Source organism: Sphaerisporangium fuscum, from assembly GCF_018531465.1.
Lineage (GTDB): Bacteria > Actinomycetota > Actinomycetes > Streptosporangiales > Streptosporangiaceae > Sphaerisporangium > Sphaerisporangium fuscum.
Genome location: NZ_JAHDTF010000014.1, coordinates 1 through 57671, shown reverse-complemented (window position 1 = coordinate 57671; position 57671 = coordinate 1). Strand labels below are relative to the sequence as shown.

Here is a 57671-nt window from a genome sequence, read left to right as displayed (position 1 = left end):
ACGGAGTGGTACCTGCCCACCCGCCTCGAGATCGTGGACGCCCTGCCCCGCGACGACCTCGGCAAGGTCCGCAAAAAGACCCTCCGCGACCGCCTCCACATCACGCCCGGGTGACCCTCACCGAGTGGCCGGTCGTGGTGTTTCCCGACGGTGTCGCGGTGGCTCTCGCCTGGCCGGTCGCGTGTTTCTCCACGGTGTCGGGATGCCTCTTGCGGGCCCCGTCGTGCTGTTTCCCGACGGTGCGGCGTGGCCCTTGCGCGGCCGGTGGTGGTGTTTCTCCACGGTGTCGAGGTGTCTCTCGCGGCCTCGGTCGTGGTGTTTCCCGACGGTGGCGGGGTGGCTCTCGCCTGGCTGGTTGTGGTGTTCTCATCGGCGCCGGGGCGGCGGGACGATGGACGGTGAAGCCGGCGCCGCCCGTACGTCGAGCAACGTGGCGAACCGGACGTCAGACGCCCCGGCGCAGGGCCCACTCGACCCCCGGGCAGCGGTCCATGACGACGTCAAGTCCGGCGTCGAGGGCGCGCTGGGCGGCGGCCTCGTCGATCACGCCGAGGGGCAGCCACACGGCGCCGGCGCCCGCCGCGATCGCCTCGTCCACCGCCTGCCCGGCGTACTCCGACCGCCGGTACACCCCGACGACGTCCACCTTCACCGGAACCTCGGCCAGAGACGCGTATCCCGGCTCACCCAGCACCGTCGCGGCGGCCGGGTGGACCGGGATGATGCGCTTGCCCCTCGACTGGAGCAGGCGCGCCTGGTCGTAGGCGGTGCGCCGCGGGTCGTCGCCGAGCCCGACGAACGCCCAGGTCTGCGACTCGCCGAGCAGCCGCTTGATGACATCCTCATCCGCGAAACGATCGTCCACGTCCTGCCCAACGCGGAGAGTGCCCCACGGCTTCCCCGGCAGGCGGCGACGATATCTAGGCGCCCAGTTTCGCGCGGGCGGCGGCGGAGACGACGCGGTCCTTCTCCGCCGGCGACAGCAGGCCGGCGGTGAGCCAGGTCTCGGCGGTGCGGGTCACCGTGGACTGGAACCGGCCGCGGGTGGTGAAGGGCGCCTTGGACCAGACGGCGTCGAGGAAGGTCACCCCGTCCGCCTGGGCGCGGTTGGGCACGCCGGAGTCCACCGCGCCGAAGACGATCGACGGCTCCTTGCGCTGGAAGTATGCGTGGTAGCGCCTGGTGTCGCCGATGTAGAAGGGGACGAGCCGCAGACCGTGCGTCGTGAAGGTCATCGGCGCGGTGGCGGTGACGGCCTTGGTGGCGAGGTCCCCGCTCAGGCCGAGGTCCTTGTAGAAGGAGAAGTCGCGGTAGCTCGTCTCGTCGCTCAGTGCGACCAGCGGGACCGGGCCGTAGGCGATGCTCTGGATGGACGGGACGTCCAGCGCCTTCTCGACGCGCAGGCTGAACGGCATGGTGACCTGGACCTTGTCTCCTCGCTTCCAGGCCCGGCGCAGGCTGACGTAGCCGCCGGGTGTGGCGCCGAGGTTCTTGTCGCGTCCGTTGACCCGCACCCTGAAGCCCTTGGTCACCCAGTAGGGGACCCGGAGCTTCAGCTGCAGCGGGCCCGAGCCGTCCACGGTGAGCGTCACCGTGCCGGCGGGATCGGTCGGGTAGTTCGTGGACTGGCTGACCTTGAAGCCTTTGTCCTTCCAGGTCAGTTCGGAGGCCATGTAGAGGTTGACGTAGAGCGTGGAGTCGTCCGCGGACCGGAAGTAGATCGAGTCCTGGAACTTGGTCAGGCTCTCCAGCCCCGTCCCGCCGCAGCAGGTTCCGAGGTTGCCGTACTCCCGGGCGGAGCCCGGTCGCATCGGGATGAAGTAGGTCAGCAGCGGGTCGGTGGTGCTGTCGGTGTTCTGGCGCGAGGCGAGGATCTGACCGTAGAGGCCCCGTTCGTAGTACTGCATGTACTTCGGGTCGCCGGTGTGGAAGAACAGCCCTCTGCTCAGCTTGAGCATGTTGTAGACGGCGCAGGTCTCGGCGTTGTTGGCGCCGAGGGCGCCCACGATCACGTCCCGCGCCCCGAAGAGCTCGCCGTTGTCGCTCGGGCCGGACAGGCCGCCGTCGGTGAAGGTGCGGTGGGGGACGACCATGTCCCAGAAGTTCGCGGCGGCGGTGAAGTAGTCGCGCTCGCCGCTCTGCTCGTACACCGACAGGTACCCGATGAACTGCGGGATGTGCTGGTTGGCGTGTTTCCTGTCCAGCGTGTCCTGGCCGGCGATCGTCGCGTTCTTGAGAGCGGTGTTGTCGAAGCACCTGGCCGTGTCGAGGTACTCCTGCTTGCCGGTCAGCGCGTGGAGGTCGGCCATCACGGCGTTCATCGCGTTGTACTCGCCGGCGATGTAGGTGGCCCACATCGTGTCGAGCCGGGCGCGTGACAGTTTGCTCAGCCTGCTGTGGACCCAGTCGCCCATCTTGAGGACGATCTCGCGTGCCCGCTCGTTGCCCGCGTGCTGGTAGGCGTCCAGCAGCCCGCGCATGATCATGTGGCAGGTGTAGTAGGGCGCCCAGATGGCGGGGTAGGTCGCGCCCTGCTCCAGCAGGATGAACTGCGTCTCCGGGTAGGCGGCCAGGAAGCCGGGGTGGCTCGGGCCGGCGGCCCCGGTGGACTCCGAGACCAGCCGGGCGTCCCGTCCCTTGCCGGAGGAGTCGGCGGCGGTCTCCCCGCCGGCCTCGTCGAACCGGTACCAGGCGACGTTCCCGCCGCCCAGCCCGCCGTCCGCGCTCGAGGTCAGGGCCTGGATCTCCGTTCTGCTGAGGGCGCGGTCGTAGATCTGGAACTCGTCGACGGAGCCGCTCAGGGGCGCGTCGCCGTACTGGGACTTTCCGATCCAGTTGTTGCCGGTCGTGCCGAGACTGGACGGTTTGAGGGTCATGCCGGTGTTCGTGCCGGCCGCCTCGCCGTTGACGTAGAGGGTGCCGGTGCCGCCCGACAGGGTGACCGCGACGTGGGTCCAGGCGTTCGCGGGGAGCTGGGCGGTGCCGTTGATGCGCTGCTCGCCCGCGCCGCCGCTGGTGGTGATCGCGAACCGCGGCGCGGATCCCGCGCTGAGCGCGAGGAACATGTTCCGGGTGGTGCCGGTGCCGAAGTCGAAGATCCTCGACCAGGTGCTGATCGTGGCGGGGTTCACCCACAGGGCGATGGTGAAGTCGTCCAGGCCGCTGACGACGCCGGACGGCAGCGCCACGTACTGGGGGCCGTCCAGTTTCACGGCGGTTCCGAACTTCCCGCTCACCCTGGCGACCGGGGGCGCGGGCGGGGCGGGCTGCCCCACCCTGGCGGCCAGGGCGTCCTGGCATTCGCCCAGCGCCGTGACCATGTAGTCGACCTTGTCCTTGTAGAACCGGTCGCCGCTGCCCGCGTACGCCAGGGCCAGGGCGCTGAGGAAGTGCCCGGCGTAGTGGCCCCGCAGGTTGCCGTCCGCGGTCTCCCAGCCGCCGGGCGGTTCCGCGCCACGGCTGTCGAGGCCGGCGTTGTCGCGGAAGATGGCCAGCATGCGGTCGGCCGGGTAGGCCCGCAGGAAGTTCAGGATGCGGTCGCGGCCGGCGGCGAACAGGGAGTCGCCCAGCTTGACCTGGTCGTTGGCGAAGGGCCGTACGCGCCGGCCGTCCGGGGCCGGGATGGCGCCGGTCCCGGGGCTCGTGGTGGGTACGGCGGTCCCGGCCGTCGCGGCTTCGGCCGAGGAGACCAGCGCGAGCGCGGGCGGGGTGGCGGCGGCCACCGCCGCCAGGCGCAGCAGGTCACGTCGGTGGATGGGGGCGGTCATGGGGGCTCCTCGTCTGTGACTCGGCGTGGGGGTGCGTCTGCTCTGTTAGCGCTAACAACTCGAGGGAGGTGGCCGCCTGCCGCTCTCCTTTCGGCGCGGCGGAGAACAAAGGTTTTCCGTAACCTAAAAACAATCTTGCAGGGCTGTCAAGAGCCGCTTTCCGGCCTCGGCGGACCGGCTTCTTCGGTCGGAAGGCAAAGCTTTTCCTCACATGATCGACGGGTGGGCGCGGCAAGCGCCCGGAGGAGGGGGCGGACTACGATGTCAGTGTGTGGTCGGTCCCGGCGTTCGACCAGGGCCGACAGGCACCCAGGGGGTGCGAAATGATCATTTATTACGCGATCCTCGTGGCCGTGATCCTCGGCGTGGCCTGGCTGGCGACGAGCGTGCGCATCATCCGGCAGTTCGAACGGGGTGTCGTCTACCGGTTCGGGCGGGTGCGACCGGCCGTCCGAGGGCCCGGGCTCGCGCTGCTCCTGCCGGTCGCCGACCGTCTGGAGAAGGTCAACCTGCAGATCATCACGATGCCGGTACCCGCCCAGGACGGCATCACCCGCGACAACGTGACGGTCCGCGTGGACGCCGTCGTCTACTTCAACGTCGTCGACCCGATGCGGGTGGCCGTCGACGTGCAGGACTACATGGCCGCCATCGGTCAGGTCGCGCAGACCTCGCTGAGGTCGATCATCGGCAAGAGCGAGCTGGACGACCTGCTGTCCAACCGGGAGCAGCTCAACCAGGGCCTGGAACTGATGCTCGACAGTCCGGCGCTGGGGTGGGGCGTGCACATCGACCGCGTGGAGATCAAGGATGTGGCGCTGCCCGAGTCGATGAAGCGGTCCATCGCCCGCCAGGCGGAAGCCGAGCGCGAGCGGCGGGCCCGTGTGATCACCGCCGACGGCGAACTCCAGGCCTCGGCCAAGCTCAGCCAGGCCGCCGAGACGATGGCGCTGCACCCGGCCGCGCTCGAACTGCGCCTGCTGCAGACCGTGGTCGAGGTCGCCGCCGAGAAGAACTCGACGCTCGTGCTGCCGTTCCCCGTCGAACTGCTCAAGTTCCTGGAGAGATCGGCCCGCAGTCCCGCCGAGGCCGAGGTCGCGCCGGCCGGCACGGACGACGCCGCGGCGATCGCGCAGGCGCTCCAGATCCCGCAGGCCCGCCAGGCAGGGCAGACCGCGCCTGTCGGCGGACGAGCGATCCGCTAGCCGGCGCTCGACCGCGTCACACTGCGAACACCCCTCCTGTCCGGTCACACCCGGCCGGGCCGGTCATCGCCCTTCGGCGGCCGGGTGCGGGGGCGCGGATCCGGCTGTGATGGTCCACGGGATCTCCTGGTCGTTCGGCCGGTCGGGGTCGAGTGCCAGCTGCGCGCAGCGGCGACCTTGGTCGCGTAGGGGGTTCGTGACGGAGGTGATGCCGAGCCGTTGGGCGGCCGGTGACCCGTCCCAGCCGAGGTAGGCGGCCTCCGGGTGGGTCTCGCGGAGGGCCTGGTGGGCTCCCAGGGCGAGTTCGTCGCTCATGGCGATGATGAGCGCGTCGGGGGCGAGGGCGGGGGCGAGTTCTCGCGCTGCCGCGAAACCATCCCGTTGGGTGTTGCGAGCCACCACGGCGATCGGTGTGCCGGCCCAGCTGAGCCCGGCCTGTTCGACGGCGGCGCGGTAGCCGCGCAGACGGGCGTCGGTGACGGGAAACGGTGCGTGTGGCGGCAGATTCCCGCCGATCGTCACCATGTGCTCGCGGTCGCGATCGAGCGGGAATGAGATCACCACGGGCGTACGGCCTTCGTGGAGTCCCTGGGAGGCGATCGCGAGCGCGGCCTCGTAGTCGTCCTGGGTGACACACGCGATCCCCTGGTGTGGCGGACCGCCCTGGATGACCGCGGGACGGGGGTCGCCGGCGACCGCCGCCAGCACCGGATCGTCCTCTGTGGTGGTCCACAGCACGAAGCCGTCGACCGCCGCGGACAGCACGCGACCGGCGTCGGCGGCGTCGCCCCGCGTGGGGATGAGGGTCAGGCCCCGGCCTTCCTCGACGCAGACCTCCGCCACGCCGGCCAGGAACCGCGCCGCCTGGGGGTCGTCGAAGGCGTACGCCAGGTGCTCGCTGAAAACGACCCCGAGCTGATGTGTCCGGCCGGACCTCAGCGCGCGGCCCACGGCGTCGGGGCGGTACCCCAGCTCGTGGGCCGCGCGGTGCACGCGCTCGCGGGTGGCGGCGGCGACCCGGCCGGGACGGGTGAAGGCGTAGGAGGCGGTCATGGGCGACACTCCCGCCCGAGCCGCCACATCCTTCAGCGTCACGCGTCTGCGATTGGTCGACACACGGCCATCCTAGTTGTGTAACGTTACACATATGTCGATCGCATGTGCTCCCTCCGCCGGGCCACTTCGCGTGGCGCCGTACCTGGGCTTCGCCGGGTTCGGCGCCTTCTGGGGGGTGTGGGGCGCCACCCTCCCCGAGCTGCGGGCTCACGCGCAGGTGAGCGACGCGGAGTTCGGCGTCGTGCTGCTCTTCGTGGCCGCCGGAGCTCTGCCCGCCATGCTGCTGACCGGGCGGCTCATCGACGCGCTCGGGCTGCGTGTCGCCGGAGTACTGCTCGCGACGCTGGGCGTCATGGGCGTCGTGGTCTCCTTGGCGTCGGCGGACCATGTCGCGTTGTGCGTCGGCATCCTGCTGGTGGGAGCCAGTTCGGGAGCGTCCGACGTGGCGATCAACGCACTGGCGGCGACGGTCGAGAGGCGGACCGGACGGCCCGTCGTGGCCCGTTCGCACGCGGCGTTCTCCGCCACGGTCGCGGTCTCGAGCCTGGGCGCCGGCGCGCTGAACGCGATGGCGGACGACCTGCTGGTCGTCTTCGCGGCGGGCGCCGTGGTCACCGTGCCCCTCGGCCTGGCCGTCGCCGCCACGACGCGTTCGGCCCCCGCTCGGGACGCTGCCGCACCTGGCGGCCAGGACACGCCGACGCGGCCCGGCCGCGCGTCGTGGCCGATCATCCTGCTCGTGATCGGCGCGGTCGGCGCATTGGCGTTCGCCTCGGAGAACGCCTACCAGTCCTGGGGTGCCGTCCTGCTGACCGACGCGTTCACGGCCTCGCCGGCGCTGGCCGCCGTCGCGCCGGCGGCGTTCGCCACGACGGCCGCGTTCACCCGTTTCGCCGCCGCCCCGTTCACGACGCGCCGCCCGCTCGCCACGCTGGTCGTGGCATGCGTGATCGCCACGACCGGAGGCCTCTCGACGGCGTTCGCCCCCACGCTGCCGCCGGCGATGACGGGCATCGTCGCCGCCGCCGTGGGGACCTCCCTGCTCTATCCCACCTTGCTGTCCTACGGCCTACGCCCCGTCCCCGACGAGTCGCGGGGACGAGCCACGTCCGCCATCTCCACGGTCGCCTATCTCGGCTACCTGGCCGGCCCGGCGTATTTCGGCCTGCTCGCCGACGCCACCGGGGTGCAGAAGGCGTTTCTCGGCATCGCCGCACTGACCGCCGTGCTGCCGGCGGCGGTCCCCGCGCTGTCGGCGCTCAGGCGAGCGGTGGCCGTACGCCCCGTCGACGGGACGCCGCACCTGACGGGTCCCAGATGAGTGTCACCCTGGCTCGCCCCGGCCGCCCGAGGCGGGGCTGTGGACCTCCTCCTCGTGCTGCGCCTCCAGCGAGATGGCGTCGGTGTCGCGCGCGTAGGCCTCGCTGAGCTTGACCCGGAGCCGGCCGAGCGGGTGCCGCATGACCTGCGGGAGCACGCCGTCGCCGTCCGGTCCCGGCTCGATGGCGGCGATGGGCTTCTTGCCCCTCATGTGCTCCGCGATGTCCTCCACGGGAGGAACGTGGACCTCGATGTACTCACCGTTGGGCAGGCGCTTGATGACACCGGACTCCACACCGTGGCTGATCGTCTCCACGTCGTGCTGCTGCAGGCCCACGCAGATGCGGTAGGTGACGAAGTACGCGAACGCCGGCCCGAGGAAGATCAGCACCCGCCCGGCCACGGTCGTCTCGTACAGCGGGATGTGGAACTTCGCCGAGATCCAGTCGTTGGCGCCCATCAGCCACAGGATGCCGTAGAAAGTGATCGCCGACACGCCGATCGAGGTGCGGTGCGGGTTGTTGCGCGGCCGGTCGCACACGTGGTGCTCGCGGTCGTCACCGGTGATCCACCGCTCGGCGAACGGATAGAGCAGCAGGCCGGTGAAGATGATGCCGATCGGCAGCAGGGCCGGGATGAGCACGTTCATCGGCACGGTGTGCCCCAGGAAGTTGATCTCCCACGAGGGCATGAGCCGCAGTGAGCCTTCGAGGAAGCCCATGTACCAGTCGGGCTGCGAACCGGACGAGATGTCGGCCGGGGTGTAGGGGCCGAACAGCCACACCGGGTTGATCTGAGCCGTGGCCCCCATCAGTGCCATGACGCCGAACGTGAAGAAGAAGTAGGCGCCGGATTTGATCATGAAGGCCGGGTAGAGCGGTGCCCCTATCACGTTGGTCTCGGTGCGTCCTTTGCCCGGCATCTGGGTGTGCTTCTGCACCCACATCAGCATGAGGTGGGCGGTGATCAGCGCCAGCAGGATGCCGGGGATCAGCAGGATGTGGATGGTGAAGAACCGCGCGATCACATCCGGCCCGGGATACTCGCCTCCGAACAGGAAGAACGACAGGTACGTCCCCACCACGGGGATCGCGAGCAACACCCCCTGCGTGATGCGCAACCCCGCGCCCGAGAGCAGGTCGTCGGGCAGGGAGTACCCCGTCAGGCCCTCGAAGAGGCCCAGCATGATCAGCAGGACGCCGATCGTCCAGTTGAGCTCGCGCGGCTTGCGGTACGCCCCGGTGAAGAACACCCGGAGCATGTGCACCATCATGCCCGCCAGGAACATCAGCGCGGCATAGTGGTGGATCTGCCGCATGAGCAGGCCGCCGCGCACCTCGAAACTGATGTGGAGGGTCGAGGAGTAGGCCTCGGACATGCGCACCCCGTACAACGGCTGGTAGGAGCCGTTGTAGACGACCTCGTTCATGCTGGGTTTGAACCAGAACGTCAGGAACGTACCGGTGGCGAGCAGGATGACGAAGGAGTAGAGGGCGATCTCGCCCAGCATGAACGACCAGTGGTCGGGAAACACCTTGCGAAGATTGCGCTGGAAGAATGTGGCCGCCCCCGTGCGGTCATCGAGGAATCTCCCACGCTCCGCGAGGGCCCTCGGCGTCTTGTCGAGCGTCATGCCCACCCCCTGGCCTTGACGTCGGCGTTCCCCCCGCGCTCCCTCCCGGCGAGAGCATCCCCGCATCCCGCACAGGCGGCCCGCCGCCAGTAGGTACCACGCTACGCTCCGCCTGGGCAGGTCGTTCGACCAGGTCAGGGCGGTGCCCCAGGCGCTCCCATAAGATGATCTACCACTTGACGACTCCCCCGGGAGGGATCATGACGGGCCCGATCCAGCGCGTACCGTTCGACGTGGAGAGCTACAGCCGCCGCTCCCGGACCGGGCCGTGCTTCGTCTGCGCGATCGTCGACAGGGATCCCGCCCAGCCGGAAGAGATCGTCTACGACGACGGCACCCACATCGCGTTCCTCGCCCGCTTCGCGGCCCTGCCCCCGGGCGTCCCCTACGAGCAGCAGCAGTACCACGCGCTCATGGCGGAGAACGGCGTCGTCGAGCACACGCCCGAGGAGGCCGCCGCTCTCGCCGCCGAGATCAGGGACGCCCTGGCCGCCCAGTAGCCGTCACGGGCCCGCGAGCTCGAACTTCGAGCTGCCGCCCACCGCGAAGCCGCAGGCCCTGTCGGTGCCCGCCAGGCAGCCCTTCGCCGTCATCATCGCGGTGTAGTAGTCGATGTAGCGGAAGCCGTAGGTCTCGCCGCGGGCGAACGCCTGATTCTGGATCGCGGCCCGCCAGCGCTGGAAGGCGTCCTCGGGGATGGGGACGTACAGGTCGGGCTCGAACCCTTCGGCGTCCTCCCAGTTGTCCGCGTGCAGGATCTGCTTCACGCCGTGACGGCCCAGGGGGCTGTCCACCGGCAGCGAGGCCAGGAACCGCGCACGCTCGACGAGGATCGCCGTGCGCTCGTGGTCGCGGTGGATGCTCTTGTGCCAGTGGGTGATGACGATCTCCGGCTTCTCCGCCCGGATGATGTCCGCGATCTGGTTCGCGGCTTCGTCGTCATCGGGGAGGAAGCCGTCGGAGTAGTCGAGCACGCGGAACTCCGCGCCGATGTCACTGGCGAACTGTTCGCCCTCGCGCACCTTCTGGACACGGTATTCGCCGGGGCTGAGGCGGGGGTGGCCCCGCTCGCCGTAGGTGCAGGCGAGGATGATCGCCCGGTCGCCTTCACCGATCAGCTTGGCGAGAGTCGGCCCCGCGGTGAGGTCCATGTCTCCGATGTGGCCGCCGACGGCGAGGACTGTTCTGCTCACGGTCGCTCCGTTTCCTTTCTGGTCCGGCGTTACTTCATCCCGCTGAGCATCACGCCGCGGACGTAGTACTTCTGGAAGAGCAGGAAGATGATGAGCACGGGGAGAGTGCTGATGATGATCCCCGCCATGACGATCGGCGTGGTCCGGTTGGGGTCGATGAAGCTCTGGAGCAGCTGGATGCCGACGGGAAGCGTCATCAGGTCGGGGTTCGTGGACGCCATGAGCGACGTCCAGATGTACTCGTTCCACTGGCCGACGAACGTGACGAGGCCGAGCGTGATGGCCACGGGACCGGTCTGCGGGAGGACGATGCTGTAGAACAGGCGCCACTCGCCCGCCCCGTCGATCCGCGCCGCCTCCAGCATCTCGTCCGGTACGCCGAGCATGAACTGGCGCATCAGGAAGATCCCGAAGCCGCTCACCAGGAACGGGAGCATCAGCGAGAAGATGCTGGTCGTCAGGCCGCCGTCGCCGCCCTGGCCGAAGATGTCGTTCCCGCCGGCCAGGGGCCAGTTCAACATGATGATGAAGTCGGGGATCAGCAGCAGGAACGGGGGGAGCATCATGGTGGCCAGGATGAACCGGAAGATCACCTCCCTGCCGCGGAAACGCAGCTTGGCCAGCGCGTAGCCGCCCATGGCGGAGGTCGCCAGCACGCCCGCGGTCACGCTCAGGGTGACGATCACGCTGTTCAGGAACAACCGGCCCAGCTGGAGCTGGTCGAACGCGGCGGCGTAGTTGCTCCAGGTGAAGTCGTGCGGGAGGAAGTGGTAGGGGAGTATCCCCGATTCGCCACGGCCTTTGAACGAGCTGGAGATCATGTCGAGGAACGGCAGCGCCATGAGCACGCCGCCGATCACCACGAGGGTGTACGAGAGCCAGGGGAAGCGGTGTCCTCGGTCGCGGTGGGCCATCAGTCGTCGCCTCCTGCTCGTCGGCTGACCCAGAGCTGGATCAGGGTGGCGATGAAGATGATGATGAAGAGCACCATCGCCATCGCGCTCGCGGTTCCCCAGGCGCCGAACTTGAAGGCCTGCTGGTACATCTCGAAGGCGGCGACGTTCGTGGAGTTGGCCGGGCCGCCGTCCTTGGTCATCACGATGATGAGGGCGAACGACTGCATCCCCGCGATGCACTGCGTGATGAACACGAAGAGCAGCGACGGGCGCAGCAGTGGAAGCGTGATGCCCCAGAATGTCGTCCAGCTGTTCGCGCCGTCGATCTCGGCCGCCTCGAAGATCGTGCGGTCGATCGCCTTGATACCGGCGGTGAGGATCAGCACCGCCGAACCTATCGACGCCCACGCCTGGACGACGGCGACCGAGGGAAGGGCGACCTTCGGATCGGACAGGAACCCGATCGAGTTGACGTGCAGCGCGTTCAGTATGCCGTTGATGAGGCCGGAGGGCTGATACATCATCTTCCACACGTTGCCGATCGCGACGACGGTCGCGACGACCGGGAGGAAGTAGAGGAATCTCCAGAACCCCTGGAACCGCAGCCGCTCGATGCACTGGGCGACCAGCAGCGACCCGGCGACCGACGGGACCACCGACAGCACCGTGAACAGAAGGGTGTTCACCAGGATCGGAGAGACGAAGGTGCTGTCGAAATTGAGGATGTCGCCGTAGTTCCGCACGCCGATGAACTTGATCTGCGTGAGGTCGTAGCCGCCCCATTCCGAGACGGACAAGAAGATCGCGAAGATGGACGGAAGGATCAGGAAGACCGTGAAGAACAGCAGGGAGGGCGCCAGGAAGAGGTAGCCGGCACGTCCTTGCCGCTGCAGTCGCGACCGCGGGGCTGCCTTCGGCCGCTCGGCGCCCGGCTGGAGCGGCGCCTGGCGGGTCACGCCGGCGTACGTTTCTGTCATATGCCTCGTCTCCACGTGGCCAGGGCTGTCGGGTGGCGGGGCGGCGTCGCCGTCCCGCCACCGGCGGACGCTACTTGCGGTTGATTTCGGCGATCAGGTCGTTGAACGTCTGGTCGACGGGGGCGTGGTTGACGAGGATTCTGTTGAGCGCGTTGTGCAGCGAGGTCTTCGCCTTGTAGCCGTTGGCCGCGTTCGACTCCGCCATCGCGTAGCTCGCGGCGTCGTAGATCGGCGTGAGGTTCGGATCGGAGGCCTGCAGCTTGGCGCCGAGGACGGCGGCGTCGGCCTTCCGTGGCGGGATGAGGCCGTTGGAGGCGAGGAAGTCGCCCATCTCCGTGACGCCCTCCTTGTTCTTGTTGGAGTTCAACCAGCTGAGGAACTCCCACGCCTGCTGCTTGTGCTTGCTCTTGGCGTTCACGCCGGTGAAGAAGGCGTAGGCCAGCGACCCCTTGTCACCCGCCTTGGGGCCGGGGACCGGCGCGGTGCCGACGTTGGCGTAGTCGCCCTTCATCTGCTCCTTCAGGCTGCCGATCCACCAGCCCGCCTGGATGGCCATGGCCACCGTGTTGCTGGGGAAGGTCTTGGTCGGCTCGATGGAGGTCGTCGTCGCCCCGGAGGCGGCGAGGTCGGACTCCAGCTGCATCACCGACTTCGCCTTGTCGTCGAGCGCGGATTCGCCGCCGCCGCCGAGGAACTTGCCGCCGGTGGAGTTGAGGAGGCTGAGGAACGGGTGGGCGGTCTTGTTGTCGCCGTCCTGGATCAGGCTCAGCCCCTCGACCTGGTAGTTGCCGGACGAGTCCTTCTTGGTGGTCTTCTGCGCGATCTCCTTGAGCTGGGCCCAGTCCGACGGCGGCTTGTCGTAGCCGGCGGCGGCGAGCAGCTTCTTGTTGTAGAACAGGACGTAGGTGTTGAACTCGGTCGGGTAGCCGAACACCTGCCCGGTTCCCGAGGTGACGGCGGCCGCGGCGGCCGTGCTGTAGTTCTCCGTGATGTCCTTGGCGCTGTCGGCGGGCGGCTTGTCGAGCACGCCGTTCGCGGCGAGCTGGCCGCCCCACAGGGCGTAGGAGCTGAGGATGTCGGCGCCCCGGCCGCCCGTCTGACGGACGTTGAGCGTGGTGAGCAGCTCGTCGAAGGTGACCGTCTGCTGTTTGACCTGGATGTCGGGGTGCGCGGCGTTCCATTCGCCGATGAGCTTGGAGATGCCGCTCTTCAGGGGTTCCTCGCCGTAGTGGCTCAAGAAGGTGAGGGTGACCTTGCCGTCGGCGCTCCCGGATCCGCTGCCGCCGCCACACGCCGACAGGACGAGTGTCGCGGCGCCGACGGCGAGGGCGAATGTGGCCGTTCGGTTGCTCCGGCCGAGCCGTGCTGTTCTCATGGTGTTCCTCTCGGCGCTGGGGGGTTGCGTGTCACATCGCGAGCGGCGCATGCAGAACCGCGAACGTGCGGGTGACCGTGAAGCCGGTCTTCAGGTACAGATGGCCTGCCGGGGAGGTCTCGTCGGTCCACAGGAACCAGGCGCTGTGCGCTCCGAGCGCCCGCATCCGCTCCAGGGTGAGGTGGAGCAGGATCTCTCCGAGGCCGGTGCCGCGGCTCTCCGGCAGGACGCCGAAGGGGCCGAAACGCTCGAGGACGTTCTCGTAGGTGCCGTGCATCGCCCAGCCGAGCATGGCGCCGTCCGGGTTGCGGACCGTGACGATGCGGTCGAGCGGCAGTCCGCCGAGCACGCCTTCACGGATCGCCCGCGCCCAGTCGGAGTTGAAGCGGCCGCCGGCGATGTCGATCAGGTCGACCAGGTCGTCGCCGCCGGGTGATCCGAAGCTCCAGCCGTCCGCCCGCAACGCGGCGACGCGTTCCCGGATGCGCTCGGGGATCTCGTAGTCGTTGAGGCTGCGGTCCATGGCGACGCACTCGTACTGCGTGGTGAAGCCGAGCGAGGCGAGCATGCGCGCGGCGTCGGGGTACCGGGCCGCGTCGAGCCCCGGGAGGAAGTAGTTGGGCGTGTACGACGAGAAGTACGCGGTCTTCGCGCCGTTGCCGGCCAGCCATTCCATGGTGGCGCGCACCAGCCGCGAGCCGAGGCCCTGGCGACGTGCCCGCGGGACGACGAAGAAGAAGGGAATCCAGCCGGAGTCGGGCTCCAGGTCGGCTCCCTCGGCGGGAATGAGGCGGCGCACGCCGTACGCGGCGCCGACGATCTCACCGTCCTGTTCGGCGACGAGCAGGCCGTCGGCGTCGAAATTGCGGTCGAGCAGGAAAAGGTCGCGAAAGCGGTTGTAGGTGATGCCGTCTCCCGGCGCCGCCGCCGTCCAGGCTCGGGCGATCGCCGGCCCGTCTCCGTGACGGAACGGCCTGATGGTCGCGATGAAAGGGGGGTGTGTCATCGTTCCTCCTCGAGCAGGATCAGTCGCTGCATCCTGCCCATTGGACGAAAATTGTCTTCGCGCCGAGAGCGGAAGTCAATAATTTTCAACAGACTGACATTCTTTGGTGCTGGTTTACGCTGACGGCGCCCGGTGACCGCGTGGATAGAGCAGCACGTCGTCGCCGTAGACCGCCTCGACGGCCTCCGTGCCCGGGTTCAGCGCCGAGGCCGGCCGGCCCGCCTGCACGGCCTCCCGTAGCCGTGCCGATCCCCAGAGCCGGTCGAAGGGGTGGCCCGGCTCGGGATCCTCGCCGGGCAGGAAGGCGAAGCGGCCGGGGTACAGGTCGGCGACGGCGTCGAGCACGGTGAGCGCCGTCGCCACCGGGTCGTACGCCGACCGGTCGGTGACGTGCAGCTGGACACCGCGGATGGTCTCGCCGGCGTACTTGTGGAAGGTCGGGGTGAACCAGACCTCCCTGAACAGGACGCCCGGCGCCCCGGTCCCGCGCAGGCGCGCCGCCAGCCGTTCGTCGACGTAAGGCGCCCCGAGCGTCTCGAACGGCCGGGTCGTGCCGCGCCCCTCGCTCAGGTTCGTTCCTTCGAAGAGCCCGGTGCCGCAGTAGGCGAAGGCCGTGTCGAGGGTCGGCATGTTCGGTGACGGCGCGACCCAGGGAAGGTGTGTCCCGTCGAAGTCGGCCGCCGCGTCCCAGCCGGACATCGGCACGACGTCCAGGTCGACGCGAAGCCCTTGGGCGGGCAGATGCCGGCCGGCGAACAGGCGCGCGAGCTCGCCGGCCGTCAGGCCGTGGCGCAGCCGGATGTCGGCACGGCCGACGAAGCTGCCGTACCCCGCGACGTCGAGGCCAGGCCCGGACACGACCGCCCCGCCGAGGGGGTTGGGGCGGTCGAGCACGACGAAGCGGACCCCTGTGCGCGCCGCACTCTGCATGCAGTCGTACATCGACCAGATATAGGTGTAGAAGCGGACCCCGAGATCCTGCATGTCGAACACGATCGTGTCGACGCCCGAGGCCGCCACGAGCTCGTCCAGCTCGTCGCCGTTCCGCAGGTAGGTGTCGAAGATCGGCAGCCCGGTCCGCGCGTCGAGCGCGTCGGTCTCGCTCTGCCCGGCCTGGACGGAACCGTTGAGCCCGTGCTCCGGGCCGAACAGGGCTGTGACCGGGACGCCGGCGGCCACCAGCGCGTCGGCCGTCCGGCCGAGGTCCGGGGTCGTCCCGGTGAAGTTGGTGAGCAGGCCGACGCGTGTGCCCTGGATGACCTGCGGGTCGCCGAGGGCGACCTCGATTCCGGTACGGGTGCGCTGCGCTGTCATGTTCTTTTCTCCGTTCTCATGCGCCGCTGTCCCGCCGGCCGGTGCACGTGGCGCCGGCCCGATCAATGTCGGTCGTCGCGTAACTCCCGGACGATCTCGTAGGTGCTCTTCAGCGCCTGGACGGTGTGCTCGTAGCGGCTGCGCGCGACGCCGACGAACAGGTAGTCGACGATGGTCAGCTGGGCGATCCGGCTCGCCATCGCGCCCGAGCGGAAGGTGGTCTCCCTGACCGCCGTGCGCAGCACGCCGTCGGCGTGCTCGGTCAGTGGCGACCCGGGCACGTTCGTGACGGCGACGGTGTACGCGCCGCTGTTCTTCGCGCCGCGCAGGAACGCGTTGGTCTCCGTGGTCCTGCCGCTGTGCGAGAAGCCGATGGCGACATCGGCGGCCCCCAGCAGGGCGGACGAGACCAGGGCGTCGTGCGCGTCATGGAAGGCGAGCGCCACATGGCCGATCCGCAGGAGCTTCTGGGCGAGATCCTGGGCGCCGCCGTTGCTGGCCCCGACTCCGAACAGCACGACGCGCTTGGCGCGTTGCAGCTTGCGCACCACGTTGCGGAGCACGTCGAAGTCCATGCTGTCGACGGTCTCGCGGATGCCGAGGATCTCACTGTTCGCGATCTTCGAGACCATCTCGGCGAGCGTGTCGGACGGGCTGATGTCCGCGCCGTAACTGCCCGGCTCGCCGCCGCCGAACTCCGCGGACTCCTTCGCCAGTTCGGCGGCCATCTGTAACTTCATCTGGGGAAATCCCGTGAAGCCGATGGCGCGGCAGAACCGGACGATCGACGCCTCGGAGGTGTCACAGATCCGCGCGACCTCGGTGATGGTGCTGTCGACCACGAGTTGCGGCCGATCGAGGATCGCGTCGGCGACGCGCCGCATGGTGGGCGGAAAGGAATCGGCGCGCGCCTGGATGTCGCTCTGAATGCTCATAGGTAAGTCCCTAATGACACTTCCGGCCACACCCTGTCTTTTCGGTGATCTCTCTTCGGGGCTGTCAGGTTAAGGACGCGTCCGGCGGTTAGTCAATGACTTTCGTCCGAGACCGTCTTGTTGTAAATTCCCTTCATCGCATTGTCAGTAGCCACCCACGGTTCGCCGGTGAGCGTGATCGGTGGCCTGACCGACGACCGGCTTTCCTTCGACTCCTGCTCAGCGAACTCGCGTCCGTGACCTGACACCGCACAGATACGCCGGAACCTCACCGGACGGAACGGGGATGCCCGCCGTCCGCTGTCACGCCTCCCAGAAAGGTGCGCAATCAGTGTCTGACCTCGTCAATCACGCGCGAGGCCGTCTCGACCACGTCCACGCCGAACTGTCGGCGCTCACCACCGAGGCGGTCCTCGAAGAGCTCCGCGATCTCGACACCCTGCCCACGGACAGACTCGTCGCCCTGATGCACCAGCAGGACCAGGACGTCTCGTCGGCCGTGGCGGCGGTGCTCCCCCAGATCACGCGCGCGATCGACGACATCGTGGACCGGATGCGAGCGGGCGGCCGGCTGATCTACATCGGCGCGGGTACGGCCGGCAGGCTCGGCATCCTCGACGCCAGCGAGTGCCCGCCCACGTTCAACACCGATCCTTCCCTCGTCGTCGGGATCATCGCCGGCGGGGACACGGCCATCCGGAGTGCCGTCGAAGACGCCGAGGACGACGCGCAGGGCGGCGCCGACGCGCTCGAAGCCGTCGAACTCGCGCCGACGGACGTCGTCGTCGGCATCTCCGCGTCCGGCCGGACCCGTTACGTGGTCGGCGCGCTGGAGTACGCGCGCCGGCGGCAGGCGCTGACCGTGGCGGTCGCGTGCAATCCCGGCTCCCTCGTCGGCCGAGCCGCCCGACACGCGATCGAGGTCGTCGTCGGGCCGGAGATCATCGCAGGGTCGACCCGCCTCAAGGCCGGCACCGCGCAGAAGCTGGTCCTGAACATGATCTCGACGATAAGCATGATCCGGCTCGGGAAGACCTACGGCAACGTCATGGTCGACCTCCGGCCGAGCAACGAGAAGCTGCGCGCACGCGCCGAGCAGGCGGTCATGCTCGTCACCGGCTGCTCGACGGCGGAGGCCCGGCGAGCCCTCGCGCGATCCGAAGGTTCGGTCAAGACCGCCCTCCTGATGATGCTGCGCGGTCTGACCCTGGAGCAGGCCACCGCCGTTCTGGCCGACGCGCCGAGCCTGCGGGCCGCCCTCGACGCCGCCGAACCCGGGTAAGGCGCCCCACGCCGGCGCCACGTCGCGGCCGCTGTCGCGGAGCTGCGCCCCCGCGAGCGCGATGAGGTCGCCGCCGGGCGGCATGGCGTGGCGTGAATCCGGCGGCGGTCGACCAGCAATCCGCCGGGAGCCTCGCCGCCTGCCTCATCGAGCCCATCCCGTCCTCGGGCGGGATCATCGACCTGCCGCCCGGGTATCTGCGCCGGCTGAAAGAGATGTGGACGAACGCGGGATGCTGCTCATCCTGGACGAGGCGCAGACCGGTCTCGGCCGCACGGGGATGATGTACGCCTTCGAGCGCGACGGGATCGCGCCCGACATCCTGACCTTGGGTGTCGAGCTCGTCAAGGACGAGAAGAGCAAGGCGCCCGCCGACGCGCTGGCCGGCGCGATCACCTCGGCCTGTCGCGAACGAGGCCTCCACACGAACATCGTCCAGCTCCCCGGGATGGGCGGCATCTTCCGCATCGCCCCGCCTCTCACGATCACCGACGACGAACTTCACGCCGGCGTGGACATCCTCGAGGCGTCCCTCAAAGCCGCGCTGGACGCCACCGCCAGGTGACCTCTCCGGCGGCCGGGCGCCGAGACGCGCCGTATGCGGACCGGCGCACGTAGGTCTCGGACGGTCGCGTGCCGATCACCCATGAACCTCATTCTGTCGTCTGGATCCCGCGCACCAGGAGTGCGTGGACATCCGGCTACTCGTGCGCGGTCGCGGTCCCCTCTCCGTCGGGTGGCCGGGGTGGTGGTGGGCGGAGCAAACACGAGGCGGGGAGGTCCCGTCAAGAGGGACGGCGCCCCGGGCGCCGGGTCTGTGAGGCCGGGCGTCGCTCGTCTGGTGTCATCCGGGGTGCTCCGATCCGGACCGACGAGGGCGTGGCTGAAAGTTTCACGGAGCCTTCTCCTGCGGGGGGCGGCATGCCCTTAGGCCCTTCTGCACCCCGGAGCGGCGGCGATGCCGGTGCGGTCGGTCGTAGGTTTCCGAAAGTTTCAACACTGTCTTGACATATTTCGGGAGCGTTTCCACACTGAGTCCGCGAGGCGGTCAGCCCCTGTCAGCTCGGTGGTGGTGCTCGGCAGGGGCCCTGTCCACGACGCCCGGTGCGTGCTCCGTGGTGGGGCGCGGCGTCGATCTCGGGTGTCTCTCCCGTTTCTCTGACTCAGTTATGGAGGCTCAGGCATGGGCGTCAACGCCATACCGCCGCCGGGAACCCGGCGGTCCTTCAGCGGCTCAGGTCGGGTTCTGCTCGCCGGTGCCATCGGGGTGCTCGGCGTGGTCACGGCACTGACGGTGGCGGCCCCCTCCGACGCCGCGGCGAGCACGCTCGGCGCCGCGGCCGCGCAGAGCGGGCGGTACTTCGGCACGGCCATCTCCGCGAACAAGCTCGGCGACTCGGCGTACACCACGATCGCCAACCGCGAGTTCAACATGGTGACGCCCGAGAACGAGATGAAGATCGACGCCACCGAGCCCAACCGCGGCCAGTTCAACTTCACCAACGGTGACCGCATCTACAACTGGGCCGTGCAGAACGGCAAGCGGGTGCGCGGGCACACCCTGGCCTGGCACTCCCAGCAGCCCGGCTGGATGCAGTCCCTGTCCGGCAGCTCCCTGCGCCAGGCGATGATCGACCACATCAACGGCGTCATGGCCCACTACAAGGGCAAGATCTACGCCTGGGACGTGGTCAACGAGGCCTACGCCGACAGCGGCGGCGGCCGGCGCGACTCCAACCTGCAGCGGACCGGCAACGACTGGATCGAGGTGGCCTTCCGTACCGCGCGGAACGCCGACCCCGCCGCCAAGCTCTGCTACAACGACTACAACATCGAGAACTGGACCTGGGCCAAGACCCAGGGCGTCTACAGCATGGTGAGGGACTTCAAGTCCCGCGGAGTGCCGATCGACTGCGTGGGCTTCCAGTCGCACTTCAACAGCGGCAGCCCCTACAACAGCAACTTCCGCACCACCCTGCAGAACTTCGCCGCCCTCGGCGTCGACGTGGCGATCACCGAGCTGGACATCCAGGGCGCCTCGGCCACGACCTACGCCAACGTCACCAACGACTGCCTGGCCGTGTCGCGCTGTGTCGGCATCACCACCTGGGGCGTCCGCGACTCCGACTCCTGGCGCTCGGGGGACACCCCGCTGCTGTTCGACGGCAACGGCAACAAGAAGCCGGCCTACACCTCCGTCCTCAACGCCCTCAACAGCGGGAACCCGACCCCGCCCACCGAAACCCCGACCCCTCCACCGTCCGGCGGCGGGCAGATCAAGGGGGTCGCCTCCGGCCGCTGCCTGGACGTGCCCAACGCCAGTACCACCGACGGCACCCAGGTCCAGCTGTGGGACTGCAACGGGCAGGCCAACCAGCAGTGGACGCCGACCAGCGCCGGTGAGCTGAGGGTGTACGGCGACAAGTGCCTGGACGCCGCCGGCACCGGCAACGGCGTCAAGGTGCAGATCTACGGCTGCTGGGGCGGTGACAACCAGAAATGGCGCGTCAACTCCGACGGCAGCATCGTCGGCGTCCAGTCCGGGCTGTGCCTGGACGCCGTCGGCACCGGCACCGCCAACGGCACCAAGATCCAGATGTACTCGTGCTCCGGCGGCGGCAACCAGAAGTGGACCCTGTGATCCCGGATCCCCTGCCAGGGCGGTGAGAACCCGGCGAACCGCCTGACCTCGTGCCGGCGAGGGGAGCCTCCGGTGCGGCGCGACCGGCCGCACCGGAGGCGATCCGCGCGAGGTCGGCGGGGCCCGGCCATCCCGGCGGAGATGCCGCGCTACCGGGAAGCCCGCCCATCCGGTCGGTGGACGCGATCGTCGGGCGCGCCCGACATCAGGCCGCGTTGTTCCTCGGGGAGCAGCCCCCGCGTCGCCGCGACCGGCTCCCCGGCCACTTCGGCGAGCAGCAGCCGTCCCGCGGTCACATCTTTGAGACGGGTACGGGAATGGAGCCCAACTCGGCCCTGGCGAGGCCGGCCGGTGCGGCCGGCGCGGGCCTTGGGACGTGATGTGCATTCTGCACGGTCGGCGGCGTCGATCTGTGCCGGCAGGCGTGCGAACCGCATCGGGGTAGGTGCCCCAGGCACTACTGGTGGCCCCGCGACCGCTGCGACGCTTGTGCGGGTAAGCCGATCGTCGAGGGAGTTCCCATGATCAGTGAGGCCCAGCGGCCTGTGCAGGTTCCACCGCGGTACGCGCGCGTCAACGCGTGGGTGATCAGCCGTGACACCGATGCGGAGGTGCGCTTCCTGACGTCGGTGTTCGGAGCCGTCGAGACTCCGGGTTCCCGCATGGCGGACGCCGACGGGGACATCGGTCACGTCGAGGTCGAGTTCGGTGACAGCGTCGTGATGCTGTTCGACGCCAAGCCGGGCTGGCCGCCCACCCCCGCCCATCTGCGCGTCTACGTCGATGACGTCGAGGGGACCGTCGAGCGGGCCGTCCAGGCGGGCTCGCGAGTGGTGACCCGCCCCACCCTGCTCGCCTTCGGTGAGCGTGTCGCTCGTCTTCGTGACCCGCAGGGGCATCTGTGGTGGTTGCACGAACGGGTCGAGGACGTCCCGCCCGAGGAGTTGGGCGCCCGCTTCGCCGACCCCGCCGCGCAGGAGGCCATGGCCTATGTCCAGCGCACCTTGCGCGAGGAACTGCAAGGTGCGGGTGCGGGGCGGCAGTAGTCGCCTGGCCGATCTCCCAGCTGGACGGAAACGCTTCCCGCCGGCCGATCACGGTCGGATGTTCGCCGGAGATCCACAGCGCTGATCAGGTTGCGCAGGCCGGCTGATGGGCGGCGATGATGACACCCGTGGCGGTGGTCGTCGAGCCGGTGAGCCGGTAGCGGGTGAGCGGGCCGGGGCGGGGAACAGGCGGCGTTCCTCGCCCAGGACTCGGGCCCCGTGGTGGCGGTGACAAAGCAGTGAGAACATGGCCGGGCGCGCGGATTCGGGTGGGTCCGGCGAGCGGCCGCTCGCCGGAATGGGCGCATGACCCGGAGGACCCGCGCAAGGGGTAGCTATAATCCGTTCAGCACATATGTTCACAGAGCAAGGGAGCTCGCGCGCATGAACGCCGCCGACGCTGCACCCGAGGCACCGGGCCGGTTCCCCGTGGAACTCATGTACGCGGCGGCGTCGCAGTACTACCTGGAGGACGCGACCCAGGCCGACATCGCGAGACGGCTGGGTGTGAGCAGGGCGACCGTGAGCCGGTTGCTGACCGAGGCGCGCAAGCTGGGCATCGTGGAGATCCGTGTGCACAGGCCGGCGGCCTTCGAGGAGGGCGTGCTCGCCGCCGACGTCGCGCAGGCCCTGGGGATCCAGCGCGTCCATCTGGTGCCCAAGGTCGGTGGCCCGGCCCTGGGGCCGTGGCTGGCCCCCGGCCTGGCCAGGGCGCTCGCCACGGTCGGACTGGAGCCCGGCGACATCGTGCTGGTGTCCTCCGGCAGCACCGTGTACGAGTGCGCGCGCGAGAACCTCGGGCATTTCCCCGGCGTCACGATCGCACCGGCGGTCGGCGGGAAGGAAGATCCGCAGCCCTGGTTCCAGACCAACGAGACCACGCGCCTGCTGGCCGAACGGGTCGGAGGGGTGCCCGCCTACCTCTACGCGCCCGCACTCCCCGGTCCGGAGCTGTTCTACTCCCTGAAGCACGAGCCGTCGGTGCGCAAGGTCATGGACCTGTGGGGAGAGGCCAAGTGCGCGATCATGGGCGTCGGCTCGCCGCCGTTGATGCGGCAGGTCACGCCCGCCTTCGTGCCGCGGGACGCGGAAAGCCTGCGTGAGGCGGTCGGTGACGTGTGCTCGCGTTTCTACGACCGGGACGGGGAGCCCGTCGGGTATCCGGGCAGCGAGAGACTCGTGGCGACCAGCGTCGACGAGCTGCGCCGCATCCCCTTCTCGATCGCGGTGGCGGTCGGCGCGGAGAAGGTCCTGTCCATCGTCGCCGGCGCCAAGGGCGGCTACTTCAACCAGCTCGTGACCGACACCCTGACGGCGGAGAGCCTGCTCGCAGCGGTCCGCTGAGCCTGTCCCGGTGGCAGGGCGGGTGCCGAGGGCTTGGCGCTGCGCCTGGCCGAGCCTGCCCGCGTACGCGTGCCTCTCCGGCGGACCGAATCTGTCGGGTGATCGGTGTCTGCCGGCGTGGAAAGTGCCTGGTCAGGGGAAGGGTCTGTTCGCCGAGTCCGGGCGGGTGCGCATACGCTGCTCGCGGCGGTCCGCTGACCGTACCCCCCACGATCCCCCAGGTGAACACCGACCGCCGATCGGCTGAACATTCGTTCTGGACAGATATTCCGTGTCGCGCTACGGTGGGCCGCACCACAGCACACCGCCGTGTGTGAGACGGCCGTGTGCGGCATCTCGGGGGATGTGCCGCAAAACAGCTCCGCGAGGACGTAGCAAGTGAGGAAAGAACTGGTGAACACAGCGAAGAGGCGGACCTCCGCGATCGCCGCAGTGGCGGTCATCGCGAGTGCGGCCCTGGCGGCCTGCGGCTCCACCGGCGCGACGAGCAGCGGATCGGGCACCGGGTCGAACTCCGGATCCGGGAACGGCGCCGTGGAGAACGCCAAGGTGGCCTTCCTCATGCCGGACCTCGCGTCGACCAGGTACGAGCTCGCCGACAAGCCGCTCTTCGAGGCCAAGATGAAGCAGCTCTGCCCGAGCTGCACCGTCATCTACCAGAACGCCGACTCCGACGCCGCCAAGCAGCAGCAGCAGGCCAACTCGGCGCTCGCCCAGGGCGTCAAGGCCATCGTGATCGACCCGGTCGACTCCGCCGCCGCGGCCACCATCGTCAAGACCGCCCAGTCGCAGCAGGTGCCGGTCATCGCCTACGACCGGCCCATCCCGGCGACGCCCGCCGACTACTACATCTCGTTCGACAACGAGAAGATCGGCAACATGATCGCCCAGTCGCTGGTCGACCGCCTCAAGAAGGACGGCGCCAAGGGCGGCCTGCTCCAGGTCAACGGTTCTCCCACCGACGCCGCGGCCGGCCTGATCAAGAAGGGCATCCACAGCGCGGTCGACCCGAGCGGTTTCAAGCTGCTCGCCGAGTACGACACCCCCGACTGGCAGCCCGAGAAGGCCCAGACCTGGGTCAGCGGCCAGATCACCCAGTTCCGCGACCAGATCGCGGGCGTGGTGGCCGCCAACGACGGCACCGGTGGCGGCACCATCGCCGCGTTCAAGGCCGCGGGCGTGAAGGTACCCCCGGTGACCGGCAACGACGCCGAGGTCGCCGCCGCCCAGCGCATCATCAAGGGCGACCAGTACAACACGATCTCCAAGCCGATCAAGATCGTGGCCGAGGCCGCGGCGGTCACGGCCTACGACTTCATGCAGGGCAAGAAGCCCGCCGGCAAGGCGACGCTCTACAACACCCCCTCCGAGCTGTTCGTCCCCACGGTCGTCACCAAGGACAACATCAAAGAGGTCCTGTTCGACAGCGGGATCATGAAGGCCTCCGAGGTCTGCACGGGCGAGTACGCCAAGGGCTGCGCCGACCTCGGCATCAAGTAGCAGGAGCCACAGTGTCCTCCACCCGGCACCCGGACACCCGGGAATCCGACGGTGTCCTGTCCCTGCGCGGGATCACCAAGACCTTCGGCGCCGTCGCCGCGCTCACCGACGTCGACCTCGATGTGGCCGCGGGGCAGGTCGTCGCCGTCGTCGGTGACAACGGCGCCGGCAAGTCGACGCTGGTGAAGATCCTGTCGGGCGTGCATCCTCCGGACTCCGGCACGATCACCTTCCAGTCGGAAGAGGTCCACATCCCGACTCCGGCGGCGGCGCACAGGCTCGGCATCGCCACGGTCTTCCAGGACCTCGCCCTCTGCGAGAACCTCAACGTGATCCAGAACCTCTTCCTGGGTCAGGAGGTCCGCCCGCTCCGGCTGAACGAGGTGGAGATGGAGACCCGGTCGTGGGAGCTGCTCCGCCAGCTCTCCGCGAAGATCCCGAGCGTGCGGGTGCCGGTGGCGGCGCTGTCGGGCGGCCAGCGGCAGACGGTGGCGATCGCCAGGTCGCTGCTCGGCGACCCGAAGGTCATCATCCTCGACGAGCCGACGGCCGCCCTGGGCGTCGCCCAGACGGCCGAGGTGCTCAACCTGGTCGAGCGACTCCGCGACAACGGCCTGGGCGTCATCATGATCAGCCACAACATGGCGGACGTGAAGGCGGTGGCCGACAAGGTGGCCGTGCTCCGCCTCGGCCGCAACAACGGGGTGTTCGACGTGGCCGGGGTCTCCACCGAGGACATCATCGCCGCCATCACCGGCGCCACCGACAACGTGGTGTCCCGCAGGCAGGCACGCCACAAGGAAGGGCTTTCGTCGTGAGCACCATGGTCACCACCGATCGCCAGGACGAGCGGTTGCGGACACCCGAGGGCCTGCGCGGGGCGCTGGCCGACGTGGTCGAGCGGGCCCGCGGGGGCGACCTCGGCGTGATCCCCGTCGTCATCGGCCTCGTCGTGATCTGGACCGTGCTCCAGATCCTCAACCCGATCTTCCTGTCCAGCGCCAACCTGGTGAACCTGACCCTGGAGTCGGCGGCGGTCGGCGTCATCGCGCTCGGCATCGTGTGCGTGCTCCTGGTCGGGCAGATCGACCTGTCGGTCGGTTCCGTCAGCGGCCTGTCGGGAGCGGTGCTGGCGGTGCTGTTCGTCGGGCAGGGGCTCCCGGTGTGGCTGGCCATCGCGGCCGCCGTGCTGATGGGCGCGGCCATCGGCTGGGTCTACGCGCAGTTGTTCAACCGGTTCGGGGTGCCGAGCTTCGTCATCACGATGGGCGGGTTGCTGGCCTTCCTCGGCCTGCAGCTGTACGTCCTCGGGACCAAGGGGTCGATCAACCTCCCGTTCGACTCCGCTCTGGTGAACTTCGCGCAGCTCGACTTCCTGCCGGCCTGGCTGGCGTACACGCTCGCGGTGATCGCGGCCGGCGGGCTGTTCGCCAGCGGCTTCCTCCACGCGCGGGAGCGGCGCAGGGCGGGGCTGTCGTCCAAGAGCACATCCATGCTCGTCGTCAGGAGCCTGGCGCTGCTGGTCGTGCTGCTGTTCTTCGTCTGGTACCTCGGCCAGACCCGGGGCGTCGGCTGGATGTTCGTCTTCTTCGTCGCGCTCGTGCTGATCATGCACTACCTGCTGTCCCGCACGAAGTGGGGCAGGGCCGTGTACGCCGTGGGCGGCAACGTCGAGGCGGCGCGGCGCGCCGGCATCAACGTCAAGGCCGTCTACACCTCGGTGTTCGTGCTGTGCTCCTCGTTCGCCGCGGTGGGCGGCATCATGGCCGCCGCGCGGCTCGCGGCGGCCAACCAGAGCAGCGGCGGGGGAGACGTCAACCTCAACGCCATCGCCGCGGCCGTGATCGGCGGGACGAGCCTGTTCGGCGGGCGGGGCACGGCCTTCGGCGCGCTGCTCGGCATCATCGTCATCCAGTCCATCTCCAGCGGCCTGACGCTGCTGAACCTCGACTCCTCGATCAGGTTCGTGGTGACCGGCGTCGTCCTGCTGCTGGCCGTGGTCGTCGACTCGGTGGCACGCAAGTCGCGTACCTCCCACGGACGTGCCTGATGGCCGTCATCTGCGTGGACGCCGGCACCACGATGATCAAGGCGGTCGGCTACGACGAGGCCGGCGCGGAGGTGGCGGTCGCCAGGCACGAGACCGGCGTGTCCCGGCCCGCCCCCGGCCACGCCGAGCAGGACATGGACCTCGTCTGGGACGCGGTGGCCCGCACGGTGCGCGACGTCGCGTCCCGCCTGCCCGGACCGGTCGGCTTCGTCGCGGTCACCGCGCAGGGGGACGGCGTCTGGCTCGTGGACCGGTCGGGGCGCCCCACCGGTCCGGCGATCCTCTGGAACGACGCCCGCGCCGCCGGCCTCGTCGACGCCTGGACCCGCTCCGGCGTGGCCGAGCGCGCCTTCCGGGTGAACGGCTCGTCCAGCGCCTCCGGGCTGCCGCACGCGATCCTGGCGTGGCTGAAGGAACACGACCCCGAACGTCTGGACCGCTCCGCCGCCGTCCTCACCTGCGGTGGGTGGATCTTCTCCCGCATGACGGGCGAGGTCGCGGCCGACGAGTCCGACGCCTCGGCGCCGTTCATGGACCTGCGGGCACGCGCCTACTCCCCGGAACTCCTGGAACTGTTCGGCCTCGATTGGGCGGCGCGGCTGCTGCCCGAGGTGCGCGACGACGAGCACCGGGTCGCCGGGCTGTCGCGGGACGCCGGGGAGTCCCTGGGGTTGCCCGCCGGGACGCCGGTGGTCATGGCGCCGTACGACATCGTCTCCACCGCGATCGGCGCGGGGGCGGTGGACCGCGGCCAGGCGTGCAGCATCCTGGGCACCACGCTGTGCACCGAGACGATCGTGGCGGAGCCTGACCTCGACGGTGACGCCGTCGGCATCACGATCGCCGTGCCGGGCGGCTACCTGCGGGCCTTCCCGACCTTCGCCGGTACGGAGATCATCCAGTGGGCCTGCCGCCTGCTGGGCCTGCCCGGCCCGGCCGCGCTGGGCGAACTGGCGGCGGCGAGCCCGCCGGGCGCGGGAGGGCTGGCGTTCCTGCCCTACCTGTCGCCAGCGGGGGAGCGGGCGCCGTTCTCCGACCCGCTGGCCAGGGGCTCGTTCCTCGGCCTGACCTTCGAGCACGGTCCCGAGCACGTCGCCCGCGCCGTGCTGGAGGGGCTCACGCTCGTGGTGCAGGACTGCCTGGCGGCCTCGGGCGGCGCCCCGACCGAGCTCCGGGTGTGCGGCGGGGGGTCGGCCAGCGACCTGTGGCTACGGCTGATCGCCGACGTCACCGGCGTGCCGGTGTCCCGGTCGGCCGACGCGGAGGTCGGCGCCCGGGGCGCCTACCTGATCGGCCTGGTCGCGACGGGCGCCGCCGCCGACATGGAGACCGCCGCCAAACGGTTCGTACGGCTCGGCGACGTCTTCCACCCCCAGCCCGGCCCGTACGCCACGGCCTACCAGGACTTCCTCGCGCTGCGCGACACCACCGCCGGGACCTGGCCGCTGCTCGGCGAGATGCGCGGCCGTCCGCTGGAGCGTCCATGAGCGTCTGGATCGGCATCGACCTGGGCACGCAGAGCGTCCGGGCGATGGCCGTCGCGGGGGACGGGAAGGTGCTCGGCGCCTCCAGCAGGCCGCTGACCAGTCACCGTGACGGGGAACGCCACGAGCAGGACCCCGAGCAGTGGTGGCGCGAACTCGCCGCCGCGACCCGCGAGGCGCTGCGCGAGGTGCCCCCCGCCGAGGTCAGGGCCGTCGCCGTCGACGCCACCTCGGGAACGGTCCTGCTCACCGCGCCCGACGGCCGGCCCCTCACCCCCGGGCTGATGTACGACGACCGGCGCGCCGCCGGGGAGGTCGACCGGGTCAACGCCGCCGGGGCGCAGGTGTGGGAGCGGCTCGGCTACCGCCGCATGCAGCCCCCGTGGGCACTGCCCAAGCTCCTCTGGCTGCTGCGCGAGGCCCCGCCGGGAGCGCGGCTCGCGCACCAGAACGACTTCGTGAACCGCCGCCTCGTCGGCCGTGAGGTCGCGACCGACCTGAGCAACGCGCTGAAGACGGGCGTGGACCTCATCGAGGAGCGGTGGCCGGCCGACGTCATGGACGCGCTCGGGGTGCCCGCCTCGATGCTGCCCGACGTGGTACGCCCCGGCACGGTCCTCGGGGAGGTCTGCGCCGAGGCCGCCGAGACCACCGGCATCCCCCTCGGGACGCCGGTCGTCGCCGGCACCACGGACGGCTGCGCGGCGCAGCTCGGCGCCGGCGTCCTCACCCCCGGAAGCTGGAACTCCGTGATGGGCACCACGCTGGTGCTCAAGGGCTTCACCCGGGAGCTCGTCCACGACCCGCTGGGCGTCGTCTACTCCCACCGGGCGCCGGACGGCTCCTGGCTGCCGGGCGGCGCGTCGAGCACGGGCGCCGGGGCGCTGGCGCGCGACCTGCCCGGCCGCGACCTCGACGCGCTGAGCCGGCAGGCGGCCGGCCGTTTCGCTCCCGGCAGGCCGGGAGCCACGACGTACCCCCTGGTCTCGCGCGGCGAGCGGTTCCCATTCGACGCCCCGGACGCCGAGGGCTTCACGCTCGGCCGCGTGGACGACGACGTCGACCGCTACGCCGCCATCCTGCTGGGCGCGGCGTTCATCGAACGGCTGTGCTTCGACCACCTGGACCTGCTCGGCGCCCCCATGGACGGCGAGGTGGTCCTCACGGGCGGGGCCACCCGCAGCGCCTACTGGAACCGCCTGCGAGCCGACGTCCTCGGGCGGCCCGTGATCCTTCGGGAGAACGCCGAACCGGCGCTCGGCATGGCGGTGCTCGCCGCGGGGCCGTCCGCGGCGGAGGGAATGGTACGAACGCGAGAGATCGTGGAACCGTCCGGAAGGACGGACCTGCGCGAGCACTACCTGCGCTTCGTCGACGAACTGGAAGACCGCGGCTGGCTCCCCTCGCACTCGGCCGCACACGCCCGCGAGAGGAAGGCATGACCCAGCTCGTACTGGTGCGCCACGGCGAGACCGTGTGGCACGCAGAGAACCGTTACGCCGGGATCAGCGACGTCGAGCTCACCCCTCTGGGGCACGCCCAGGCCGCGCGGCTCGCCGAATGGGCCGCGACCGCCGGGCTGGCCGCGGTCTGGGCCTCGACGCTGAGCAGGGCGAGCATCACCGCCGCGGCGGCCGCCGGCAGGGCCGGGGTCGAGGTGCGGGTGGACGATCGCCTTCGCGAGCTGGACTTCGGCCGGGGCGAGGGGCTGACCTCCGCCGAGATGCGCGACCGCTTCCCTGAGGCCCGCGCCGCCTTCGAGGCCGATCCCGCCGCCAACCCGTTGCCCGAGGGGGAGGACCCCCACCGGGCCGCCGCCCGATTCGTCGCCGCTCTGGACGACATCTGCGCGGCTCATCCCGATGGGAGGGTGCTGGTGGTGGCGCACTCGACGGCGATCAGGCTGGCACTGTGCCGGCTCATCGGGGTGCCGCTCGGTTCCTACCGGCGGCTGTTCCCCGGTCTGGACAACTGCGCCGTCACCGAGCTCCGCGTTCGGGACGGGCAGGTCGCGATGATGCAGTTCAACTCCCCGATTGGAGCCGTTCGTTGACGATCCGCATCCTCGCCGCGGGTGACCACTTCGTGCAGAACCGCCTGTTCGTCGACGCGCTCAGACACGAGGTTCCCGGCGACCTGGACATCCGCGAACTCACCCTCCCGTGGCCCGTCGAGCCGTTCGGCCGGGTGGGCGAGGTGGACGAGGCGTCCGACGTGGAGGAGCAGCTGATCGAGGCGCTGAGGGACGTCGAGATCTGCGTCACCCAGATGGCTCCCCTGACCCGGCGTGTCATCGACGCCTGCCCCGACCTGAAGCTGTTCTGCGTCAGCCGTGGCGGACCGGTGAACGCCAACCTCGAGGCCGCCACCGAAGCCGGGATCGCCGTCACCTTCGCGCCCGGCCGCAACGCCGTGGCCACCGCCGAGCACACGCTCGCCATGCTGCTCGCGGCCACCCGCCGCATCCCCCAGACCCACGCCGACCTGGCGCGGGGGGAGTGGCGCGGCGACTACTACATGTACGACAAGGTCGGTCCCGAGCTGGAGGGCGGCACCGTCGGCCTGGTGGGCTACGGGGCGATCGGCAGGCGGGTGGCGCGCATCCTGGAAGGGTTCGGCGCCGAGGTCCTGGTGTTCGACCCCTACGTCGACCTGCCCGGCAAGGTCTCCCTCGACGAGCTGCTGACCCGCTCGCGGTTCGTCTCCCTGCACGCCCGGGCGACCCCCGAGACGGTCCACATGATCGGCGCCGCCCAGATCGCCCTCATGCCCCGCGGGTCCGTGCTGGTGAACTGCGCGAGGGGCTCGCTGCTGGACTACGACGCCCTGTGCGACGCCCTGGAATCCGGGCACCTGTTCGGCGCGGCCCTGGACGTCTTCCCCGAGGAGCCCATCCCGGCCGGGTCCCGCCTCCTCACGACCCCCAACCTGGTGATGACCCCGCACCTGGCCGGGGCCAGCAAGGAGACGGCGGCCAAGGCGGCGACGATCGTCGCGGGCGAGGTGGCCCGTTACGTCCGCCACGAGCCGCTCGCCCACCGTGCCAACCCCGTGCCCGCGGCGAAGTGAGCTAGTTTACGAGGCCTCGCAGCAGCACCTGTTTGGCCGAGCGGAACTCCTCGTCGGTGAGCACGCCGGAGCGGTGGAGCTCGCCGAGGTCGCCGAGGCGCCGTACCAGCGCGTCGTGGCTCTCGAGCTCGGCCAGCCGGCGGCGCAGCGCCTCCTGGTCGCCGGGGTGCGCCGGCGACGGTGCGGTCGGCTCGCCGGCCTCGCGGGGCAGCCGGGCGAGGACGGCGGCGGCGACCAGGGCGGTCAGGCCGCCGTACCGCTGGATGCCCCAGGACAGGGAACGCGGGTCCTCCTCCGGTGACTTGACCGGGTCGCCGTCCTTGAGGCGGAAGCGGAGCCTGCCGTAACCGGCGCCGGACTGTGGCGCCCACTCCACGCCCGCCAGCTCGGACAGCAGGAACGTCTGGGGGCCGGCCGTCTGCTTGACCGACTTGGCGAACAGGGTCCATTCGAGGTGGACCCGTTCGCCGTCGAAGCTCACCGAGCCGTCGCCGGCCGAGGCCGACACGGGCACGGCGGGGCCGGGCAGCAGGAAGCCCTCGACGGGACCGCCCGGCACCTGCTCCAGCGTCAGGTGGGTGCGCACCTCGTCGGCGAGGTATTCGGCGGCCCCGGTGCGGTCCTTCGGGACGGCCAGCCGGTAGGGGTCGGCGGTGCTCAGGAGCCGTCCGGCGACCACGTCGGTCAGCGGGTCGGCCCCCGGCCGCAGGCGCAGCTGAAGGCTGCCGCCCTTCCGTGAGGGCTCGAAGGACACGCCGGCGATCGCCGCGAGGGGGATGTCCAGTTGCCCGAGCACCTTGCGCAGCTCGTGGACGTTCTTGTCCCCGCCGGGGACGATCCGCAGGGTTTCACCGTCGAACGTCCATGATCCGTCCGGCACCGAAATGTCGGCCATGCTCTTTACCCTAGGGCGTCGGAACCTGCCGTGGCGCGTTGATCGGCTCCTCGGTGTTCCGCGTGCGCGCCGTGCCGACGCGCGTGCCGTCATGCGCTGGAGCTGTGAACTCAAGACACGGAGGGACCTTGATTCTTCCGCGCTCTGTCGGCGCGTTGCCCTAGTGTGGTGCTGCCACAGGCGAGGTTGTGCCGAACGTACGGGGCGGGAGGGGCTCGGTGACTCAGAACGGTGTGGCCGTCCACGCGAGTGGGAACGGCGCGAGCGTGGCGGCGGAGGTGGTCGGCCGGGTCCTCGGGACGCAGGCGGCCTCGCCGCTGTCGTTCTGGGTCGGGCTCGAACCCGGCAGGGTCCTGCAGCTGGACGACGTCGTGGTGACCCGGCGAGAGGTGCCGGGGCACGGACCGGTGCTGGTGGCCGGGGTCGTCACCGGCGTCGAGGCCCGGCACGAGGGCGCCAGCTTCGACTCCGACGTCTTCCTCATCGCCGACGGCGCCCTGCCCGCCGCGGTGGTCGAATGCGCCGAGGTCAGGGTCACCCGGGTCGAGCCCGAGGTCTTCGTGCCGCCGCTCCCCGGCGCGCCGGTCCACCGGGCCGAGACCGGCGACCGCGACCAGGCGCTCTACTTCGACGTCATGGACCGCCGCATCCCCATGGGCCTGGGGCGCGACCACCAGCCGCTGTACGTCAACTTCGACTTCCTCGACGGCACGCGCGGCGCGCACGTGTCGATCTCCGGGGTGTCCGGGGTGGCCACCAAGACGTCCTTCGCCACCTTCCTGCTCTACTCGATCTTCAACTCGGGGGTGCTGGAGGCCGAGGCCGCCAACACCAAGGCGCTGATCTTCTCGGTCAAGGGCGAGGACCTCCTGTTCCTCGACCACGCCAACACCCGGCTCGACGACCCCGCCAGGGACGCGTACGGCCGGCTCGGGCTGCCCGCCCGGCCGTTCGGCAGCGTCCACGTGTTCGCGCCGCCGCGCCCCGGCGACCCCAACGGCGTCCCGCACGTGTCCGCCCGAACCCAGGGCGTCAGCAGCTACTACTGGACGCTCCAGGAGTTCTGCGCGCAGGAGCTGCTGAGGTTCGTCTTCGCCGACGCCGACGACGAGCGCGCGCAGTACTCCCTGCTCATCGGCCAGGTCGCCGCCCGGCTGCAGTCCTGGGCGCGCCCCGCCGGCGACGGAGGGGCGATCACGATCGAGCTCCCCGACGGCGGGTCAACGCCCGTCTGCCGCACCTTCGCCGACCTCGTCGACGTCATCGGCGACCAGCTCGCCGACGAGGACACGCGCGCGACCTGGACCGGCGCGCCGACCCCGCTCGGCACGGTCAACGCGTTCCTGCGCCGCCTGCGCAGCGCCGTCCGCCCCCTCGCGCCGATCATCCGCGGTGACCTGCCGCCCGGCCTGCGGCGCGCGATCAGCACCTCCGACGCCCAGGTGTCCATCGTCGACCTGCACAACCTGCCCGAGCGGGCCCAGCGGTTCGTGGTCGGCGTGGTGCTGCGCGGAGAGTTCGCCCGCAAGGAGAGCAGCGGCACGGCGCGCCCGCTGCTGTTCGTGGTGCTCGACGAGCTGAACAAATACGCCCCGCGCGAAGGCGATTCGCCGATCAAGGAGATCCTGCTCGACGTGGCCGAGCGGGGACGTTCTCTCGGCGTCATCCTCATCGGCGCCCAGCAGACCGCCTCGGAGGTCGAGCGGCGCATCGTGGCCAACTGCGCGGTCCGGGTGGCCGGACGGCTCGACCCGGCGGAGGCCACGCGTTCGGAGTACGGCTGGCTGCCGCCCGCCGTACGAGAACGGGCGACGATCGCCAAGCCGGGCACCATGTTCGTCGCCCAGCCGGAGATCCCGGTGCCGCTCGCGGTGACCTTCCCGTTCCCCGCCTGGGCGACCCGCCCGTCCGAGGCCGCGGCCCCCGCACGTGCGACCGCGGTCGCCGACCCCTTCGCCGGCCTGCCCGGCGCCGACGACGACATCCCCCCGTTCTGAGAGGCGTCCGGAGCCCCCTCACCACTGGAAGGAACCGGATGAAGATCCTGCACACCGCCGACTGGCACGTCGGCAAGGTCCTCAAGGGCCGCTCCCGCGCCGACGAGCACCGCGCGGTGCTGGGGGAGCTGGTCCGGCTGGCCCGCGAGGAGGACGTCGACGCGGTCATCGTGGCCGGCGACCTCTTCGACACCTCCGCGCCCACGCCGGAGGCGCAGTCCCTGGTGCTGAACACCCTGATGGCGCTGCGGGAGGGCGGGCGCGAGGTCGTCGTGCTGGCCGGCAACCACGACAACCCGAATCTCCTGGAGGTGTACCGGCCGGTGCTCGGCCGGCTGGGCGTCCAGGTCGTCGGGACGTTCCGGCGGCCCGACCGCGGCGGCACCGTGCGGTTCACCGCCCGCACGGGCGAGCCGGTGCGGCTGGCGGTGCTCCCGTTCCTCTCCCACCGCTACGTGGTCCGCGCGGCCGAGGTGCTCGCCGGCGCCGCCGCCGAGCACAACCGCGACTACGCCCAGCGCATCGGCGAGCTGATCACCGCCCTGACCTCGGACTTCGCCTCCGACACCGTCAACCTCGTCACCACGCACGGCACGCTCCCCAACGGGAAGTTCGGCGGCGGCGAGCGCGAGGCGCAGTCCATCTTCTCCTACTACTTCGAGGCCACCGCCTTCCCCGCCTCCACCCAGTACGCCGCCCTCGGCCACCTGCACCGGCGCCAGCAGCTCCCGGGCCCGTGCCCCATCTGGTACAGCGGCTCGCCGATCGCCGTCGACTTCGGCGAGGAGGCCAACACTCCCGGGGCGCTGCTGGTCACCGTCGAGCCCGGCCGGCCCGCCGTCGTGCGCGAGGCGGCGATCAGCTCGGCGCGTGCCCTCGCCACGGTCAGCGGCACGCTGGAGGAGCTCGAGGCCAGGGCGGACGAGCTCGCCGAGACCTGGCTGCGGGTCGTCGTGCAGGAGAAGGCCCGGCCCGGTCTCGCCGAGACCGTACGCGAGATCCTGCCCGGCGCCCTGCACGTCGGCCTCGACGAACGGTTCCGCCCGGTGCGCGCCTCCCGGTCGCAGGGCGCCGCGGGCGCCGCCCGCGGGCCGATGGAGCTGTTCCGCGGCTACCTGACGGCCACAGGCAGGCAGAACGACCAGGTCGAGCAGCTGTTCGACCGGCTCTACGACGAGGTGGCCGGCTGATGCGCCCGCTTCGGCTGCACATGGAGAACTTCGGCAGCTTCCGCGAGCCGGTCACCGTCGACTTCGCCGACGTCGACTACTTCGCGCTCGTCGGCGCGACCGGAGCCGGCAAGAGCACGGTGATCGACGCGATCTGCTTCGCCCTCTACGGCACCGTGCCGCGGTGGGGCAAGGAGAACGTCATCGCGCACGCCCTGGCGCCCTCGGCCACCGCCGGCAAGGTCGCGCTCGTCTTCGAGAGCTCCGGCCGCCGCCACGCCGTCGTCCGCGCCGTCCGCCGCGACGCCAAGGGCAGGGTCCACACCAGGGAGGCCCGCATCGACGAGCTCGACCCCGGAGTCCCGGCCACGGCGGAGCTCGCCGAGCTGCTGGAGGCGGTGATCCGGCCGGTCGCCGAGGGGGACGCCGTCACCGGAGAGGTACAGCGCATCACCGGGCTCGAGTACAAGTTCTTCACCCAGTGCGTGGTGCTGCCGCAGGGCAGGTTCGCCGAGTTCCTGCACGCCCAGCCGCGCGAGCGGCAGGACCTCCTGGTGCAGCTGCTCGGCGCCGAGGTGTACGACCGGATCCGCGAGCGGGCCGGGCGCGAGGAGGTCGCGGCCAGGCAAGGGGCCGCGTTCGCCCGCGACCGGCTGGCCGAGCTGCCCGACGCCGACGAGGCGGCGGAGCGCGCGGCCACCGGGCGGCTCGCCTCGCTGCGAGCCGTCATGGAGCGGATCAGGGCCGACGTCGGCTCCCTGCGGGGTCACGACGAGACGCTGCGCACGGCCAGGGAGGAACGCGCGGCCGCCGCCCAGCGGCTCGCCCCGCTGGACGCCCTCGCCATGCCCGGCGACGTACCCGGCCTCGCGGCCACGCTGCGGCGGGCCGGCGACGAGGTGACGGCGCGGGCCGACGAGGTGTCCCGGCTGGAGGCCGAGGAACAGCGCGCCCATGACGACCTGGCCGCGCTGGGGGACAGGGCGGCGCTCACCGCCGGGCTGGCCGCGTTCGACGAGCACGCCCGGCTGACCGCCGCGCTCGCCGAGGCGGACGACGAGGCCGAACGGGCACGGGCCGAGCTGCACCGGCTCGCGGCCGAGGCCGAGAAGTACGCGGGCGCTCTCGCCGACGCCGAGCGGGAATGGGACCGGCTCCGCGACGCCCATGCCGCCGCCGAGCTGGCCCAGCGGCTGACTGTCGGCGCGCCGTGCCCGACCTGCCTGCGTCCCCTCACCGAGCTGCCCCACCATCCCGCGCCGTCCGATCTCTCGACGGCCAGGCGGGCGCTCGACGCCGCCAGGAAGCAGGCCCACCAGAGCCGCGACCGGCACGCCAGGGCGGAGGCCGACGCCGCCGTGGCCGCCCGCAGAGCCGGCGAACTGCGGGAGGGCCTCACCAGGCTCTCACTCTCCGGGGACCGGGACGCGATCGCGGCGAGGCTGCGCGCGATCGACGAGGCGGAGGACGCCGTCCGGCAGGCCAGGCAGGGCATCAGGGCGGCTCGCTCCCGGCTGGCGGAGGTGCGGCGGCGTGCCGACGAGGCCGGGCGCAAGGCCGAACAGTCCTGGCGCGATCTCGGCGTGGCGCGCGACACGGTCGTCGCGCTCGGCGCGCCGCCGCTCGACCGCGACGACCTGCACCGGGCCTGGAGCGACCTGCTCGCCTGGCGCGACCGGGCCGCCGAGAGCCAGCGGTCGGCGATCGCCGTCCACGATCGCGAACTGGCCGAGCTGGAGCGCCGGCGGGCCGCCGAGCGGGCGCTGCTGCTCGAACGGCTCGCCGAGCACGACATCGGCGTGCGGCCGGAGGCCACACCGGACGTGATCGCCGAAACGGTCGTGCGGGCGGTCACCCGGGCCGAGACCCTGGTGGAGCGGGTCAGGGAGAACCGCAGGCTCGCCGCCGAACTCACCGAGCAGGCCGCGGCGAAGGAGCAGGAGGCCCGGGTCGCCCACGAGCTGGCGCAGCTGCTCCGGGCCGACGGCTTCGAACGGTGGCTGTGCTCCGAGGCGCTCGAACTGCTCGTCGCCGCCGCGTCCGACACGCTGCGCGAGCTGTCCGACGGTCAGTACGAGCTGGCCCTCGGCGGGCGCAACGAGATCGAGGTCATCGACTACGCCGAGGCGGGGATGCGGCGCAACGTCCGCACCCTGTCGGGCGGCGAGACGTTCCAGGCCGCGCTGGCCCTCGCTCTCGCGCTGTCGGAGCAGGTCGCCGGCATGGCGGCCGCCGCCTCGCGCAGCCTCGACTCGATCTTTCTGGACGAAGGCTTCGGCACCCTCGACCCGGCCACGCTGGACACCGTCGCCACGACGCTCGAACGGCTGGCGACCAGCCGGGAGCGCATGGTCGGACTCGTCACCCATGTCCCCGCGCTCGCCGACCGGGTGCCGGTACGATTCGAGGTCACCCGCGACACCACGGGGTCTCATCTGCGGAGGGCGGCGCCATGACCAGCGCGTTTGCGGAGCCGGGCTTCACCGTGGACCCGTGGGACCCTGGTTACGGCGCCGCGCTCGACCACGACGCCATCGGCGAGCAGAGGATGACCACCGCCCAGCTCGACCTGGGCATCGAGGTCCCGGCCGACGACTGGCGTCCCATCCGGCCCGAGCCCGGCGCCGAGGCTCCCGGCGTCCTGCTGATCGCCGACGGTGTGCGCCGGATCGACGCCCGCGTCTGGACCCATCAGCCGGGCGGAGCGGCGCCCCTGCCGGGCATCGCCGCGTCCTCCGCGGCCGGGCTGGTCCGCTGCGTCCCCGGCGGCGGCGCGCCGGCGACCCTCGCCGACGTCACGGTGAGCCGCTCGGTGTTCAGCGCCTCGCCCGACGTTTCCGACATCGTGACCTCCGCCGCCACCTACCGGGGGCGCAGGGCGACGGGGGCCACGATGGAGCAGCTGTCCCTGGCTCTCCAGCAGCATCTGGCGGAGCTCGAGGTCGATGTCGCGATCCGCTACCGCGCCCAGGCCGGCTCCGACGACCTGCTCCTGGTGGACGGGCCGCTGCGCGGCCGCACGCACCTGCCCCGCACGGTCGGGTACATCAAGACCCACCACACGGCGTACCTGCCCCCGCCGCAGGCCGCCGTCGTGTCGGCGTTGCTTCCCGGGCAGCGCACCCCCGTCTTCCTCATGGGCACCAGCTGGAGCCGTCACGCCTGGTACGTGCGGCTGCCCGTCCGGTCGGCGACGCCATGGGCGGGCGTCGTCCGCTGCGAGGCGGGCGCCGAGCTGTACGCCGACGAGGTGATCGCCCTCGCCGACGCCGTCACGCGCCTGCTGCCGCCCCTGGCCGGGGTCGACTACAAGGATCCGCGCGCCCCGCAGAACCTCGTGCCCATCGGCGGCCTGGAGAAGCTCCTGCGCCACCGGCTCGGCGACGCCCGCCTGCTGTACCGCGCGCTCCGCCACGCCGCCACCCACGCCGCCGCGGCCGCCCCCTACGATCGCCCGTCGGTGCCGGTGTGACCGCGCGGGCCGGTGGCCGGGCCGTGGGGCGGGGCGAGCGGGCCGTGCGGCGGGGCGAGCGGGCGCCGGGTCACCGGCGCGCGTTGCGGATCTTCAGGCGGCCGTAGGCCAGGTCCCCGGTCACCCGGATGTGCGGCTTTCCCGGGCGGGGGTCCCCGGGCGCCGTGCAGGTGATGCCGCCCCACTGGGAGCGCGCGCCGTCGACGTTCGCGGAGGCGCCGGCCGGCAGGATGATGATGGCGGAGCCGTAGGTGAGGACGAGTTCGATGTCGATCCGCGGATGCCGGACGGCGCACCGGGACAGGTCGAGCCGCACCTTGCCGTACTCGGAGTCGATGCGCAGCAGGCGCGGCACCCGCCAGTCGCCCGTGCGCGTGATGTGCCCGCCCGTGGACCTGAGCTCGACCACATCGTCCTCGTCCGGCAGGTCGGCGACGGCCGGCGTCAGCTCGCCGGAGGAGGTGGCGGTGAGCGCCAGCTCCAGCCGCCGCTCCAGCTCGGCCGGGCTGAGCCGCCCGTCCGCGTACGCCTCCTGGATACGGTCCACCGCCCTGTCGCGATCTCCGTCCCGGACGTGTGCCCTGGCGTCGTTCATCTGCTGACGGCCTTCTTGTACAGCCGCGTGGCCAGCGGGACGAACACCGCCAGGAGCAGCAGCGACCAGAGCAGCGACACCGGCACCGCGTGCCGCAGCGGCCAGGCGCCGGCCACGGGCATGGCCGGGCTGGTGTTGCCGAACAGTTCGCGCGCGGCCTGGACGAGCGTGGAGACGGGGTTCCACTCGGCGATCGGCTTCAGCGGCCCGGGCAGGCGCGCGGTGTCGGCGAAGGCGTTGGACAGGAAGACCAGCGGGAACGACATGATGGTCGCCACGTTGTTGAAGACCTCGGGCGTGCGCAGCGCCAGCGCCACCGTCGCCGTCACCCAGGAGAAGGCGTACGAGAACAGCAGCAGCATCAGGAACCCCAGGGCGGCCTCGAACGGCGAGGTGTGGACGCGCCACCCGACGAGCAGGCCGACGAGCGCCATCGTGACGACACTGGTCAGATTCATGATCACGTCGCTGACGGTCTGGCCGGTCAGCACCGCCGAGGGCGACATGGGCAGCGTGCGGAACCGGTCGAAGATGCCCTTGCGCAGATCCTGCGTCAGTGTGTAGCCGGTGATCTGCGCGCTGGAGACGATCGTCATGACGAAGATCCCGGGAAGCATGTACTCGCCGTACGACATGCCCGGCATGTTGATCATGCTGCCGAAGACGTAGGCGAACAGCAGCACGAACACGATCGGGAGCATGACCACGCCCCCCAGCAGATCGGGCGCTCGCCTGATCTTCAACGCGTTGCGTTTGGCGATGGTGACGCCGTCGGCGAAGGCCACCTGAAGGGTGTTCATCGGACAGGCTCCTTGATCTTCTCGTCGGTCTCGTGCCCCGTGAGGGTCAAGAACACGTCGTCCAGGGTCGGCCGGCGCAGTCCGGCGTCGCGTACGGCGATCCGCTCGGCGGACAGGAGGCCGAGCGCCGTGGTCAGCGCGGCCGCGCCGCCGCTGACCGGAACCGTCACCTGGAGGGCGGCGCCGTCGGTCCGCACGTCTCCGACGGCCAGCGGCGCCAGCGTGCGCCGGGTGGCCTCCAGGTCGGCCGCGCTCGTCACCGACAGCTCGATCCTGTCGCCGCCGACCTGGGTCTTCAGCTCGTCGGCGGTGCCGAGCGCGATCACGTGACCGTGGTCGACCACCGCGACGCGGTGGGCGAGCCGGTCGGCCTCCTCCATGTACTGCGTGGTGAGCAGCACCGTCGTGCCCGCCGCGACGAGCTCGGAGACGACGTCCCACAGGGTCGCCCGGGCCCGCGGGTCGAGGCCGGTCGTGGGCTCGTCGAGGAACAACACCGCCGGATCGGCCACAAGCGCGCCGGCCAGGTCGAGACGGCGCCGCATACCGCCGGAGTAGCCTCCCACCGGACGGTCGCCCGCCTCCGTGAGGTCGAAGCGCTCCAGCAGTTCGCGGGCGCGCTGCCTGCTGCGTCTCGCGCCGAGGTGGTGGAGACGGCCGACCATTTCCAGGTTCTCGGCGCCGGTGAGGTGGTCGTCCACCGCGGCGTACTGGCCGGAGACGCCGATGTGGGCGCGTAGCCGGCTCGCGTCGCGCACGACGTCGAAGCCGGCCACCGTGGCGTGACCGGCGTCCGGTCTCAGCAGGGTGGTCAGGATCCGCACGGTGGTGGTCTTGCCGGCGCCGTTCGGGCCGAGCAGCCCGAACACCGTGCCCTCGGGGACGCTCAGCTCCATCCCGTCGAGGGCCACCACGTCGCCGTACTTCTTGACCAGGCCCTCGGCCACGATCGCGTCTGGCATGAGAAGCTCCTTGTCCGTCAGGAACGATGGATGACGATGTCGCCGTAGGCGGTGTGCGCGCGGACCTCGACGACCTGGTCGGTCTGCCCGGGGCCGTCGCTGGGGTCCAGGGAGACGTCCACGGTGCCGTACGTCGAGCTCACGTCCAGCCAGGCGGCGGTGCCCTCCCGGATGCCGAGCTCCAGCCCGCCGCCGGTGGTCTCCAGGACGACCGATCCGGCCCGGACCTCGCCGATCCGCACGCTGCCGTACGCGGTCCTGGCGGCGACGCCGGCCAGGGCGCGGTCGACGGTGCTGTCGCCGTAGGCGGAGTGCAACCGCAGCTCGCCGGTCACCTGTCCGAGGCGGACGTCGCCGTGCGAGGTCTTGATCACGGCTGTGCCGTCGATCTCGCCGATGCGGATCTCGCCGTTGGTCGTGGTGACCTCGGCGTGCCCGGCCGAGCGGGTGATCGAGATGTCGCCGTGGGTGGTGGTCAACCGCAGCCGGCCGGCCTCCTCGATCTGGATGTCGCCGTAGGAGGTGGTGAAGCGCACCTCGCCGAGCGGGCCGCGGCAGCGGAGGCCGCCGGAGGTCTTGGCTTCGACGCGGGAGTCCGCCGGCAGCTCGATCGTCACGTCGACCGAGCCCCCGCCGAACAGCAGCGAGCGCGCCCAGCTCGCGGGCGATCCCACCAGCTTGTCCAGCGAGAGGCCCCAGCCGGAGCCCGAGGCGTCGCGCTCCTGGACCGTCCGCACCAGGAGCCTGCCGCCCTCGTACGCGACCTGGGTGTTCTCGGCGGCGCGCACGTCGGCGTCGTTGAACTCGTCGCTCGGGCGGACCTCGACGACGGTGTCGGTGCGGTCGCTCGCGTTGATCCGGACGACGGCGGTCGCCATGTCGACGACGGCGAGGATGGGTTCCGGGGTGGCGAACGTCTGCATTGCGGCCCCCTCATGGGTCGACGTGGTCATCAGCGCACCCAGCCGCTGTAGCGCCTGCCGGTCTGCTGGGCCGTGCGCGGGCCGGAACGGCGGCCGCCGTCGCCGGGGTCGAGCGCGGCCGAGACGGCGCGGACCAGCCAGGCGTTGACCGAGAGCCCGTCCCGGCCGGCCGCCTCCTCGATGCGCGGCTTGAGGTGGTCGGGCACGCGGAGCGAGATGCGGGACGTCCCGCCGTCGTCGGCGTCCGAAGGCGGCGGCGGGGCAGGTGGTCTCTCGGCCGGTCCGGTCTCGCCCTCCTCCGCCAAAGGCCGGCCGGTCGGCGGCGGCGTCACGACGAAATCGGGGTCGCGGCCGCGCAGGCGCACCTCGACCGAGCCCGGCGCGAGGTCGCGGGTGATCTCGTCCGCGGCGGCGGACAGGGCCTCCAGCAGGGCGAGCCGGGCGGCCGGCTCGAGCGCCGCGGCGAGACGCTCGGCCAGCGCGCGGGCTTCCTCGCCGCCCGCCCCGGCGGCGACCGCGAGCTCGCGGCGGAGGTGATCGACATACGGCGCTAGGTCCATGACGCCACTATGACGTCATCATGGCGTCTAGGCAACTCCATCCGATGGCGTCATTTGGCGTCACGCAGACGCCGAAGCGCCGCCGTGCCGTGTGCCAGGGGGGCTGAGCTGGTCCGAAACGAAAAGAGGGGCCGCCCGTCGGGCGCCCCTCTTTCCTGTGTCCGGGAGTGTCAGTCCTGCGCGATGTCGCGGTAGCGCCGGGCGGCGGCCAGGGCGGCGCGGATGGTGCCGGCATCGGCGGGGACGCCCGGATCGTCGCCGGCGATGCCGGTGCCCTGCGGGTTCTTGGCGTAGGGCACCGCGTAGGCGGGAGTGTCGCGCTGGAAGCGCCACCCCTCGGCCAGCGCTCCGGCGTCGACGGCGTCGAAGCCGAGGGCGTCCAGCAGCGCGGTGGCGGCGGCCTTGGCGCCGGGGTCGTCACCGGCGATCGGCAGCGCCGTGCGGTCGGGGGCGCCGGCCGGGCGGGCGAGGGCGGCCAGGTGCTTGAAGTAGATGTTGTTGAACGCCTTGACGACCTTGGCATCCGGCAGGTGCCGCTGCAGCAGCTCGCTGGTGGTGGTCTGTTCGGTGTCGAGTTCCGGGATCTGCCCGTCGCGCTGCGGATAGTAGTTGTCGGTGTCCAGGACGACCTTGCCGGCCAGCGGCTCCACCGGTACCTGGCGGTAGGCCTTCAGCGGGACGGTCACCACGACCCAGTCCCCGGCGGCCGCCGCCTCCGCCGGAGTGGCGGCGCGGGCGCGCGGGCCGAGTTCTTCGACGAGCGAGGTCAGCGTCTGCGGCCCGCGGGAGTTGCTCAGCACGACGTCCAGGCCGGCGGCGACTGCCAGCCGGGCGAGCGTGCCGCCGATGTTCCCGCTGCCGATCAATCCGAGAGTAGCCATGCCCGCGACAACCAGCTCACCGGTCGTGCTTATTCCTACTTTCCCGGAGGGTTTCTGGGTGCCGTCAGGCCCGGCGGTACGCCCCGGCCTCCGGCGAGCGCCGGGAAAGGTAGCCTGGCCGGGACACTTGTGGCCGTGGAGGATGTACGGTGATCGACCCAGCTCTGGACCACCTCGTCTACGCGAGCCCCGACCTGCCGGCGGCGGTGTCGCGGATCGCCGCGCTGACCGGTCTGGAGCCGGTCGAGGGCGGTCCGCACCCGGGGCGGGGGACGCGCAACTTCCTGCTCGGCCTCGGCCACCGGGCGTACCTGGAGATCATCGGCCCCGACCCGGACCAGCCCGCTCCGAGCGGGCCGCGCCCGTTCGGGATCGACGGGCTCGAGGCGCCGGCGCTGGTCGGCTGGGCGCTGGCCGTCGAACCCGGCCGGCTGGACGAGCGAGCGGCGCGCGCCAGGGAGGCGGGATTCGATCCGGGGCGGCCCGCCGGCATGTCGCGGCACCGGCCGGACGGCACCGTTCTCGCCTGGCGGCTGACCCCGATGCGGACCGGACCGCTGCCGTTCCTCATCGACTGGGGCGACGCTCCCCATCCTGCCGACGGGCTGCCGGTCGTGCCGTTGCGGTCGCTGGAGATCACCCACCCGGAGCCGGAGACCGTCCGGACGGCGCTGGCCGTCCTGGGGGCCGCCGTTCCCGTACGCGCGGGCGAACGGCCGGCCCTGCACGCCGAACTCGACACGGCGCACGGGACGTTCACGCTGACCTGACAGCCTCAGTTCCCCGGCTGCTTGCCGGGCGGCAGTGCTCCTCCGGTGAGCCCCGTGGGTGAAGTCGTCGGCCAGTTCGGTGCCTTATGGGGCCGATCAACCGGTCTGTCATGGCTTTCGCCTGACGCCCGGAGTAGGCCCATTTCGCCGAGCGAAAACCAGGCGTAAGTGATCTACCTGCTCCTATAGCGTGATCTGTGTGATCTCCCCCTGTGAATCCCTCGCCGGAGCCGGCCCATGCTGAGTCGCCTGCTCCGTGCCCACCTGCGTCCCTACACCGCCGCGCTCACCGCCGTGGTGGCGTTCCAGCTGGTCGGCACCATCGCGTCGCTGTACCTGCCGAGCCTGAACGCCGACATCATCGACCAGGGCGTGGCCGCCGGCGACACCGGTTACATCCTGCGCACCGGTGCCTGGATGCTCGCCGTGTCCCTAGTGCAGATCGCCTGCTCGATCGCGGCGGTCTACTACGGGGCCAAGGTGGCGGCCGGGTTCGGGCGGGACGTCCGGTCGGCGATCTTCCATCGGGTCAGCGGCTTCTCCACACGGGAGGTCTCCCACTTCGGAGCGCCCTCGCTGATCACCCGCAACACCAACGACGTGCAGCAGGTCCAGATGCTCGTGGTGATGACCTGCACGATGCTGGTCGCCGCGCCGATCATGGGCTTCGGCGGCATCATCATGGCGCTGCGTCAGGACCTCGGCCTGTCGTGGCTGATGCTCGTCTGCGTCCCGGTGCTGCTGATCTCGATCGGCCTGATCGTCTCGCGGATGGTGCCGCAGTTCCGCGCCATGCAGACCCGCATCGACGAGGTCAACCGAGTGCTGCGCGAGCAGCTCACCGGCATCCGCGTCGTGCGGGCGTTCGTCCGCGAGCGTGAGGAGACCCGCCGGTTCGCCAAGGCGAACGACGATCTGACCGCCACGGCGCTGCGCGTCGGACGGCTGACCGCGCTCATCTTCCCCACCGTCATGTTGATCTTCAACGCCTCCAGCGTCGCCGTGCTGTGGTTCGGCGCGGCCCGGGTGGACAGCGGCGAGATGCAGGTGGGCGCCCTGACCGCGTTCCTGATGTACCTGCTGCAGATCCTCATGTCGATGATGATGGCCACCTTCATCTCGATGATGGTCCCGCGCGCCGCCGTCTGCGCCGAGCGGATCGGCGAGGTGCTCGACACCGAGTCGTCGGTGCGCCCGCCCGAGGAGCCGGTACGGCAGGTGGACCGCAGGGGCGAGCTGGAGATGCGGGACGTCGAGTTCCGCTACCCGGGCGCGGCTGCGCCGGTGCTGTCGGGCATCTCGTTCCGCGTCCGCCCCGGCGAGACCACGGCCATCATCGGCAGCACCGGGTCGGGCAAGACCACCCTGGTCTCCCTGGTGCCGAGGCTGTTCGACGCCACCTCCGGCAGCGTGTCGGTGGACGGCGTCGACGTCCGCGAGCTCGACCCGCAGATCCTCTGGACGCGCATCGGCCTGGTGCCGCAGAAGCCGTACCTGTTCAGCGGCACCGTCGCGAGCAACCTGCGGTACGGCAACCCGCACGCCACCGACGAGGAGCTGTGGGAGGCGCTGGAGGTCGCCCAGGCCCGCGACTTCGTCGAGGCGATGCCCGAAGGCCTGGACGCGCCCATCGCGCAGGGCGGCACGAACGTCTCCGGCGGGCAGCGGCAGCGGCTCTCGATCGCCCGGGCGCTGGTCGCCAGACCCGAGATCTACCTGTTCGACGACTCGTTCTCGGCGCTCGACCTGACCACCGACGCGCGGTTGCGCGCCGCCCTTCGCGAGCACACCGCCGAGGCCGCCGTCGTCATCGTCGGGCAGCGCGTCTCCACCGTGGCCGAGGCCGACCAGATCATCGTGCTGGACGACGGGAAGATCGTCGGACTCGGCACCCACGACCAACTGCTCGACACCTGCCCGACCTACGTCGAGATCGTCGAGTCCCAACTGACCGCGGGGAGTGCGGTATGAGCGAGCGGCCCACGGCACCTGCGACACCGCGGCGGCCGCCCGCCGGGGGCGGCGGTTTCGGGCCCTTCGGCGGCGGGGTGCCCCACGAGAAGTCGATGAACTTCGGCCCCTCCACGCGGCGCCTGCTGGGGCGGCTCAGCCCCGAACGCCCGCGGCTCCTCGCCGTGATCGCGCTGGCCGTGACCAGCGTGGTGCTGTCCGTCATCGGGCCGAAGATCCTGGGCCGCGCCACCGACCTGATCTTCAGCGGCGTCGTCGGCGGTCACCTGCCGGCGGGGACGACCAAGGAGCAGGCGGTCCAGGCCGCGCGCGCCTCGGGGCACGGCAACTTCGCCGACATGCTCGCGAAGATGGACCTCGTCCCGGGCAAGGGCATCGACTTCGGCGCGCTGGCCACGGTCCTTGGGTGGGTCCTGGCGCTGTACGTCCTGGCGTCCGCCTTCATGTGGCTGCAGGGCTACCTGCTCAACGACGTGACGCAGCGCACGGTGTACCGGCTGCGGGCGGACGTCGAGGACAAGCTGAACAGGCTCCCGTTGAAGTTCTTCGACGGCCAGCCGCGCGGTGAGCTCCTCAGCCGGGTCACCAACGACATCGACAACGTGTCCCAGACCCTGCAGCAGACGCTGAGCCAGCTGCTGACCTCGCTGCTGACCGTGGTCGGCGTGCTGGCGATGATGTTCGTGATCTCGCCGCTGCTCGCGCTGATCGCCCTGGTGACCATCCCGGTCACGATGTTCGTCACCGGGCAGATCGGCAAGCGCTCGCAGAAGCTGTTCGTCGCGCAGTGGGCGCACACCGGCACCCTGAACGCCCACATCGAGGAGGCGTTCACCGGCCACGAACTGGTGAAGGTGTTCGGCCGGGGGCCGGAGGTCGAGAAGGTCTTCCAGGAGCGCAACGAGCAGCTCTACAAGGCGAGCTTCGGCGCCCAGTTCATCTCCGGGATCATCATGCCGACGATGATGTTCGTCGGGAACCTCAACTACGTCGCCATCGCCGTCGTCGGGGCCGTGCGGGTAGCGACCGGCGCGATGAGCCTGGGGGACGTGCAGGCGTTCATCCAGTACTCCCGGCAGTTCACCCAGCCGTTGACGCAGGTGGCCTCCATGGCCAACGTGCTGCAGTCGGGAGTGGCGTCGGCCGAGCGGGTCTTCGAGCTGCTCGACGCCCAGGAGCAGGACCCGGACCCGGCCGAGCCGGTGCCGCCGGCGGACCGGCGGGGCCGCGTGGAGTTCGAGGACGTGTCCTTCCGGTACGAGCCCGAGCAGCCTCTCATCGAGGACCTGTCGCTGGTGGCCGAGCCGGGGCACACCATCGCGATCGTCGGCCCGACCGGCGCCGGCAAGACCACGCTGGTCAACCTGATCATGCGCTTCTACGAGCTGGACGCCGGCCGGATCACCCTCGACGGCGTCGACGTCACGGCGATGCGCCGCGACGACCTGCGCTCGCAGATCGGCATGGTGCTCCAGGACACCTGGCTGTTCGGCGGCACGATCCGCGACAACATCGCCTACGGCAACCCCGGCGCGACGGAGGAGGAGATCGTCGCCGCCGCGCGTGCCACGTACGTCGACCGGTTCGTCCGCACCCTGCCCGACGGCTACGACACCGTGATCGACGAGGAGGGGAACAACGTCAGCGCCGGCGAGAAGCAGCTGATCACCATCGCGCGGGCCTTCCTCGCCGACCCGTCCCTGCTCATCCTCGACGAGGCCACCAGCTCGGTCGACACCCGTACCGAGGTCCTGGTGCAGCACGCCATGGCCGCGCTGCGCAGCGACCGCACGAGCTTCGTCATCGCCCACCGCCTGTCCACCATCCGTGACGCGGACCTCATCCTGGTGATGGAGGCGGGGCGCATCGTCGAGCAGGGCACCCACGACGAGCTGCTCGCCGTCGGGGGCGCGTACCACCGGCTGTACTCCGCCCAGTTCGGCGGGGCCCTGGTGGCCGCGGACGGCGAGACCACGACGTGAGGACGCCGCCCGCGACCATGTCAGCGGGCGGGAGCGGCCACCTTCCCGATGCCGAGCGTGCTGGTGGCGGGGAGGAGGCCTGACTCCAGCGCCGCGACCAGGAGCGGCATGGTGAGCTTGGTGAGGCGCTCGGCCTTGTCGGGGCCGAGTGCCTGCCAGGGGGCGTAGGCCAGGTCGTCGGTGAGGCGCTCGACCGTGTCGCGCAGCGCGCGGCCCCGTGAGGTCGCGGTGCCGTCGGGGCTCACCAGGCCGCGGGAGATGAGGCGGTCCCGGGCGGCGGTCCACTCGTCGCCGGCCCATCCTCGGCTGCCGAACGTCTCCGGCGGCGCGGCGCCGATCGCGGCGAACGACACCAGCGCCTCGCACGGGTCGAGCCCCGCGGTGAGCAGGGCGGCCACGTGGCCGTCCCCTCGGTGCTCGCGCAGGACGCCGATGGCCTGCCACAGCACCAGGTGCGGCTCGTCGGGCCAGGGGAGGGCGGCGTTGGCGGCGGCCAGGGGGCGTCCGGCGTTCGAGGCGGCCTGCGCCGCCTCCTTCGCCAGCGCGGCGGCCTCGCCCAGGCCGGGGTCGTCGATCCTGTCACCGAGGACCGCCCGGTACATGCGGTCGGCCGCGCGCAGGCGTCCGGCCAGCACCTCGCCCGGGGTGGCCACGTCCCACGCCGCCGGCACGTGCTCGCGCACCATCCGGGGGCTGAAGCTGTAGAAGGCGGAGGACACCTGCTCGGCGCTCGCCGCCCCGAGCGGCGCCGCACGCCAGGCGAAGTAGCTCGGCCAGCGGGTGTCCACCGCGTAGCCGAGGGCCGCCGCCTCCTCGAACACCTCCGGGGCGTACCAGAACAGCGCGTGCACCGGCTCCAGTTGGTGCCACATCTGCCGCGCGAAACCCGGGTCCTGCGCCATCGTGCTCATCTGCCTTCCACAAGGGGGCCATCAGACCTGCGACCCTCGCCGGCGATCCGCCGGTGGGGACGGGTCATATATTAGATAGCAGAGCTATCGAATACAAGTCGCTACCGATGCCAGACGGTGTAGGAGACAGTGAGGCCTTCGTCCTGGCGGGTCGGGCGTTCGCCGAACTGGACGGCGGCGATGTCCTTCTCGGCGGTCTCCAGGCAGACCCAGCCGTTCTCCTTCACCGGAAGGCTTCCGTAGTGCCGTGCCCGGAGTTGTTCCGCGCAGGCGACCATGGTCGGCGTGCCGGAGAAGGGGGTGATCCACAGCCTGCCCCCGCCCGGGGTCCACAGCTCGTGGTAGACGCCGTTGTAGACGATGTCGGAGGCGTCGTTCACCTCGCTGACGACCCCCGTCTCGAGGTCGAGGTAGTCGTTGTCGGCCAGGTCGGCCTGCCCCTTCCTGACCACCTCCCCCTTGCCCACCGGCGTCGGCGAGGTGGTGGGCGCCGGGGTCTCGTCGCCGAGGAGGGACGAGACCCCGGTCGCGGGCGTGGTCGCGGACGGTGAGGGGGTCCCCGAGGCGGCGGCGGGCGGGCCGGTCAGGAAACGGTCGAGCGCGGCGCCCGTCGTACCGGAGCCGACCATGACGAGGGCCACCATGACCAGGCCGACGAAGCCGAGCGAACGGCCCATCCTCCGGATCAGGACGCCGAGGCCGATGAGCGTCGAGAGCAGCCCCGCGACGAAGATGACGGTCAGCGGGCCGCTGGTGAGGAGCTGGGCGACGCCCACCGCGTCCGCGAGGACGGCGAGCCCGGTGAACAGCGCGGCGGGGCCCGCCCCAGAAGGCGGAGAAGTTCCCTCAGAGCGGGCCAAATCATGCTCCTTTCCTGGTTCGCCGGGGGGCGTACTACGGGGCGCGCAGGTAGGCCGCGCCGAAGTTGCCGTCCGCGAGCATGCCGGTTCCCGAATGACAGTAGACGTCGATCGTGAGCTGCGGCGGGTTCGTGGAGTTGATGTTCCCGAGGTGGCAGTACCGGCCGGGCGTGAGCGTCGACACCTGGACGGTGTCGCCCGCCTTACCGATGCCGCCGGTGTAGGTCACGCGGTACCACCCGGTCGACAGGCGGGTGACGGACGGCGTCTCGCCGTCGCCGCTGTAGGAGTGGCGGACGTCGACCGAGGGAGCGGCCGGGTCACCGGTCGTCGTGACGTACGCCGCCGGGACGGACGCGTCATGGTGCAGGCCCGCGCCCTCGACGTACGACAGCAGCCACGGCGCGTCGACGGGCCGCGGCGTGGCGTCCTGGGCCACGGCGTAGCAGCCGACGGTCACCTCCAGCCCGGCGTCCACGACCTTGGTCCCTTCCGGGTGGCAGCGGGCGGCCGTGCCCGCGCCGTACGGCGTCACCTGCGTGTACCCCTTGTCGGAGGTGTAGGCGGCACCTTCGAGCACGACCCGGTAGCGGCCCGTGCCCTCGTGGTACACGCGGTTCGCCCGGCCGGCCGAGTTGTGCGTCCCCGAGTTGAGCACCGGCGCCAGCGTCGCCGTGCCACCGGGCGGGTTGTAGCGGACCGTGGCGTACGGCGCGGCGTCGGCGGCGGGCGCGGCGAAGAACGCCTCGAACCACCAGTCGACGGGCGCGCCGGTGTGGTCGAAGCACTGGACGCGGATCACCTCGTCCGGTCCCGAGGCCTCGTAGCCGGTCACCCGGCACGTCCGCCCCCGGTACACCGTGCGGTACGGCGTGACGTGCGCGATGCCCGTCGCCGAGGCGACGTCGGGCAGGCGCACCTCGTACGATCCCGTGCCCGTGTGCGTCACGGTGGCGCGGTGCGCGGCGGTGGCGGGGTCGAGGCGGCCGGTGGTCCACTGGTAGGCCGGATTGAGCCCGGCCGGGACGTCGAGCGGCGCCGTCGCCTGGTCCATGTACGCGTAGCCCCAGCGGGGCGACGCCGCGGGCGCCGGTGTGGCGGCGGCGACCATGGCGTCGAGCAGGTCGCGGGTCTCCCGGGCGGCCTCCTCCTTGGTGACGTCGGGCTCGGGGGATCCCGGCGCGGCGCCCCCGGCGCCCGGGCCCACGGGGAACCTGATGCCCTTCCAGTCGTCGAAGCCGGCCAGCGCGGCCAACGGCTCGTAGCGGAACCCCACCGGCTTCACCTGCGTGTCGGTGGACGCGGCGGGGGTCGAGCACTCGTTGTCCGGCCCGGTGAGGATCTGGTCGCCGAACCGCACGTCTCCCGGGGCCCGGGTGGTGTCGAGCCCGCCGCTCGCCCCCGCAGGGTCCACCGGGGACACGCACACCTGCGTCCAGGCCATCAGGTTGAGCGACACCTCGCGGGAGGGGTCGGGGTCGGCGTACCCCCAGGCGCTCCAGTTCCAGTCGAGCCCCCGGTCGGCCGGGCCGGCCCGCAGCACCAGGTTCCGGTCCCGCCAGGCCACCAGCAGGTCGGTGTCCCCTCCGACGCCCTTGCTCTCGACGAGCCGGTTCTGCACCAGGTCGTCGAGCTTGCGGCGCGAGTAGTCGATGGAGCTCACCGACTCCACCGTGCGGCCGTCGAGCACCGCGTCCTGGTCGCTGGACAACATGCCGCCGACGGCCACGCTCCAGGCGCTGTAGTCGGGCACGCCCGTCACCTGGTACCGGTAGTTCATCACCGACAGGTAGTTGGGCTTGTAGTTGAGGTCGCCGTCGCCGCCGTGCAGGAGACCGAGCGCGTGGCCGAGCTCGTGGACGAACGTCCCGCTCTGCTGCCGTACCGACGCCCCGCTCCACGAGCCGAGCGACACGATGAAGTCGGTCTTGTGGCCCTCGACCGGGGAGAAGCCGCTGCTCGTCGAGTTGTCGTGCTTGTAGCCCCAGATGTTGTAGAAGAAGAGGTCCCGCCGGTGGGCGGGGAAGTTGACCGCCCAGTAGCGGTCGAAGTTCGTCACCCCGTCGGGCCCCTTGTCGCGCAGCGGCCGGACGCGTTCGGCGGGGGTGACCGTGATGGCGTTCGACACGTCCACCAGAAGCTGCATCCCCGGACCGGGTGTGGGACCGTACGGGCACGACGCGGCGGCGCCGACCGGCGCGGCGTCGAACATGTGGCGGGCCTCGTCCAGCGCGAGCGGCGACGGGCGGTCGGAGGTGGTGCCGTCGTCCAGCCAGTCGATCTCGACGGCGATGGTCTTACGGCAGGGGTCCGCGCCGTGCTCGGGGAGCCAGGTGTCCCGCGTACCGTCGCCGCGCGGGATGCCCAGCAGTTCGATCCGGTCGCTCAACCCGTCGCCGTCGGTGTCCGGATCGGGGCGGCCCGCGGTGGTGTTCCAGGTCTGGTCGGAGTTCTTCAGGAACCGGTGGATCAGCCCTTCGGAGGTGTCGTGCCGGAAGTAGACGAACCCGGTATCGCGATCGGTGATCTGGAGTCCGGCGAGGTCCCAGTTGTCCGCGCGGATGTCCGGGGCGGTGCTCGAGTGGGTGAACGTGAAGCCGTCCAGCAGGCTGCTCGACGGCACGCAGGGCGACAGGTGGGCGTTCCAGACGAACGTGGCGTTCGCCCTGTCTCCGGTGCCGCCTCGGTGGAAGGGCTGGGGCGGCGTGTCGTCCCGTCCGTCCCCGTTCCAGTCCTCGAACAGCAGCGCCGCGCCGCCCAGCGTCACCGTCTCGGTCGAGTCGTCACGCAGTCCGTCCTCGCTGTCGGTGGTGACCGTGAGCGCGACGCGGCACACCTGCCCGGCGTCGGCGCGCGCCGGCCCGGCGGGGACGGCGGGGGACAGCCCCGCCGTCACGAACGCCAGGGCGAGGATGAGGACGGCCGCCACCGTGGCGGGCGCTCGTGACCGTCCGGCTCGGCCGGATCTCGCGGGTGAAGGCATCGGCTGCTCCTCCTCCTGGACTGGGGGCGCGGCCGGCCCGCGTGAGGGGCGGCCGGGACGGAGAAGCCGCTGGTCTTCATGGTTCGGGACGGCCCGCCCGGGACGGTGCCGTCGTCGATGGTCGGCCGGTTTCCGGCTGGTGGGAAGGGATGCGGAATTCTCCGTACAAGTCCGTACAGGACAGCTGGGGCCGGCGGGTCTGTAACCGTACGCGACCTCCTGGCGACGTAAGGATGCGAGCCCCCCGCCCGGGGGCTCAGTGTCGGCTGCGCGGCGTCCTCTCACCCGGGCGCCGCGACGGAGAGGAGGCCGGGTGCCGGGTTCCGCACCGCAGGAGCAGGAGACGCCCGAGCCGGACCAGGAGCCCGGTTCCGTGCCCCAGGAGGAGGGGGAGACGCCCGAGCCGGACAGGCGGGCCGCCGCCGGCACCCCCGATCCGGGCCGGATCCGGACCCGGCACGACTTCGCCAGGGAGCTGACGCTGCTCCGCGAGCAGGCCGGGCTGACGGTACGGCAGGTGGCGGCGAAGGTGGGCGGCCGGGGCGCGCACAGCACGATCGGGGACTGGTTCGCCGGCCGGGGAATGCCGTCCGCGGCGTCGCGCGACCTGCTGTCCCGCGTGCTGGACGTCTGCGGGGTCACGGGGACCGCCGCCGCCGAACAGTGGCTCACGGCCTGGCAGGCCGTGCGGCGGGCGCCGGGACGCCGTGCGGCGGGGCCGGAGCCGTACCGCGGTCTGGCCGGCTACCGGACCGAGGACGCGGACTGGTTCTTCGGCCGCCGCGCGCTGACGTCCCGGCTCGTCGCCCGCCTGGCCGAGCTGCGCGCGGCCGGCGGAGGCGTGCAGCTCGTGGTGGGGCCCTCGGGGTCGGGCAAGTCGTCGCTGCTGCGGGCCGGGATGATCCCCGCGCTGCGGAAGGGCGCGGTGCCCGGGACCCGGCCGCCGATCCTGTGCACGCCGGGGGCACGGCCAGTGGAGGAGCTGGCCGCGCCGCTGGCCGGCCCTGCGGGCGTGTCCTTCGAGGAGGCGGTCGCGGCGATACGGGCGGACCCCGCCGCCGCCGCCCGGCTCGCACGATCACCGGAGGGGCCGGCGGTCGTGCTGGTCGTGGACCAGTTCGAGGAGACGTTCACCTCCTGCGGCGACGAGGACGAGCGGCGGTGCTTCGTCGCCGCCCTGTCGGCGGTGGCCGCCGACGGTGGCGGGGTGGTCGTGCTCGGCGTCCGGGCCGACTTCTACGCCCACGTCCTGCGCTACCCGCGGCTGGTCGCCGCCGCCCAGGAGAGCCAGCTGACCGTGGGGCCGATGGACGAGGCCGAGCTGCGCGAGGCGATCACGGAGCCGGCGCGCAGGGCCAGGGCGGAGATCGAGGACGGACTGGTCGAACTGCTCCTCCAGTCGGTGGCCCCCCACCGGCGGCCCGGAGGCCTTCCGAGCGGCGACGGCGCGGGTGGCGGCGACGGGGCCGGCGGTAGGAGGGGCCGGGGTGAGGGCGCGCACGAGGCGGGGGTTCTGCCGCTGCTCTCCCACGCCCTGTACGCGACGTGGCTCGAGGGGCAGGGCCGCAGGCTCACCGTCGCGGGGTACCAGCGGATCGGCGGCATCGACGGCGCGGTGGCGGCGAGCGCGGGCCAGGTGTACGACCACCTGGACGAGAACGGGCGCGAGCTGGCCCGCCGCCTGTTCCTCCACCTGGTGCACGTCGCCCCCGACACCGCCGACACCCGCCGCCGCGCCACCCTGGGGGAACTGCTGGCGGACCGCGACGACGACGAGGCGGCCGGCATGGAGGACGTGCTCGACCGCTTCGTGGCGCGGCGGCTCGTCACGGTCGACGCCGACACCGTCCAGATCAGCCACGAGGCGCTGCTGACGGCCTGGCCCCGGCTGCGGGAGTGGCTGGACGCCGACCGTGCCGGCCTGGTGACCGTCCGGCGGCTCCGCGACGCGAGCGCCGCCTGGCATCGCGAGCACCGCGATCCCGACCTGCTGTACCGCGGCGCCCGCCTGCTGGCGGCCCAGGAGTGGGCGGCCGCGCACCGCCGCGAGCTGACCCCGCCGGTACGCGCGTTCCTCGACGCCGGCGCCCGCCACGGCCGCCGCCGTACCCGGCGCCTCTACCAGGTCATCACCGCGCTCGTGGCCCTGCTCGTCGTCGCGGTCGGCGCGTCGATCGCGGCGTTCGACGCGCAGCGGACCGCGACCAGGCAGCGCGACGAGGCGCTGTCGCTGAAGGTGGCAGCCGAGACCGAGGCGCTGCGGCGCACCGACCCCGCGCTCGCCGCGCAGCTCAGCCTCGCCGCCTACCGCCTCGTCCCGACGCCGCAGGCCCGCGGGGCACTGCTCAGCGCGCTCGACGGGCCGTACGCGACCCGGCTGACCGGGCACACCGGCACCGTGTACGCGGCCCGGTTCGCCCCGCGCGGACACCTGCTCGCCACGGCCGCCACGGACCAGACGGTGCGGCTGTGGGACGTGTCGGACCGAGCTCGTCCGGCACTGCTGGCCGTACTGCGCGGGCACACCGGGGGCGTGCTGTCCGTCGCGTTCAGCCCGGACGGCCGGACGCTGGCGACCGCCGGAGACGATCACACAGTACGGCTGTGGGATGTGTCAGACCCGCGCCGTCCCGGCTCGCCGGTCGTCCTCACCGGGCACACCGACGGCATCCACCAGGTGGCGTTCAGCCCGGACGGCCGGACGGTCGCCACGGCGAGCTACGACCGCACCGCCCGCCTGTGGGACGTGAGCGACCCGCGCCGGCCCGTGCCCCTCGCCGTCCTGACCGGTCACCGGGAGGGCCTGTCGGCGGTCGCCTTCAGCCCCGACGGTCGCCGCCTCGTCACGGTGGCCTTCGAACCGGTCGTGCTGATGTGGGACATCACCGACCGGCGCAGGCCCCGGCGCCTTCCCGACCTGCGGGGACACACGGCGGCTGTGCTCTGCGCGGCGTTCGGCCCCGACGGCAGGACGCTGGCCACGGGCGGGTTCGACAACATCGTGCGCCTGTGGGACGTCACCGACCCGCGCCGGCCGCGCAACGCGGGGGAGCTCACCGGGCACGAAAGCGGCGTGGCGGCGGTGGCCTTCAGCCCGGACGGGCACACGGTGGCCAGCGGCGGCTACGACATGAGCGTACGTCTGTGGGACGTCACCGACCGGCGATTCCCGGGCGCCCCCGTCGTGCTCAGCGGACACGCGGACACGATCTACGGCCTCGATTTCGCCCCGGACGGGCACACGCTGGCAACGGCGTCGAAGGACGGCACGGCGCGCCTGTGGAACACCCAGGCCCCTGTGCTGGGCGGGAACAGCGGCGTCGTGTACGCCGTGGCCTTCTCCCCGGACGGGCGGACCATGATCGCGGGTGGTCACCGGACCGCGCGCCTGTGGAGCACGGTCGACCCCGGCCGGCCCGAACCGCTCGCGATCCTGGCCGGTCACGAGAGCGGAGTGGTCGGAGCCGCGTACGCCCCGGACGGCCGGTTGCTGGCCACCGCGAGCCTGGACCACACGGTACGGCTGTGGGATGTGACGGACCCGCGCCGGCCCCGGACGCTCGCGGTACTGCGCGGGCACACCGACAACGTCTTCGGGGTGGCGTTCGGACCCGGTGGGCGGATCGTCGCGACGGCGAGCGCTGATCGCACGGTGGTGTTGTGGGATGTGGCCGATCCGCGGCGGCCACGGCGCCTGTCGTCGCTGACCGGCCACCGCGACACGGTGGAGGCCGTCGCCTTCGCGCCCGGAGGGCGGACACTGGCCACGGCGAGCGCGGACCGTACGGTGGTGCTGTGGGACGTGAGCGATCCGCGGCGGCCGCGGCGCCTGTCGTCGCTGGCCGGGCACACCAACATGGTGCTGGACGTGGCGTTCCGCCCCGACGGACGCATGATCGCCACAGCCGGGTCCGACGCCACTGTGCGACTGTGGGACGCCACCGACCCCCGCCGCCCGACACCACTGGCCACACTGCCCGGCCACGCCAACGCGGTCACCCATCTCGCCTTCACCCCCGACGGCCGCACCCTGGCCTCCGCCAGCTTCGACGGCACGACAAAACTCTGGCCGACCCCCTCCCCCCTGCCACCCACCCCCCGCGGGGCGGCCGGGCCGATCACGCCCGGCGGGCGGAATGGTCTGCTCACGATGTCCAGTGAGTCGGGTGGATCGGTCACGTCCACTGGCTTTGCGGGGTCGGTCACGCCCAGTGGGTTCACGACGCCCGGCGGGTCAGCGGGGTCGGTCACGTCGACCGGCCTCGCGGGGGCGGTCACGTCCGGCGGGGCGGCCGGGTCGGTCACGACGGCCGGTGGGGCGGCCGAGCCCGTCACGCTGACCAGCCAGAGCGAACCCGTGACTCTCACCGGCCACACCGGACGCGTCTACGCCGTCGCGTTCCGGCCCGACGGCCGCACTTTGGCCACTGGCGGTACCGACGCCACAGTGCGCCTGTGGGACATCGACCCCGAACGAGCCGCCGCACGTGTCTGCGCAGTAGTTCACCCAAGGCTCACCTCCGTCGACTGGCACACCCATCTCCCCGGCATCCCTTACCGCCCACCGTGCCCGTGACGCGGCCGGCACGCTGCTGAGACGCCCTCGGAGGGCAGGACACCCCGACTGCCGTGGGGCGGTGTCCTTCCAGCTCCCCGCTACGCGGATGCCTGCTGTTCTTCCGTCCCCGGCTGCGCGGATCCGGTCGGTGGGTGTCCTTCGCGTCCCCGGCTGCGCGGATCCGGTCGGTGGGTGTCCTTCGCGTCCCCGGCTGCGCGGATCCGGTCGGTGGGTGTCCTTCGCGTCCCCGGCTGCGCGGATCCGGTCGGTAGGTGTCCTTACCGGGCCG

Annotated in this window: 45 protein-coding genes (1 of these 45 running past the window's edge); 24 read left to right on the top strand and 21 right to left on the bottom strand. The window is 71.4% G+C overall.

Translation table 11 applies throughout. The features are described 5' to 3' along the window. Positions 1–114, top strand: the final stretch of a protein-coding gene (locus KIK05_RS18050) for an AMP-binding protein (RefSeq protein ID WP_214411903.1). It extends 1629 nt beyond the left edge of the window; the window shows 114 of its 1743 coding nt (coding positions 1630–1743); the start codon falls outside the window, past its left edge; its stop codon occupies positions 112–114. Positions 115–445: 331 nt separating this feature from the next. On the opposite strand, the gene KIK05_RS18045 is transcribed toward KIK05_RS18050, so the two are convergent. Beyond that, positions 446–865, bottom strand: a complete 420-nt coding sequence (locus tag KIK05_RS18045) for a CoA-binding protein (RefSeq protein WP_214411902.1) — start codon at positions 863–865, stop codon at positions 446–448. A gap of 55 nt (positions 866–920) precedes the next feature. Further along, the gene (locus KIK05_RS18040) at positions 921–3767 is read right to left on the bottom strand and encodes a beta-L-arabinofuranosidase domain-containing protein (RefSeq protein WP_214411901.1); all 2847 of its coding nucleotides are present in this window, start codon (positions 3765–3767) and stop codon (positions 921–923) included. Between the two features lie 323 nt (positions 3768–4090). Between KIK05_RS18040 and KIK05_RS18035 the strand changes: the two genes are divergently transcribed. After that, positions 4091–4972: an SPFH domain-containing protein gene (locus KIK05_RS18035; RefSeq protein ID WP_214411900.1), complete on the top strand. Its 882-nt coding sequence runs from the start codon at positions 4091–4093 to the stop codon at positions 4970–4972. Between the two features lie 63 nt (positions 4973–5035). Here KIK05_RS18035 and KIK05_RS18030 read toward each other — a convergent pair whose 3' ends face one another. Next, the gene (locus tag KIK05_RS18030) at positions 5036–6052 is read right to left on the bottom strand and encodes a LacI family DNA-binding transcriptional regulator (protein ID WP_308249997.1); all 1017 of its coding nucleotides are present in this window, start codon (positions 6050–6052) and stop codon (positions 5036–5038) included. A gap of 67 nt (positions 6053–6119) precedes the next feature. Between KIK05_RS18030 and KIK05_RS18025 the strand changes: the two genes are divergently transcribed. Next, entirely contained in the window at positions 6120–7349 is a 1230-nt protein-coding gene (locus tag KIK05_RS18025; RefSeq protein ID WP_214411899.1) for an MFS transporter, read from the top strand. Between the two features lie 3 nt (positions 7350–7352). Here KIK05_RS18025 and qcrB read toward each other — a convergent pair whose 3' ends face one another. Then, a complete protein-coding gene (qcrB, locus tag KIK05_RS18020) occupies positions 7353–8981 on the bottom strand; it encodes a cytochrome bc1 complex cytochrome b subunit (RefSeq protein WP_214411898.1) in 1629 nt (542 codons plus the stop codon). A gap of 200 nt (positions 8982–9181) precedes the next feature. Here qcrB and KIK05_RS18015 point away from each other — a divergent pair, with 200 nt between their 5' ends. Continuing rightward, the gene (locus tag KIK05_RS18015; protein WP_250562992.1) at positions 9182–9481 is read left to right on the top strand and encodes a hypothetical protein; all 300 of its coding nucleotides are present in this window, start codon (positions 9182–9184) and stop codon (positions 9479–9481) included. Positions 9482–9484: 3 nt separating this feature from the next. On the opposite strand, the gene KIK05_RS18010 is transcribed toward KIK05_RS18015, so the two are convergent. The 7 genes from KIK05_RS18010 to KIK05_RS17980 all read right to left on the bottom strand — a co-directional run bounded on the left by KIK05_RS18010 (position 9485) and on the right by KIK05_RS17980 (position 16677). Continuing rightward, the gene (locus KIK05_RS18010; RefSeq protein ID WP_214411897.1) at positions 9485–10174 is read right to left on the bottom strand and encodes a PIG-L deacetylase family protein; all 690 of its coding nucleotides are present in this window, start codon (positions 10172–10174) and stop codon (positions 9485–9487) included. Between the two features lie 29 nt (positions 10175–10203). Further along, complete coding sequence (locus KIK05_RS18005) at positions 10204–11088, bottom strand: carbohydrate ABC transporter permease (RefSeq protein ID WP_214411896.1); 885 nt, start codon at positions 11086–11088, stop codon at positions 10204–10206. After that, positions 11088–12047, bottom strand: a complete 960-nt coding sequence (locus tag KIK05_RS18000) for a carbohydrate ABC transporter permease (RefSeq protein ID WP_214411895.1) — start codon at positions 12045–12047, stop codon at positions 11088–11090. The genes KIK05_RS18005 and KIK05_RS18000 overlap by 1 nt, the downstream gene beginning before the upstream one ends. A gap of 70 nt (positions 12048–12117) precedes the next feature. Beyond that, positions 12118–13422: an extracellular solute-binding protein gene (locus KIK05_RS17995; protein ID WP_214411894.1), complete on the bottom strand. Its 1305-nt coding sequence runs from the start codon at positions 13420–13422 to the stop codon at positions 12118–12120. Positions 13423–13453: 31 nt separating this feature from the next. Next, complete coding sequence (locus KIK05_RS17990) at positions 13454–14428, bottom strand: GNAT family N-acetyltransferase (protein WP_214411893.1); 975 nt, start codon at positions 14426–14428, stop codon at positions 13454–13456. Between the two features lie 114 nt (positions 14429–14542). Further along, positions 14543–15742 carry an exo-beta-N-acetylmuramidase NamZ family protein gene (locus KIK05_RS17985; protein WP_214411892.1) on the bottom strand — a complete coding sequence of 400 codons (1200 nt, stop codon included), beginning with the start codon at positions 15740–15742 and terminating at the stop codon, positions 14543–14545. Positions 15743–15804: 62 nt separating this feature from the next. Then, positions 15805–16677: a MurR/RpiR family transcriptional regulator gene (locus tag KIK05_RS17980; RefSeq protein ID WP_214411891.1), complete on the bottom strand. Its 873-nt coding sequence runs from the start codon at positions 16675–16677 to the stop codon at positions 15805–15807. A gap of 331 nt (positions 16678–17008) precedes the next feature. Between KIK05_RS17980 and murQ the strand changes: the two genes are divergently transcribed. The 12 genes from murQ to KIK05_RS17920 all read left to right on the top strand — a co-directional run bounded on the left by murQ (position 17009) and on the right by KIK05_RS17920 (position 31093). Beyond that, positions 17009–17959: an N-acetylmuramic acid 6-phosphate etherase gene (gene murQ, locus KIK05_RS17975; protein WP_308249977.1), complete on the top strand. Its 951-nt coding sequence runs from the start codon at positions 17009–17011 to the stop codon at positions 17957–17959. Between the two features lie 217 nt (positions 17960–18176). Continuing rightward, complete coding sequence (locus tag KIK05_RS17970; RefSeq protein WP_214411889.1) at positions 18177–18524, top strand: aminotransferase class III-fold pyridoxal phosphate-dependent enzyme; 348 nt, start codon at positions 18177–18179, stop codon at positions 18522–18524. A 618-nt stretch (positions 18525–19142) separates the two neighbouring features. Next, positions 19143–20600, top strand: coding sequence for an endo-1,4-beta-xylanase (locus KIK05_RS17965; RefSeq protein ID WP_214411888.1), 1458 nt, complete (start codon positions 19143–19145; stop codon positions 20598–20600). A 521-nt stretch (positions 20601–21121) separates the two neighbouring features. Then, the gene (locus tag KIK05_RS17960; protein WP_214411887.1) at positions 21122–21646 is read left to right on the top strand and encodes a VOC family protein; all 525 of its coding nucleotides are present in this window, start codon (positions 21122–21124) and stop codon (positions 21644–21646) included. A gap of 384 nt (positions 21647–22030) precedes the next feature. After that, positions 22031–22990, top strand: coding sequence for a sugar-binding transcriptional regulator (locus KIK05_RS17955; RefSeq protein ID WP_214411886.1), 960 nt, complete (start codon positions 22031–22033; stop codon positions 22988–22990). Between the two features lie 393 nt (positions 22991–23383). After that, on the top strand, positions 23384–24490 hold the full coding sequence (locus KIK05_RS17950; protein WP_214411885.1) for an ABC transporter substrate-binding protein: 1107 nt from the start codon (positions 23384–23386) through the stop codon (positions 24488–24490). Between the two features lie 11 nt (positions 24491–24501). Further along, entirely contained in the window at positions 24502–25308 is an 807-nt protein-coding gene (locus KIK05_RS17945) for an ATP-binding cassette domain-containing protein (RefSeq protein WP_214411884.1), read from the top strand. Between the two features lie 5 nt (positions 25309–25313). After that, positions 25314–26540 (top strand): sugar ABC transporter permease, encoded by a 1227-nt coding sequence (locus KIK05_RS17940; RefSeq protein WP_250563007.1) that lies wholly within the window; start codon positions 25314–25316, stop codon positions 26538–26540. Beyond that, a complete protein-coding gene (locus KIK05_RS17935) occupies positions 26540–28027 on the top strand; it encodes an FGGY-family carbohydrate kinase (RefSeq protein WP_214411882.1) in 1488 nt (495 codons plus the stop codon). Before KIK05_RS17940 ends, KIK05_RS17935 begins: the two co-directional genes overlap by 1 nt. Next, on the top strand, positions 28024–29466 hold the full coding sequence (locus KIK05_RS17930) for an FGGY-family carbohydrate kinase (protein WP_214411881.1): 1443 nt from the start codon (positions 28024–28026) through the stop codon (positions 29464–29466). Before KIK05_RS17935 ends, KIK05_RS17930 begins: the two co-directional genes overlap by 4 nt. Further along, the gene (locus KIK05_RS17925; protein WP_214411880.1) at positions 29463–30077 is read left to right on the top strand and encodes a histidine phosphatase family protein; all 615 of its coding nucleotides are present in this window, start codon (positions 29463–29465) and stop codon (positions 30075–30077) included. The genes KIK05_RS17930 and KIK05_RS17925 overlap by 4 nt, the downstream gene beginning before the upstream one ends. After that, positions 30074–31093, top strand: coding sequence for a 2-hydroxyacid dehydrogenase (locus tag KIK05_RS17920; RefSeq protein ID WP_214411879.1), 1020 nt, complete (start codon positions 30074–30076; stop codon positions 31091–31093). The genes KIK05_RS17925 and KIK05_RS17920 overlap by 4 nt, the downstream gene beginning before the upstream one ends. Before the next feature lies 1 nt (position 31094). Here the strand turns inward: KIK05_RS17920 and KIK05_RS17915 are convergent, their stop codons facing one another. Beyond that, positions 31095–31988, bottom strand: coding sequence for a DUF4429 domain-containing protein (locus tag KIK05_RS17915; RefSeq protein WP_214411878.1), 894 nt, complete (start codon positions 31986–31988; stop codon positions 31095–31097). Positions 31989–32206: 218 nt separating this feature from the next. Here KIK05_RS17915 and KIK05_RS17910 point away from each other — a divergent pair, with 218 nt between their 5' ends. Genes KIK05_RS17910 through KIK05_RS17895 form a run of 4 tightly spaced genes read left to right on the top strand, consistent with a single transcriptional unit; the run spans position 32207 to position 38626 of the window. Further along, positions 32207–33985, top strand: coding sequence for an ATP-binding protein (locus KIK05_RS17910; protein ID WP_308249976.1), 1779 nt, complete (start codon positions 32207–32209; stop codon positions 33983–33985). A 38-nt stretch (positions 33986–34023) separates the two neighbouring features. Continuing rightward, positions 34024–35175 carry an exonuclease SbcCD subunit D gene (locus KIK05_RS17905; protein ID WP_214411877.1) on the top strand — a complete coding sequence of 384 codons (1152 nt, stop codon included), beginning with the start codon at positions 34024–34026 and terminating at the stop codon, positions 35173–35175. Beyond that, positions 35175–37610, top strand: coding sequence for an AAA family ATPase (locus KIK05_RS17900; RefSeq protein ID WP_214411876.1), 2436 nt, complete (start codon positions 35175–35177; stop codon positions 37608–37610). The genes KIK05_RS17905 and KIK05_RS17900 overlap by 1 nt, the downstream gene beginning before the upstream one ends. Then, positions 37607–38626, top strand: a complete 1020-nt coding sequence (locus KIK05_RS17895; RefSeq protein ID WP_214411875.1) for a hypothetical protein — start codon at positions 37607–37609, stop codon at positions 38624–38626. The genes KIK05_RS17900 and KIK05_RS17895 overlap by 4 nt, the downstream gene beginning before the upstream one ends. A 70-nt stretch (positions 38627–38696) precedes the next feature. Here the strand turns inward: KIK05_RS17895 and KIK05_RS17890 are convergent, their stop codons facing one another. From KIK05_RS17890 to KIK05_RS17865, 6 genes are all read right to left on the bottom strand, one after another. After that, the gene (locus KIK05_RS17890; RefSeq protein WP_214411874.1) at positions 38697–39221 is read right to left on the bottom strand and encodes a DUF1707 SHOCT-like domain-containing protein; all 525 of its coding nucleotides are present in this window, start codon (positions 39219–39221) and stop codon (positions 38697–38699) included. Then, positions 39218–40021: an ABC transporter permease gene (locus tag KIK05_RS17885; RefSeq protein ID WP_214411873.1), complete on the bottom strand. Its 804-nt coding sequence runs from the start codon at positions 40019–40021 to the stop codon at positions 39218–39220. The genes KIK05_RS17890 and KIK05_RS17885 overlap by 4 nt, the downstream gene beginning before the upstream one ends. Beyond that, positions 40018–40983 (bottom strand): ATP-binding cassette domain-containing protein, encoded by a 966-nt coding sequence (locus tag KIK05_RS17880; RefSeq protein ID WP_214411872.1) that lies wholly within the window; start codon positions 40981–40983, stop codon positions 40018–40020. Before KIK05_RS17880 ends, KIK05_RS17885 begins: the two co-directional genes overlap by 4 nt. A gap of 17 nt (positions 40984–41000) precedes the next feature. Then, entirely contained in the window at positions 41001–41906 is a 906-nt protein-coding gene (locus KIK05_RS17875; RefSeq protein WP_214411871.1) for a DUF4097 family beta strand repeat-containing protein, read from the bottom strand. A gap of 29 nt (positions 41907–41935) precedes the next feature. Next, positions 41936–42466: a hypothetical protein gene (locus KIK05_RS17870; RefSeq protein WP_214411870.1), complete on the bottom strand. Its 531-nt coding sequence runs from the start codon at positions 42464–42466 to the stop codon at positions 41936–41938. Between the two features lie 170 nt (positions 42467–42636). Beyond that, complete coding sequence (locus KIK05_RS17865; protein ID WP_214411869.1) at positions 42637–43347, bottom strand: NADPH-dependent F420 reductase; 711 nt, start codon at positions 43345–43347, stop codon at positions 42637–42639. A gap of 149 nt (positions 43348–43496) precedes the next feature. Between KIK05_RS17865 and KIK05_RS17860 the strand changes: the two genes are divergently transcribed. The 3 genes from KIK05_RS17860 (at position 43497) to KIK05_RS17850 (ending at position 48070) form a co-directional block, all read left to right on the top strand. Beyond that, complete coding sequence (locus KIK05_RS17860; protein WP_214411868.1) at positions 43497–44117, top strand: VOC family protein; 621 nt, start codon at positions 43497–43499, stop codon at positions 44115–44117. A 237-nt stretch (positions 44118–44354) separates the two neighbouring features. Beyond that, positions 44355–46088, top strand: coding sequence for an ABC transporter ATP-binding protein (locus KIK05_RS17855; RefSeq protein WP_214411867.1), 1734 nt, complete (start codon positions 44355–44357; stop codon positions 46086–46088). After that, positions 46085–48070 carry an ABC transporter ATP-binding protein gene (locus KIK05_RS17850; RefSeq protein ID WP_214411866.1) on the top strand — a complete coding sequence of 662 codons (1986 nt, stop codon included), beginning with the start codon at positions 46085–46087 and terminating at the stop codon, positions 48068–48070. The genes KIK05_RS17855 and KIK05_RS17850 overlap by 4 nt, the downstream gene beginning before the upstream one ends. 20 nt (positions 48071–48090) lie before the next feature. Here the strand turns inward: KIK05_RS17850 and KIK05_RS17845 are convergent, their stop codons facing one another. The 3 genes from KIK05_RS17845 to KIK05_RS17835 form a co-directional block, all read right to left on the bottom strand. Continuing rightward, positions 48091–48981, bottom strand: a complete 891-nt coding sequence (locus KIK05_RS17845) for an SCO6745 family protein (RefSeq protein ID WP_250562991.1) — start codon at positions 48979–48981, stop codon at positions 48091–48093. Positions 48982–49082: 101 nt separating this feature from the next. Further along, complete coding sequence (locus KIK05_RS17840; protein ID WP_214411865.1) at positions 49083–49841, bottom strand: hypothetical protein; 759 nt, start codon at positions 49839–49841, stop codon at positions 49083–49085. Between the two features lie 34 nt (positions 49842–49875). After that, positions 49876–52824, bottom strand: coding sequence for a hypothetical protein (locus tag KIK05_RS17835; RefSeq protein WP_214411864.1), 2949 nt, complete (start codon positions 52822–52824; stop codon positions 49876–49878). A 313-nt stretch (positions 52825–53137) separates the two neighbouring features. On the opposite strand from KIK05_RS17835, the gene KIK05_RS17830 reads away from it, so the two are divergent. Then, entirely contained in the window at positions 53138–57400 is a 4263-nt protein-coding gene (locus tag KIK05_RS17830; RefSeq protein ID WP_214411863.1) for an nSTAND1 domain-containing NTPase, read from the top strand. Positions 57401–57671 lie beyond the last annotated feature (271 nt).

Bases quoted from the DNA above. Each gene is read 5' to 3' on its own strand.
- KIK05_RS18040 (WP_214411901.1), bottom strand. From the start codon at position 3,767: ATGACCGCCCCCATCCACCGACGTGACCTGCTGCGCCTGGCGGCGGTG.
- KIK05_RS18035 (WP_214411900.1), top strand. From the start codon at position 4,091: ATGATCATTTATTACGCGATCCTCGTGGCCGTGATCCTCGGCGTGGCC.
- KIK05_RS18025 (WP_214411899.1), top strand. From the start codon at position 6,120: ATGTCGATCGCATGTGCTCCCTCCGCCGGGCCACTTCGCGTGGCGCCG.
- qcrB (WP_214411898.1), bottom strand. From the start codon at position 8,981: ATGACGCTCGACAAGACGCCGAGGGCCCTCGCGGAGCGTGGGAGATTC.
- KIK05_RS18015 (WP_250562992.1), top strand. From the start codon at position 9,182: ATGACGGGCCCGATCCAGCGCGTACCGTTCGACGTGGAGAGCTACAGC.
- KIK05_RS18005 (WP_214411896.1), bottom strand. From the start codon at position 11,088: ATGGCCCACCGCGACCGAGGACACCGCTTCCCCTGGCTCTCGTACACC.
- KIK05_RS18000 (WP_214411895.1), bottom strand. From the start codon at position 12,047: ATGACAGAAACGTACGCCGGCGTGACCCGCCAGGCGCCGCTCCAGCCG.
- KIK05_RS17995 (WP_214411894.1), bottom strand. From the start codon at position 13,422: ATGAGAACAGCACGGCTCGGCCGGAGCAACCGAACGGCCACATTCGCC.
- KIK05_RS17990 (WP_214411893.1), bottom strand. From the start codon at position 14,428: ATGACACACCCCCCTTTCATCGCGACCATCAGGCCGTTCCGTCACGGA.
- KIK05_RS17985 (WP_214411892.1), bottom strand. From the start codon at position 15,742: ATGACAGCGCAGCGCACCCGTACCGGAATCGAGGTCGCCCTCGGCGAC.
- KIK05_RS17980 (WP_214411891.1), bottom strand. From the start codon at position 16,677: ATGAGCATTCAGAGCGACATCCAGGCGCGCGCCGATTCCTTTCCGCCC.
- KIK05_RS17965 (WP_214411888.1), top strand. From the start codon at position 19,143: ATGGGCGTCAACGCCATACCGCCGCCGGGAACCCGGCGGTCCTTCAGC.
- KIK05_RS17960 (WP_214411887.1), top strand. From the start codon at position 21,122: ATGATCAGTGAGGCCCAGCGGCCTGTGCAGGTTCCACCGCGGTACGCG.
- KIK05_RS17955 (WP_214411886.1), top strand. From the start codon at position 22,031: ATGAACGCCGCCGACGCTGCACCCGAGGCACCGGGCCGGTTCCCCGTG.
- KIK05_RS17940 (WP_250563007.1), top strand. From the start codon at position 25,314: ATGGTCACCACCGATCGCCAGGACGAGCGGTTGCGGACACCCGAGGGC.
- KIK05_RS17935 (WP_214411882.1), top strand. From the start codon at position 26,540: ATGGCCGTCATCTGCGTGGACGCCGGCACCACGATGATCAAGGCGGTC.
- KIK05_RS17930 (WP_214411881.1), top strand. From the start codon at position 28,024: ATGAGCGTCTGGATCGGCATCGACCTGGGCACGCAGAGCGTCCGGGCG.
- KIK05_RS17925 (WP_214411880.1), top strand. From the start codon at position 29,463: ATGACCCAGCTCGTACTGGTGCGCCACGGCGAGACCGTGTGGCACGCA.
- KIK05_RS17915 (WP_214411878.1), bottom strand. From the start codon at position 31,988: ATGGCCGACATTTCGGTGCCGGACGGATCATGGACGTTCGACGGTGAA.
- KIK05_RS17905 (WP_214411877.1), top strand. From the start codon at position 34,024: ATGAAGATCCTGCACACCGCCGACTGGCACGTCGGCAAGGTCCTCAAG.
- KIK05_RS17900 (WP_214411876.1), top strand. From the start codon at position 35,175: ATGCGCCCGCTTCGGCTGCACATGGAGAACTTCGGCAGCTTCCGCGAG.
- KIK05_RS17895 (WP_214411875.1), top strand. From the start codon at position 37,607: ATGACCAGCGCGTTTGCGGAGCCGGGCTTCACCGTGGACCCGTGGGAC.
- KIK05_RS17890 (WP_214411874.1), bottom strand. From the start codon at position 39,221: ATGAACGACGCCAGGGCACACGTCCGGGACGGAGATCGCGACAGGGCG.
- KIK05_RS17885 (WP_214411873.1), bottom strand. From the start codon at position 40,021: ATGAACACCCTTCAGGTGGCCTTCGCCGACGGCGTCACCATCGCCAAA.
- KIK05_RS17880 (WP_214411872.1), bottom strand. From the start codon at position 40,983: ATGCCAGACGCGATCGTGGCCGAGGGCCTGGTCAAGAAGTACGGCGAC.
- KIK05_RS17875 (WP_214411871.1), bottom strand. From the start codon at position 41,906: ATGCAGACGTTCGCCACCCCGGAACCCATCCTCGCCGTCGTCGACATG.
- KIK05_RS17870 (WP_214411870.1), bottom strand. From the start codon at position 42,466: ATGGACCTAGCGCCGTATGTCGATCACCTCCGCCGCGAGCTCGCGGTC.
- KIK05_RS17865 (WP_214411869.1), bottom strand. From the start codon at position 43,347: ATGGCTACTCTCGGATTGATCGGCAGCGGGAACATCGGCGGCACGCTC.
- KIK05_RS17855 (WP_214411867.1), top strand. From the start codon at position 44,355: ATGCTGAGTCGCCTGCTCCGTGCCCACCTGCGTCCCTACACCGCCGCG.
- KIK05_RS17850 (WP_214411866.1), top strand. From the start codon at position 46,085: ATGAGCGAGCGGCCCACGGCACCTGCGACACCGCGGCGGCCGCCCGCC.
- KIK05_RS17845 (WP_250562991.1), bottom strand. From the start codon at position 48,981: ATGAGCACGATGGCGCAGGACCCGGGTTTCGCGCGGCAGATGTGGCAC.
- KIK05_RS17835 (WP_214411864.1), bottom strand. From the start codon at position 52,824: ATGCCTTCACCCGCGAGATCCGGCCGAGCCGGACGGTCACGAGCGCCC.